Annotated in this window: 52 protein-coding genes and 2 riboswitches (2 of these 54 running past the window's edge); of the genes, 30 read left to right on the top strand and 22 right to left on the bottom strand. The window is 75.1% G+C overall.

Annotated elements, in window-relative coordinates:
* Positions 1-416, top strand: partial view of a Tat pathway signal sequence domain protein gene (locus tag J1G43_RS01050; RefSeq protein WP_242635182.1) — the final stretch only. 1,048 nt of this gene lie to the left of the window's left edge; 416 of the gene's 1,464 nt are visible here — the last part of the coding sequence; its start codon lies off the left edge, out of view; the stop codon is at positions 414-416.
* A 22-nt stretch (positions 417-438) separates the two neighbouring features.
* Here the strand turns inward: J1G43_RS01050 and J1G43_RS01045 are convergent, their stop codons facing one another.
* Entirely contained in the window at positions 439-840 is a 402-nt protein-coding gene (locus J1G43_RS01045) for a YchJ family protein (RefSeq protein WP_207369671.1), read from the bottom strand.
* A gap of 105 nt (positions 841-945) precedes the next feature.
* Between J1G43_RS01045 and J1G43_RS01040 the strand changes: the two genes are divergently transcribed.
* The gene (locus J1G43_RS01040) at positions 946-1,461 is read left to right on the top strand and encodes a hypothetical protein (RefSeq protein ID WP_207340100.1); all 516 of its coding nucleotides are present in this window, start codon (positions 946-948) and stop codon (positions 1,459-1,461) included.
* Entirely contained in the window at positions 1,458-2,129 is a 672-nt protein-coding gene (locus J1G43_RS01035) for a ThuA domain-containing protein (protein WP_207340101.1), read from the top strand. Before J1G43_RS01040 ends, J1G43_RS01035 begins: the two co-directional genes overlap by 4 nt.
* A gap of 8 nt (positions 2,130-2,137) precedes the next feature.
* On the opposite strand, the gene J1G43_RS01030 is transcribed toward J1G43_RS01035, so the two are convergent.
* The 3 genes from J1G43_RS01030 to J1G43_RS01020 all read right to left on the bottom strand — a co-directional run bounded on the left by J1G43_RS01030 (position 2,138) and on the right by J1G43_RS01020 (position 5,842).
* On the bottom strand, positions 2,138-3,580 hold the full coding sequence (locus tag J1G43_RS01030; protein WP_207369670.1) for a PQQ-binding-like beta-propeller repeat protein: 1,443 nt from the start codon (positions 3,578-3,580) through the stop codon (positions 2,138-2,140).
* A 291-nt stretch (positions 3,581-3,871) separates the two neighbouring features.
* Positions 3,872-4,927, bottom strand: a complete 1,056-nt coding sequence (locus J1G43_RS19305; protein WP_207377773.1) for an LPXTG cell wall anchor domain-containing protein — start codon at positions 4,925-4,927, stop codon at positions 3,872-3,874.
* A 306-nt stretch (positions 4,928-5,233) separates the two neighbouring features.
* Positions 5,234-5,842 (bottom strand): TetR/AcrR family transcriptional regulator, encoded by a 609-nt coding sequence (locus J1G43_RS01020; protein ID WP_207340104.1) that lies wholly within the window; start codon positions 5,840-5,842, stop codon positions 5,234-5,236.
* A gap of 112 nt (positions 5,843-5,954) precedes the next feature.
* Here J1G43_RS01020 and J1G43_RS01015 point away from each other — a divergent pair, with 112 nt between their 5' ends.
* The 3 genes from J1G43_RS01015 to J1G43_RS01005 all read left to right on the top strand — a co-directional run bounded on the left by J1G43_RS01015 (position 5,955) and on the right by J1G43_RS01005 (position 8,282).
* Positions 5,955-6,608: an N-acetyltransferase gene (locus J1G43_RS01015; protein WP_207377772.1), complete on the top strand. Its 654-nt coding sequence runs from the start codon at positions 5,955-5,957 to the stop codon at positions 6,606-6,608.
* A 348-nt stretch (positions 6,609-6,956) separates the two neighbouring features.
* Positions 6,957-7,721, top strand: a complete 765-nt coding sequence (map, locus tag J1G43_RS01010; RefSeq protein ID WP_207340106.1) for a type I methionyl aminopeptidase — start codon at positions 6,957-6,959, stop codon at positions 7,719-7,721.
* A gap of 123 nt (positions 7,722-7,844) precedes the next feature.
* Positions 7,845-8,282 (top strand): hypothetical protein, encoded by a 438-nt coding sequence (locus J1G43_RS01005; RefSeq protein WP_207377771.1) that lies wholly within the window; start codon positions 7,845-7,847, stop codon positions 8,280-8,282.
* Here J1G43_RS01005 and J1G43_RS01000 read toward each other — a convergent pair.
* Positions 8,236-9,942, bottom strand: a complete 1,707-nt coding sequence (locus J1G43_RS01000) for a DNA polymerase IV (RefSeq protein ID WP_207377770.1) — start codon at positions 9,940-9,942, stop codon at positions 8,236-8,238. The two genes, J1G43_RS01005 and J1G43_RS01000, sit on opposite strands and share 47 nt — an antisense overlap.
* Before the next feature lie 187 nt (positions 9,943-10,129).
* On the opposite strand from J1G43_RS01000, the gene J1G43_RS00995 reads away from it, so the two are divergent.
* The 14 genes from J1G43_RS00995 to J1G43_RS00930 all read left to right on the top strand — a co-directional run bounded on the left by J1G43_RS00995 (position 10,130) and on the right by J1G43_RS00930 (position 24,887).
* On the top strand, positions 10,130-10,672 hold the full coding sequence (locus J1G43_RS00995; protein WP_207378253.1) for a low molecular weight protein-tyrosine-phosphatase: 543 nt from the start codon (positions 10,130-10,132) through the stop codon (positions 10,670-10,672).
* A 45-nt stretch (positions 10,673-10,717) separates the two neighbouring features.
* On the top strand, positions 10,718-12,310 hold the full coding sequence (locus tag J1G43_RS00990; protein WP_307859434.1) for a methyltransferase domain-containing protein: 1,593 nt from the start codon (positions 10,718-10,720) through the stop codon (positions 12,308-12,310).
* A 110-nt stretch (positions 12,311-12,420) separates the two neighbouring features.
* Positions 12,421-13,167 carry a DUF1345 domain-containing protein gene (locus J1G43_RS00985; protein ID WP_207377769.1) on the top strand — a complete coding sequence of 249 codons (747 nt, stop codon included), beginning with the start codon at positions 12,421-12,423 and terminating at the stop codon, positions 13,165-13,167.
* 71 nt (positions 13,168-13,238) lie between these two features.
* On the top strand, positions 13,239-14,414 hold the full coding sequence (locus tag J1G43_RS00980) for an aminotransferase class I/II-fold pyridoxal phosphate-dependent enzyme (protein ID WP_207377768.1): 1,176 nt from the start codon (positions 13,239-13,241) through the stop codon (positions 14,412-14,414).
* 239 nt (positions 14,415-14,653) lie between these two features.
* Positions 14,654-15,346 carry a FadR/GntR family transcriptional regulator gene (locus tag J1G43_RS00975; RefSeq protein ID WP_242635276.1) on the top strand — a complete coding sequence of 231 codons (693 nt, stop codon included), beginning with the start codon at positions 14,654-14,656 and terminating at the stop codon, positions 15,344-15,346.
* A 106-nt stretch (positions 15,347-15,452) separates the two neighbouring features.
* Positions 15,453-16,712 (top strand): sugar ABC transporter substrate-binding protein, encoded by a 1,260-nt coding sequence (locus tag J1G43_RS00970; protein WP_207369661.1) that lies wholly within the window; start codon positions 15,453-15,455, stop codon positions 16,710-16,712.
* Positions 16,713-16,717: 5 nt separating this feature from the next.
* Positions 16,718-17,671, top strand: coding sequence for a carbohydrate ABC transporter permease (locus J1G43_RS00965; RefSeq protein ID WP_207369660.1), 954 nt, complete (start codon positions 16,718-16,720; stop codon positions 17,669-17,671).
* A complete protein-coding gene (locus J1G43_RS00960) occupies positions 17,668-18,540 on the top strand; it encodes a carbohydrate ABC transporter permease (protein WP_207369659.1) in 873 nt (290 codons plus the stop codon). Before J1G43_RS00965 ends, J1G43_RS00960 begins: the two co-directional genes overlap by 4 nt.
* Positions 18,541-18,598: 58 nt before the next feature.
* Positions 18,599-19,687, top strand: a complete 1,089-nt coding sequence (locus J1G43_RS00955) for a mandelate racemase/muconate lactonizing enzyme family protein (protein WP_207369658.1) — start codon at positions 18,599-18,601, stop codon at positions 19,685-19,687.
* A 3-nt stretch (positions 19,688-19,690) separates the two neighbouring features.
* On the top strand, positions 19,691-20,515 hold the full coding sequence (locus tag J1G43_RS00950; protein ID WP_207377767.1) for an SDR family oxidoreductase: 825 nt from the start codon (positions 19,691-19,693) through the stop codon (positions 20,513-20,515).
* Positions 20,512-21,408, top strand: a complete 897-nt coding sequence (locus J1G43_RS00945; protein WP_207377766.1) for a dihydrodipicolinate synthase family protein — start codon at positions 20,512-20,514, stop codon at positions 21,406-21,408. Before J1G43_RS00950 ends, J1G43_RS00945 begins: the two co-directional genes overlap by 4 nt.
* Before the next feature lie 52 nt (positions 21,409-21,460).
* Positions 21,461-23,095, top strand: a complete 1,635-nt coding sequence (locus J1G43_RS00940) for a fucose isomerase (protein WP_207377765.1) — start codon at positions 21,461-21,463, stop codon at positions 23,093-23,095.
* Positions 23,096-23,220: 125 nt separating this feature from the next.
* Positions 23,221-24,396, top strand: a complete 1,176-nt coding sequence (locus J1G43_RS00935) for a lactate dehydrogenase (RefSeq protein WP_207377764.1) — start codon at positions 23,221-23,223, stop codon at positions 24,394-24,396.
* Positions 24,393-24,887: an ACT domain-containing protein gene (locus J1G43_RS00930; protein ID WP_207340112.1), complete on the top strand. Its 495-nt coding sequence runs from the start codon at positions 24,393-24,395 to the stop codon at positions 24,885-24,887. Before J1G43_RS00935 ends, J1G43_RS00930 begins: the two co-directional genes overlap by 4 nt.
* A gap of 62 nt (positions 24,888-24,949) precedes the next feature.
* Here the strand turns inward: J1G43_RS00930 and J1G43_RS00925 are convergent, their stop codons facing one another.
* The gene (locus J1G43_RS00925; RefSeq protein ID WP_207340113.1) at positions 24,950-25,312 is read right to left on the bottom strand and encodes a hypothetical protein; all 363 of its coding nucleotides are present in this window, start codon (positions 25,310-25,312) and stop codon (positions 24,950-24,952) included.
* Positions 25,313-25,447: 135 nt separating this feature from the next.
* Between J1G43_RS00925 and J1G43_RS00920 the strand changes: the two genes are divergently transcribed.
* Positions 25,448-26,338, top strand: a complete 891-nt coding sequence (locus J1G43_RS00920) for a DUF72 domain-containing protein (RefSeq protein WP_207377763.1) — start codon at positions 25,448-25,450, stop codon at positions 26,336-26,338.
* A gap of 75 nt (positions 26,339-26,413) precedes the next feature.
* Here J1G43_RS00920 and J1G43_RS00915 read toward each other — a convergent pair whose 3' ends face one another.
* Together J1G43_RS00915 and J1G43_RS00910 are read right to left on the bottom strand one after the other, a co-directional pair.
* Positions 26,414-26,767, bottom strand: a complete 354-nt coding sequence (locus J1G43_RS00915) for a zf-TFIIB domain-containing protein (RefSeq protein WP_207369651.1) — start codon at positions 26,765-26,767, stop codon at positions 26,414-26,416.
* 154 nt (positions 26,768-26,921) lie between these two features.
* A complete protein-coding gene (locus J1G43_RS00910; RefSeq protein WP_207340116.1) occupies positions 26,922-27,932 on the bottom strand; it encodes an aldo/keto reductase family protein in 1,011 nt (336 codons plus the stop codon).
* Positions 27,933-28,015: 83 nt separating this feature from the next.
* Here J1G43_RS00910 and J1G43_RS00905 point away from each other — a divergent pair, with 83 nt between their 5' ends.
* Entirely contained in the window at positions 28,016-29,092 is a 1,077-nt protein-coding gene (locus J1G43_RS00905) for a putative sulfate exporter family transporter (RefSeq protein ID WP_307859433.1), read from the top strand.
* On the opposite strand, the gene J1G43_RS00900 is transcribed toward J1G43_RS00905, so the two are convergent.
* Positions 29,076-30,275 (bottom strand): hypothetical protein, encoded by a 1,200-nt coding sequence (locus tag J1G43_RS00900; protein ID WP_207377762.1) that lies wholly within the window; start codon positions 30,273-30,275, stop codon positions 29,076-29,078. The genes J1G43_RS00905 and J1G43_RS00900 overlap by 17 nt on opposite strands.
* A gap of 68 nt (positions 30,276-30,343) precedes the next feature.
* On the bottom strand, positions 30,344-32,944 hold the full coding sequence (locus J1G43_RS00895; protein WP_207377761.1) for an esterase family protein: 2,601 nt from the start codon (positions 32,942-32,944) through the stop codon (positions 30,344-30,346).
* A gap of 553 nt (positions 32,945-33,497) precedes the next feature.
* Here J1G43_RS00895 and J1G43_RS00890 point away from each other — a divergent pair.
* Positions 33,498-35,036, top strand: a complete 1,539-nt coding sequence (locus tag J1G43_RS00890) for a sigma 54-interacting transcriptional regulator (RefSeq protein ID WP_207377760.1) — start codon at positions 33,498-33,500, stop codon at positions 35,034-35,036.
* Here J1G43_RS00890 and J1G43_RS00885 read toward each other — a convergent pair.
* From J1G43_RS00885 to J1G43_RS00855, 7 genes are read right to left on the bottom strand one after another with little or no spacing between them, the layout of a single operon-like run.
* Positions 35,000-35,596 carry a hypothetical protein gene (locus tag J1G43_RS00885; RefSeq protein ID WP_207377759.1) on the bottom strand — a complete coding sequence of 199 codons (597 nt, stop codon included), beginning with the start codon at positions 35,594-35,596 and terminating at the stop codon, positions 35,000-35,002. The two genes, J1G43_RS00890 and J1G43_RS00885, sit on opposite strands and share 37 nt — an antisense overlap.
* A gap of 30 nt (positions 35,597-35,626) precedes the next feature.
* Positions 35,627-36,397 carry an amidohydrolase family protein gene (locus J1G43_RS00880; RefSeq protein ID WP_207377758.1) on the bottom strand — a complete coding sequence of 257 codons (771 nt, stop codon included), beginning with the start codon at positions 36,395-36,397 and terminating at the stop codon, positions 35,627-35,629.
* A complete protein-coding gene (locus tag J1G43_RS00875; RefSeq protein WP_207340123.1) occupies positions 36,394-37,458 on the bottom strand; it encodes an aminotransferase class I/II-fold pyridoxal phosphate-dependent enzyme in 1,065 nt (354 codons plus the stop codon). The genes J1G43_RS00880 and J1G43_RS00875 overlap by 4 nt, the downstream gene beginning before the upstream one ends.
* Positions 37,459-37,469: 11 nt before the next feature.
* Positions 37,470-38,993 (bottom strand): hypothetical protein, encoded by a 1,524-nt coding sequence (locus J1G43_RS00870; RefSeq protein ID WP_207377757.1) that lies wholly within the window; start codon positions 38,991-38,993, stop codon positions 37,470-37,472.
* 11 nt (positions 38,994-39,004) lie between these two features.
* Positions 39,005-40,375: a hypothetical protein gene (locus J1G43_RS00865; protein WP_207340125.1), complete on the bottom strand. Its 1,371-nt coding sequence runs from the start codon at positions 40,373-40,375 to the stop codon at positions 39,005-39,007.
* A complete protein-coding gene (locus J1G43_RS00860) occupies positions 40,372-41,379 on the bottom strand; it encodes a hypothetical protein (RefSeq protein ID WP_207377756.1) in 1,008 nt (335 codons plus the stop codon). Before J1G43_RS00860 ends, J1G43_RS00865 begins: the two co-directional genes overlap by 4 nt.
* Positions 41,380-41,390: 11 nt before the next feature.
* The gene (locus J1G43_RS00855; RefSeq protein WP_207340127.1) at positions 41,391-42,032 is read right to left on the bottom strand and encodes a hypothetical protein; all 642 of its coding nucleotides are present in this window, start codon (positions 42,030-42,032) and stop codon (positions 41,391-41,393) included.
* A gap of 170 nt (positions 42,033-42,202) precedes the next feature.
* Here J1G43_RS00855 and J1G43_RS00850 point away from each other — a divergent pair, with 170 nt between their 5' ends.
* Entirely contained in the window at positions 42,203-42,826 is a 624-nt protein-coding gene (locus J1G43_RS00850) for a hypothetical protein (RefSeq protein WP_207340128.1), read from the top strand.
* A gap of 50 nt (positions 42,827-42,876) precedes the next feature.
* Here the strand turns inward: J1G43_RS00850 and J1G43_RS00845 are convergent, their stop codons facing one another.
* Entirely contained in the window at positions 42,877-44,112 is a 1,236-nt protein-coding gene (locus tag J1G43_RS00845) for a hypothetical protein (RefSeq protein ID WP_207377755.1), read from the bottom strand.
* Positions 44,113-44,237: 125 nt separating this feature from the next.
* A riboswitch (glycine riboswitch) is annotated at positions 44,238-44,349 on the top strand.
* A 134-nt stretch (positions 44,350-44,483) separates the two neighbouring features.
* Between J1G43_RS00845 and gcvP the strand changes: the two genes are divergently transcribed.
* The 6 genes from gcvP to J1G43_RS00815 all read left to right on the top strand — a co-directional run bounded on the left by gcvP (position 44,484) and on the right by J1G43_RS00815 (position 51,242).
* The gene (gene gcvP / locus J1G43_RS00840) at positions 44,484-47,540 is read left to right on the top strand and encodes an aminomethyl-transferring glycine dehydrogenase (protein ID WP_207377754.1); all 3,057 of its coding nucleotides are present in this window, start codon (positions 44,484-44,486) and stop codon (positions 47,538-47,540) included.
* Entirely contained in the window at positions 47,537-48,751 is a 1,215-nt protein-coding gene (gcvT, locus tag J1G43_RS00835; RefSeq protein WP_374191780.1) for a glycine cleavage system aminomethyltransferase GcvT, read from the top strand. Before gcvP ends, gcvT begins: the two co-directional genes overlap by 4 nt.
* A gap of 62 nt (positions 48,752-48,813) precedes the next feature.
* Complete coding sequence (gcvH, locus tag J1G43_RS00830) at positions 48,814-49,185, top strand: glycine cleavage system protein GcvH (protein ID WP_207340131.1); 372 nt, start codon at positions 48,814-48,816, stop codon at positions 49,183-49,185.
* A gap of 315 nt (positions 49,186-49,500) precedes the next feature.
* Entirely contained in the window at positions 49,501-49,737 is a 237-nt protein-coding gene (locus J1G43_RS00825) for a helix-turn-helix transcriptional regulator (RefSeq protein ID WP_207340132.1), read from the top strand.
* 395 nt (positions 49,738-50,132) lie between these two features.
* Complete coding sequence (locus J1G43_RS00820) at positions 50,133-50,585, top strand: (deoxy)nucleoside triphosphate pyrophosphohydrolase (protein WP_207340133.1); 453 nt, start codon at positions 50,133-50,135, stop codon at positions 50,583-50,585.
* Between the two features lie 222 nt (positions 50,586-50,807).
* A complete protein-coding gene (locus J1G43_RS00815; RefSeq protein ID WP_207340134.1) occupies positions 50,808-51,242 on the top strand; it encodes an Hsp20/alpha crystallin family protein in 435 nt (144 codons plus the stop codon).
* Positions 51,243-51,475: 233 nt separating this feature from the next.
* Here J1G43_RS00815 and J1G43_RS00810 read toward each other — a convergent pair whose 3' ends face one another.
* From J1G43_RS00810 to J1G43_RS00795, 4 genes are all read right to left on the bottom strand, one after another.
* Entirely contained in the window at positions 51,476-52,630 is a 1,155-nt protein-coding gene (locus tag J1G43_RS00810) for a MalY/PatB family protein (RefSeq protein ID WP_207377753.1), read from the bottom strand.
* Between the two features lie 143 nt (positions 52,631-52,773).
* Positions 52,774-55,122, bottom strand: a complete 2,349-nt coding sequence (metE, locus tag J1G43_RS00805) for a 5-methyltetrahydropteroyltriglutamate--homocysteine S-methyltransferase (protein WP_207340136.1) — start codon at positions 55,120-55,122, stop codon at positions 52,774-52,776.
* Positions 55,119-56,234 (bottom strand): methylenetetrahydrofolate reductase, encoded by a 1,116-nt coding sequence (locus J1G43_RS00800; protein ID WP_207340137.1) that lies wholly within the window; start codon positions 56,232-56,234, stop codon positions 55,119-55,121. Before J1G43_RS00800 ends, metE begins: the two co-directional genes overlap by 4 nt.
* A 64-nt stretch (positions 56,235-56,298) precedes the next feature.
* Positions 56,299-56,405, bottom strand: a riboswitch (SAM riboswitch).
* A 122-nt stretch (positions 56,406-56,527) separates the two neighbouring features.
* On the bottom strand, positions 56,528-56,567 hold the 3' end of the coding sequence (locus J1G43_RS00795; protein ID WP_207340138.1) for a hypothetical protein. It continues 173 nt past the right edge of the window; the window shows 40 of its 213 coding nt (coding positions 174-213); its start codon lies off the right edge, out of view — the gene reads right to left on this strand; the stop codon is at positions 56,528-56,530.

The raw sequence follows: 56,567 nt of genomic DNA, 5'->3' as shown, positions 1-56,567 counted from the left end.
ACGACGCCGCGGCCCCGACGTCCCAGCTGCCCGACGGCGAGCAGGTCTCCGGCGTCACCTTCAGCACCGCGTCGCTCACCTCGACCGCGCAGTACAACGGCATCACCGTGCACCCGCAGGGGGTGTGGCTCGAGGGCACGGCGCAGCTGGCGACGTCGCTGCTGGACCGGGACCGTCGCGGCGACCGGCAGCGCGCCGAGGCCCTGCTGGCGCAGGTGCGGCACGCCCAGGACGTGCTCGGCGGCGGGCAGCACCTAGGGGGCGTCGAGGTCGACGGCGGGGTCGTCGCCGCGTCCAGCCTGCTCGACAGCGGGTTCGGGTTCGGCTACTTCCAGGTGCAGCACGTCGGGGCGACGTCCTGGTTCCTGCTGGCCTCGACGCGGTCCAACCCGATGCGCTGGGACGGGCTGCGCTGAGGGGGCGGGGCCGAGGAGGACGTCAGCCGGTCGGACGTGCGTCGCCGTCCACGTACTGCCACCCCTCGTCCCCGCGGACGAACCGGCTGACCTCCCGCATCGACCCACGACCGGCCGGGCTGCGCCAGAACGCCTCGAACTCGACCGTCCCGGCGGTGTCGAACGCGCCACCGCCGGACGTGGCGAGCACGTCCAGGCGGTACCAGCGCACGTCGTCGTCCAGCACGAGGTCCGCGGGCCGGGTCGAGGGGTGCCAGGAACGCCGCAGGTAGGCCGCGTCGCCGAGCGCGAACGCGCTGAACCGGGACCGCATGAGCTGCTCGGCCGTGCCGGCGGCGCGCTCGCCGGCGTGCAGCGGCGCGCAGCACTCCGCGAGGGGCAGGCCGCTGCCGCAGGGGCACCGGGCGGAGGAGACGCCGGTCATGGGACCAGTATCCCGGGTCGGGGTGGGCGCCGTGGGTGAGGGTGGGAACCCTGGGGGCCGCCCGTCGTTGACCCGGGCGCACCCACCGACCGAGGAGCGCACCCCATGAGCACCGAGTCCGCCCGCATCACCGCCGCCGTCGTGGCGGGCGTGGGCACCGTCGGCTACTACGCGACGCCCGACCTGCTGCGCTCGCGGCGGGCGCGCGGCTGGGCCAAGGCGGCCTGCGTGCTGGTGGTCACCGCCGCGGGCGTGCCGGAGGCCTACCGCGGGTGGCGGGCGACGCGCGACGCCGCAGCGGGGGCGCCCGGGGCAGGATCCGATGCCGGCTCGCCCTCCGGCGGCACGGTGCCGGACGGCGCCGACGCCCCGCGCGGCGCGCTGTCCGAGGCGTGGCGGAGCGTGCCCCCGGGCTGGCGTGCCGCCCTCACCGGCGGCGCGCTCGCGGGCGCTGCCACGTCGGTCGCGCTGACCGTCGGCATCGAGCGGGCCCTGTTCCGCCGCGGCGAGGCCCGCCGCGCGTCGGGGGTGCGGCTGCCGCACACCCGCACCGGGGTGGCCCTCGGCGTCCTGGCGGCCGCGCTCGCGCTGTACCCCGACCCCGTGGACGGGTCGCGATGAGCCCCGCCGTACCGCCGCGTGCCCTGGTGCTGGCGGGCCGCGGCCGGTACGGCGACCCGTGGCACGACCACGCGGCGACGTCCCACCGCGTCGCCCTGGAGCTCACCGCGGCGGGCCTCGACGTCGACGTGCGCAGCACCTTCCCGGACGCGCTCACCGGCCTGACGCCCGCCCACCTGCTGGTCGTCAACGCCGGCCGGGGGACCGCGGACGACGACGACGCGACCTGGCTGCCGCTGCACGAGCGCGTGCGGGACCACGCAGCCGCCGGCGGCCCCGTCCTCGCGCTGCACCAGGCGGCCAACACGTTCGGGGACAGCCCGTGGTGGGAGCACGTGGTCGGTGGCCGGTGGGTCGAGGGGACCTCGTGGCACCCGCCGCAGTCGGTCACCGCGTTCGACGTCCGCACCGGGCACCCGCTGACCGACGGGCTGGGGCCGCTCGTCGTCGACGACGAGCGGTACACCGACCTGGTCGTCGCGCCCGACGCGCACGTGCTGGTCACGCACGAGGAGGGCGGCGCGACGCACCCGGTGGTGTGGGTCGCCCCGGGCGGACGGGCGGTGTACGACGCGCTCGGGCACGACGTGGGCTCGTACGGCAGCGCCGCGCGCGCCGCGCTGCTGCGCCGCGAGGCACGCTGGCTCCTCGGGCTGCCCGTGGCGTAGGCGCGCCGTCAGCGCAGCACGGCCACGTCGTCCCCCGTCCACAGCAGCAGCAGACCCTCGATGTCCGCGACGGCCGCCGCGTCGGGGACCTCCGTGCGCCAGACCGGTGCGCCGTCGGCCGGGTCGACGGCGACGACCACCGCGCGGGAGCCGAGCCTGTCGATCCCGGTGACCACGAGCCGCACCCCGTCCGTGGCGACGCCGGTGACGCGCAGGTCCTCACCGAGCAGCTCGGTCGCCGACGCGTCCCAGAGCACCACACCGGTGCGGGCGTCGAGGGTGGTGACCTCGTTGCCGTCGTGCACGTGCACGCGGCCCGTGAGGACCACCGCCTCCCGCGTGCTGACCGCCGCCGTGGCGTGCCACCGGGACTCCCCGCTCGTGACGTCCCACGCGCGCAGCCCGCCGCCGGTGGTCAGGGTCAGCGCGGGCGCGCTCGCGTCGTCGAAGGTCACGGGGACGGGGTTGCCGTCGAGGTCCACGTCCAGGTCCCGCCCGACCAACCGGGTGCGGCCCTCCACCTCCACGACGAGCGCACGACCGTCGGGGGTCGTGCCCTGCACGGTCGACAGCACCCCGGCCGAGCCCAGCGTCGCGCCGTCGGCGGCGTCCAGCAGCTCGGCACCACCGCCCAGGACGGCGACCGCGTCGTCCCCGACGGGCACGACCCGCACCTCGGCGCCCCACCGCAGCCACCCCCCGCCGCTGCCGGTGTCGGCGTGCACGCGCCACCGCTCCTCGCCCGTGGTGGCGTCGAGCGACCACACGGAGGTCCCGTCGGGCTGCGGTGCCGCGAGCACGACGGTCCCGCCGACGACGGCCAGCGCCGCCGCCACGGTGTCACCCGACCCCGCCGGGTAGCGGTCCGTGACGGTGCCCGTGGCGGTGTCCACCACGGCGATCTCCGCCCTGGTGGCAGGCTCGCTCGTGGCCGTCGACGACCCCGCGGCGTCACCGTCGCGGGTGCGCACCGCCGTCGCGTCGTGCATGAGGCACACCACCCGGCGCGGCAGCGCGGGACCGTCGGTGCAGTCGAGCCCGTAGCGCGCCGCCGCCGGCGGCAGCGGGGGGTCGGGGGCGGCGAGCAACGAGGCGGTCCACCCCGGCGACCCCGTCGTGCCGTCCCGCGACGTCAGCAGCATCGACCCGTCGGGGAGCAGCCGCTCCTCCAGCAGCTGCGCACCGACCACCGTCACGTCGTACGTGTCGGCGTCCAGGCGCCATGCCGGCTGCGGCGCGACGGCCAGCGGCACCAGGACACCCGGGACCAGGGCCAGCGCGGCGTTCTGGTCACGCTCCCGGGCGTCGGCGACGACCTGGGCCACCACCAGCACCAGGGCGACGACGAGCAGGAGCGCCACCCACCACCGGCGACCACGGGGCTCCCGGACCGGTCGCGGGGCGGGAGCGTCCGGCTCGTCGTCGAGCTCGACCACCAGCGGGCGACCCACTGTGTCCACGCTACCGACCCGGTGCCCTGACGGCCCCTTGTCGGCCGCGCCCGTCAGCAGCCCGTCGGCGCGCAGGACGACGCCGGCCCGGGCCCTGCGGACCTGTGAGGTCGGTGCGACCGGACCGGGACGTGCGTCACCCCCCGGCCAGGGGGGAGGGACCGGGGGGTGACGGGGGGCGGACGCCGCAGCGTCCACGGGTGGGGTTCGGCGCGGGCCCCACGCCGGGCCCGCGCCGGCTGACCGCCGGGCTGCCGGTGGTGGCCGGCGCCCGGACGGTCAGCGGTGCGATCAGCCGTCCGTGGACTGCCGACGGCGCGCCAGGACGAGTGCGGCACCACCGGCGATGGCGGCGAGGGCGGCGAGCAGGCCGACCGCGACCTGCGCACCGGTCGCGGCGAGCGTGTCGCCGTCGTCCGTCGCGGACAGGACCTCGGCGCGCTCGGTCGCGGTGGGCGTGGGCGTCGGTGCCGACGGGGTGGTCACCGCGGGGGTCGGCGTCTCGGCCGGTGCGGGCAGCACCTCGGCGCGCTCCGTCGGCGTCGGGCTGGGCTCGGGTGCCACGACGACCTCCTCGACCGGTGTCGGCTCGGGGCTGGGCGTGGGCGTGACCGACGGCTCGGGCGTCGGCGTCGGCGCCTGGGTCGGCTCGGGCGTGGGCTCCGGGGCCGGAGCCGGGACCACCTCGCCCGCGTCGCACAGCGTGCCGAGGTCGACGAGCTTCTTCACGTCGTAGTGGCCGTAGTAGGCCAGGATCTCGGGCGCGAAGCCGCTGCTCGGCGGCACGATCACGGTCGGCACGACCGTGGCCAGGTCGACGCGCGTGCCGGCGATGCCGTTGCCCACCAGGTCCACCTGCAGGCCGTACGCCTCGGGGGCGGCGCAGACCGCGGCGGCGTCCTCGGTGCCGAGCTCGAGCGGGATGATCTCCGCCTTCTTCGGCAGCTTGGTGGACGCGCCGTGGCGCAGCGAGCCGTCCGCCGACGGCCACGCCCACACGGGGTGCAGGGCGACGCGGTGCTGGGGGCCGCTGTTGTGGAAGGCGGCGGGCTTGCGGGTGTCCAGCTTCTTGTACAGGAAGTAGCCGGTCGCCTTCTCGCACGTGTAGGAGTCCCACGCGATCTGCTCACCGGCGCGCTTGCCACCGCAGAGGTCGGCAGGTGCGGGCGCCGGGGTGCCGGGCTTGCCCGGTGCGGGCTTGCTCGAGCCGGGCTTGCCCTTGTCCGGGCCGGACGAGTAGCCGGGCTTGGTGGAGCCGTGGTGGCCGCCGCCGGCGGTGGCGGCGGTGGCGGGCAGCACGAGCAGCGCTGCGGCGGACAGGAGGACGATGGGGAGACGGGGGTTCACGGGGGCACTCCTCGGCCGCGGACGCGTGGACGGGTGCCGGACGGCAGCGGCCGCGCCATCGGGCGTAACGGACAATAGAGGCAAACACCCGGTTCGTGGTGAACTTCTGTCCAACTCGTGACCAAATCATCCATTCGGTCGCAGAGGGGACCGCCTGACCAGGGGGTCTGCCGGACCCGCTCGACGGGATGCGCTGTCCGCCGCACCCCTGTCGCGCCCGTTCCCCGGTGCCCCGGGGGCGTCCCTGCGGCCGGTCGCGCGGTGCGGTTCGGGCGGTGGCCGGGGGAGAGTGGTGAGGTGACCGCGTCAGGCGGTGGCGGCGAGCGAGGCGACGGCGCGCGCCAGCAGGTCGACCGACGCGTCGGCTCGCTCGTCGTCGTGGTCGGCGACCCAGGCCTGGATGATGCCGTCCGACGCGGACAGCACGAGTGCGGCCACGTGCGGGACGGGTGCCGACCACGTGACGGCCCCGTGCTGCGACCACGCGGCGAGCTGTCGCTCGATCTCCGCCAGGTACTGCTGCCGCTCCCAGGTGACGACACTGGGTCCCGCGTCGTCACGGGCGGCGCGGATCAGCTCGAACACCATCGCCTGGTGCTCGGGGTCGGCGCGGACGATGTCGAGCTGGGCGCGCACCGCGCGGCGCAGCGCCGTCTCCAGGTCGTCCGTGGCGACGGCGGCTCCCCAGGCCGCCGCGGCGCCGGTCAGCTCGCGGTCGACGAGGGCGCGCACGAGCGCCGCCTTGGAGCCGAACGCGTAGTGGAAGATCCCGTGCGGCAGGCCGGCCCGGGTCGTCACGGCGCGGGTGGTGAGGCCGGCCAGGCCCTGCTCGCGCAGCAGGGCGACCGCGGCGTCGAGCAGCTGCGCCCGGCGCTCGTCGACGGGTCGGTGGGACCCGCTCCCCGTCGTGCTCACCGCACCATCCTAGGCAGACTTGGCCAACCGACTTGGACGCATGGCCAACTCGGCCTAGCGTGAGCACCTCGCATCCCCGCGCCCCCGTCGTGCACCGTCCGCTGGAGAACCCGTGATCATCGTCGCCCCCGCTGCACCGAGCGACGTCGGCGCCGCGGCGGTGGTCCTGGCCGAGGCGTTCGCGGACGACCCGGTGACGGCCCCGCTGGTGGGAGGCGGGGAGCCGGCCGACCGGCAGGCCCGCCTGGAGCACCTCTTCGTCGCCCTGCTGCGACCGGCCGTCGCCGACGCGACCGTCGACCTCGCCCGGCACCCGGGCGACCCGGACGTGCTGGGCGTCGCGATCTGGGAGGCCCCGGGCACGGTCACGAGCGTCGTGCAGCTCGCCGCGCAGCTGCCGTCCTTCGCCCGCGCCTGCGGGATCGGCGGCCTGCTGCGGGCCGCGTCCACCAAGCACGCGATCGACCGGCACCGCCCGCGGTCCCCGCACTGGTACCTGCAGGAGGTCGGCGTCGCGGCCCGGGCGCGCGGCGCCGGCGTCGGCACGGCGCTGCTGCGCAGCCGGTTGGCCGTGGTCGACGCGCAGGACGCCGCCGCCCACCTCGAGTCGTCGACGGAGCAGAACCGCCGCCTGTACCGGCGGCACGGGTTCGTCGACGTCGGCCCGGTGCGGGGCCTCGCGTCCCCGCCCATGGTGATGTCACGCCCGCCCGCGTCCCGGCGCGCCGGGGCGGGCGCGGCCGCCTCCCGGTCCGCCACCGTCTGACGCGCCGGCCCGCTGCGAGCCGTCGGGAAAACCCCTTGGCGGCGCGCGGGGCGCGACGTAGCGTCGTCGGTACACGGAAGGGAGGTGGTCCGAGACATGAAGTCTTTCCGGACGCGTGAGGTGGCTGCCCGCTAGCCGCCCGAGTCATCGGACGGACTGCTCGATCCGCTCATGCTCCGCCGGCACCAGCCGGCAGGGCGGCCGGCGAGTACCGGCAGTCACCGCAGCCCGTGGGAGCCGCGACCTCGTCCCTCGCGGCAGGGCCCCGTCAGGGGTCCGGCCCACGGGCTGTTCCCTGCCCGCCGGGGGTCCGCCTCTCGCGTCCGCGACGGATGAGAGGCTGGTGCCGTGGCACTCAAGTCCCCCGCAGAGATCGAGCAGATGCGCCCCGCGGGGCGGTTCGTGGCCGACGTCCTGACGTCGTTGCGCGAGTTCGCCCGTGTCGGCATGACGACGAACGACCTCGACGCGCACGCCCGCGAGCTGATCGCGAAGGCCGGTGCGCACTCCGTCTACCTGGGCTACCACCCGAGCTTCGGGGCGATGCCGTACCCGGGCGTCCTGTGCACGTCGGTCAACGCCGACGCGCTGCACGGCCTGCCGTCGGAGCGGGTGCTGCAGGACGGCGACGTGCTGAGCATCGACTTCGCGTGCCAGGTCGAGGGCTGGGTCGCGGACTCGGCGCTGACGTTCCAGCTGGGCACGCAGACCCCCGAGGCGCAGCGCCTCATCGCGGCGACCGAGCAGGCGCTGGCCGCCGGCATCGCCGCCGCGCAGCCGAACGCGCGGATGGGCGACGTCTCGGCGGCGATCGGACGCATCGCGCGCCAGGGTGGCTACGGGCTGAACACCGACTTCGGCGGGCACGGCGTGGGCCGGACCATGCACGAGGACCCGCACGTGCCGAACGACGGGCGCCCCGGCAGCGGCGGCCGGCTCAAGCCGGGCCTGGTGATCGCGATCGAGCCCTGGTTCATGGCCGGCGGCAACGACTACGTCGTCGACGACGACGGGTGGACCATCCGCACCGCCGACGGGTCGCTCGCCGCCCACGCGGAGCACACGGTCGCGATCACCAAGCGCGGTCCCGTGGTCCTGACCGCCCGCGACTGACCGGCCACGACCGACGGACCGTGAAGGCTTCCTGCCGGATCCCGGCAGGAACTCTTCACCCAGCACCCGATCGGGTCATCCGGTTCACCCCCGAGACGACGGCGTCTGGGCCATGATCGGCGCATGAGCGGACCCGAGGGCATGCCCGTGGCGCGACCCGTCGACGCGAGCGCGTCCGTGGACAGCACCGACGACGACGCGTCCGGCGAACGGCGCGCCCGCCGCGTGGTGCAGGCCCTGCTCGCCGTTCTGCTCGTCCTGGCCGTCCTGCTCACGGACCTCGGCCCGATGGTGTGTGCGGCGGGTGCTGTCACGGGGGCGGTCGGCACCGTCCGCAGGCGACGCAGCGGTGTGCTGTGGTGGACCGTCCTCGAGGTCGCGGGGTGGGTGCTCATCGTCCCGGTCTTCCTCGTGCTGACGTCCGTCGCCGACGGGCTGACGCCGGGCGCGCTCGCGCTCCAGCTGGTCGCCGGGGTGCTGCTCGGCGCGGTGGTCGCCGCGCTGGTCGAGCCCGTCAGGCGGACGGTGCGACGTGGTCGGGTGTCGCCGACGGCGGTGTGACGCCCACCGGCTCGACGAGCACGAGCGGGTCCGTGTCCAGGTCGAGGACGCGCGACCGCGCCGGTGGTGTCAGGGCGGTCTCGAACCGCACCGTGGCCTCGCGTCCGCGCACGTGCACCACCCAGCCGCGTCCGAGGGTCGCGTGCTCCACGTCCAGCCCCGGCCGGGAGTTCGACGCGTCCAGCGGACGGCCCACCGCGGATCCGCCGAGCGGGCGGCCGACGACGGCCTTCTCCGCGCCCACCAGCCGCGCGTCGTCCGCGACGAGCGCCGCGACGACCTCGTCGACGTCGGGTGCGGGGGTGCCGTCGAGCGACGCCGGCTGCGAGGGGTCGGGCACGGCGGTGCCGGGGTCCCCGGTGCGGTCCTCGCCGTGGTCGGGCCCGGGGCCGGTGCCGTCGGGTCCGCCGTCCGTGCCCTCCGTGCCGTCCGTGCCGTCCGTGCCCTGCGGCCGGTCGCCCGCGGGCGCCGCCGCGTCGACCACTGCCAGCCGCCCGCCCACGTGGTCGTGCTCCCCGACGACGGCCCGCCGCGGGGCGTCGAACAGGTGCGCGTCGAGGTCGAGGGCCAGCTGGGCGTGCGACGACAGGGCGTGGAACGCGACGCCCAGCAGCCGCACCGGCTCCACGACCCCCGCCGCGAGCACCGCACGCCGCGCGGCGTCGCGCAGCTCGGACTCCGAGGCCGTCGGGTGCGGGAACGTCACGGAGCGCGTGACGGTCGAGAAGTCGGCGTAGCGGACCTTGGCGACGACGGTGCGCGCCGCGCCGCCGTGCCGCTCCAGGCGCTGCAGCGCCTCGTCGACCACGTCGTCGACGGCCGACAGCACCAGGGCCTTGCCGCGCAGGTCGGCAGCGAAGGTGCGCTCGGCGCCGGCGGACTTGCGCTCGGAGGTCGTGACGACGGGCCGGTCGTCCAGCCCGCGGGACATCAGGTACAGCCCGGTGCCGTGCGCCTCGCCGAGCGTCATCGTCAGGGTGTCGAGCGGCTGGCGGCGCAGGTCGGCGACGGTCCGCACGCCCAGGCGCTCGAGCGCGCCCTGCGTCGCGGGGCCGACCCCGGGCACGGTCCGCACGTCCAGCGGCAGCAGCACGTCGTCCTCGTCCTCGGGGCGCACCACCACGACGCCGCCGGGCTTGCGCAGGTCGGACGCGATCTTGGCGACCAGCTTGGAGCGGCCGACGCCCACGGACACGGTGAGTCCGGTGAGCTCGGTGACGCGGGCCTGGACGCGCGCGGCGACGTCCTCCGGCTCCCCGACGTCGCCGGGCGCGAGGGCGAGGTCGGCGAAGGCCTCGTCGATCGACAGGGGCTCGACCGCGGGCGTGAGGTCCCGCAGGACCCCCATGATGACCTGCGAGTACGCGGCGTAGGCGGCGAACCGGGGCGTCAGCACCGCGGCCCCGGGGCTCAGGCGCCGGGCCCGTGACATGGGCATCGCGGAGCGCGCGCCGTGCCGCCGCGCCTCGTAGGAGGCGGTCGAGACGACCCCGCGCCCGCCGATCCCGCCGACCAGCACCGGCTTGCCCCGCAGCGACGGCTTGTCGCGCTGCTCGACGGCCGCGAAGAACGCGTCGGCGTCCAGGTGCAGCACCGTCGCCGCGTCGCGCATGCGCACGGCGGCGACGAGGCGCTGCGCACGGTCGGCTGCGGGGTCCACCCCACCATCTTCCGACGCCGCACCGGCCCCGCCGCCCGGGGCGGCGCGTGCCGTACCTCACCGGGGTCGAGCGCGGCCGAGGGCGGGGAATGTGAGGTCGATGAGGATCACCCCCACGTTGTAACGATCCAGCAGGCTGTCGCGAGGATGCTGCGAGGATGGCCCGGTGACCAGTCCGTACCGCGTGATGACCGTCTGCACCGGCAACATCTGCCGTTCCCCGATGGCGGAGATCGTGCTCCGCGAGCGGTTCGCGGAGGCCGGCCTGGCCGACGCGGTGCAGGTCGACTCCACCGGCATCAGCGACGAGGAGCACGGCAACCCGGTCGACTGGCGGGCGCGCGCCGTCCTGCGACGGCACGGCTACCCGACGGGCGACGGCCACCGGGCGCGGCAGACCCGTCCGACCGACCTCGCCGCGCGGGACCTCGTCCTGCCCATGACCGCGGCGCACGCCCGCGCCCTGCGCCGCCTGGCGGACGGCGACCCGGCCCTGACCGGGCGGGTCCGCATGTTCCGGACCTTCGACCCGGCCGCGCCGACGGAGCCCGGTCAGCCCGAGCACGTCCTCGACGTCGACGATCCCTGGTACGGCCCCGAGGAGGGCTTCGAGACGACGCTCGCCGAGATCGAGGCGGCGGCCGACGGCATCGTCGACTTCGTCCGCGAGGCGCTCGCCGCGCGGCAGGACGCGCAGCCCGACGACGCGGCGGATCACCCCCGCGCCTGACGTGACGTCCCGCCGGGGTGTGGCACGGTGCTCGCTGTGCCTCCCGTGACCCCGCCTCCCGCGATCCGCCACGTCCTGTTCCCCGGCCGTCACCACATGGTCACCGCGTTCCAGGTCGCGTACCTGGGCGACCTGCTCGCCGGCAAGGTCGTCGACACCGCCGGCGAGCCCGTGACCTGCGCGCCCGACGCGCGGGTGGTGTGGGCGCTGACCTCCGCCACGCACAGCGGCACCCGGCGCAACCCCGTCCCGGCGCACCGTCGCGAGGCGATGGTCGAGGCGGTGACGACGCGCGCGGGGCTGCCCTCGCTCGTCGTCCCCGTGGCCGACGTGCCCCCGAGCCCGCGGTTCGCGCACACCGTGCTGGCCACGTGCGAGCTGGTGCTGGGCGAGGCGCTGACGCCCGCCGAGACGGTCGTGGCGTGCTCCACGCCGGACGTCGCGGCGCTGTACGCGGCCGAGGGCTTCCGCATCGCGGCCGTCGAGGCCGGCGACCCGCGGGACCCGGTGCGGCCGTGGGACGTGCTCGAGCGGATGGTCGCCGGCGACGACGCGTGGCGCGCGCTCGCGCACCCGGACGCCGTCGCGTTCTACGAGCGGTACCGTCTCGACGAGCACGTCCGGCTGGTGCACACCGACCCGACCGTGCAGGACGACGGCGACCTCACCGAGACCCGTGACTACACGACCTACACCGCGGCCTTCGACGACGCCTCGGACCGCAAGTGGGCGCAGGTGGCCCCGCACGTGCGCCCGGGTCGGGTCGTCGACCTGGGCTGCGCGGCCGGCGGGCTGCTGGAGCGGGCCGCGAAGGACCCGCGCCTGGCGGAGTCCGACCTGTACGGCGTCGACGTGTCCCGGCACCTGGTCGCCGAGGCCGAGCACCGCCGCGCGCAGGGCGTGTTCGCCAACCCCAACGTGTTCTTCGCGCAGCGCAACCTGCTGCTGGGCCCGGTGTTCCCGGACCGCTCGGTCGACACGACGACGACGATCGCGCTGACCCACGAGATCTCCAGCTACGGCCGCGGCCGTGACGACCTGGAGCTGCTGGCCGCGCGGATCTTCGCGCACACGCGGCCGGGCGGCGTGTGGATCAACTCCGACGTGCTGGGACCGGCGGACCCCGAGCGCGTCGTCGACCTCGTGCTCGACGGGGACGCCGACGTGCCCGCGCGGGACCTGTCCGCGCTGCCGCGGCCCGAGGCCGCCGCGCACGTCGCCGCGCTGTCGCCCGCGGCGCGGCTGGTGCAGTTCGCGCACGACTTCCCGGCCCTGTCCAGCGCGACGGTGGAGGTCGACTGGGTCGAGCGGGGGGCCACGCGCAGCGTCGCCCGGACGACGCTGCGCACCGCGATGGAGTACCTGTACACGCGCGACTACACCGACTCGTGGCTCTCGGAGTGCCACGAGCGGTTCTGCGACATGACCGGCGACGACTGGCGCGCCCTGCTCGAGGGCGTCGGGTTCGAGCTCGAGCCCGGCAGCGGGCCGTGGCGCAACGACTGGTTCGTGGAGAACCGGCTGCGCGTCGGGGCCGCGCTGCGCGACCCCGTCACGGGCGCACCCGTCGACTGGCCCGACACGCACGTGCTGACGGTGGCACGCCGGCCCCTGGCGCCGGTGGCCACGGCCGGGTAGCCGGCCGCTCCCGTCCCGGTCGTCCGCCGGTCGGCCGGGACGTGTCGGCTGCACAACCCCGCAGGTCACGCGTGCGTCGGGGGACTGTGCCCGCCAGTAGTGTCCGGGCCGTGGCAGGGGAGCGCAGCGGCGTCGTCCGGACATGGCGCGGCGCGTCGGGACGTGCGCTCGGACGACGGCTCCACGACCTCGCCCTCACCGAGACCGTCCGCTCCTCCCTCGGGGGTGCGGTCGGCATCACGCTCGGTGTGTCGGGCCACGCGATCGGGGCAGGTGGGCCCTGGACCCTGGTCGACGGCCTGCTCGTCGGCATGGCGGCCTACCAGGTGCTCTACGTCCTGCTGACGCTCGCGATCTACCTGCCGGCCGGGCCGGAGGTCGTCGCGCGCGCCGCCGCGTCGATGCCCCGACGCGGGCCGCTGCACCGGTGGCTGCTGCTCACCGAGCCGGGTGCCGGTGCCGCGCTCGCGGTCGGGCTCGGCGCCATGGTGACGGCGGTCGTCGTGCTGCCGCAGAGCGGCGGGCTGCCCAGCGGCCTGCCCCAGCCGGCGCTCGTGGCGGTCGGGATCGTCCTGGTCGTCAGCGCGTGGGCGACGATGGTCGTCACGTACGCGATCGACTACCTGCGCCGCGACCTGCTCGACGGCGGGCTGCGCTTCGCCGGGGACGAGCCGCGCGTCTTCGCGGACTACCTGTACGTCGCGGTGGCCGTCGCCACGACGTTCGGCACGACGGACGTCGAGGTCACCCGCAGCGCGCTGCGCCGGACCGTCACCGGGCACGCGCTGGCGGCGTTCGTCTTCAACGCGGTCGTCGTGGCGATCAGCGTCGCGTCGATCGTCTCGCTGGCGACCTGACGTCTCGCGGCGCGGTGCGCCCCGGGGCCGACCGGCATCGACGCACCGCGGGAGCGTGGACACTGGGGCGCATGAAGGTCGCCGCCCGCGCCCACGTCCCCCCGTTCGCCGTCATGGAGATCCTCGCGGCCGCCAACGCGCGCCGCGCCGCCGGGGAGCACGTGCTCAACCTGTGCGCCGGTGAGCCGTCCACGGGCGCCTCGGAGGTGGTGCGGCAGCGGGCGATCGAGCTGCTGACGTCCGGGGACCTGGGGTACACCGAGTCGCTCGGCGCCCCCGGCCTGCGGGCCGCCATCGCCGAGCACTACCGCGCCACGTACGGCGTCGACGTGGACCCCGCACGCGTCGCGGTGACCACCGGGTCGTCGGGCGGGTTCATGCTCGCGTTCCTCGCGGCGTTCGACGTCGGCGACCGCGTCGCGCTCGCCCGCCCCGGGTACCCGGCGTACGCGAACATCCTCACCGCGCTGGGCTGCGAGGTCGTCGACCTGCCGTGCGGTCCCGAGCAGCGCTACCAGCCGACGGTGGCGCAGCTCGAGGCGCTGGACCGGCCCGTCGAGGGGCTGGTCGTCGCGTCGCCCGCCAACCCGACGGGCACCATGATCGAGCCGGGCGAGCTCGCGGCGCTCGCGGACTGGTGCGGCGAGCACGGCGTGCGGCTGGTCAGCGACGAGATCTACCACGGCATCACCTACCCCGACGCGTCCGGCGCCACCCCCGCCACGGCCACCGCCGCCCGGTACCTCGGCACGGGCGCCGTCGTCGTCAACTCGTTCTCCAAGTACTGGGCGATGACCGGCTGGCGGCTGGGCTGGCTCGTCCTGCCCGACGACCTGGTCGCACCCGTCGACGCGCTCGCGGGCAACGTCGCCCTGTGCCCGCCGGCGCTCGCGCAGCACGCGGGCGTCGCGGCGTTCAGCCCCGACGGCATGGCCGCCGCCCGCGCCAACGTCGAGCGGTACGCGGAGTCCCGCGCGCTGCTGCTCGACCGCCTGCCGGACCTGGGCTGGGACCCCGTCGCCCCCGCGGACGGCGCGTTCTACCTGTACGGCGACGTGTCGCGCACGGGCCTGGACGCGGTGACGTACTGCGCACGCCTGCTCGACGAGGCGGGCGTCGCGATCACCCCGGGCAGCGACTTCGACCCCGTCGGTGGCCGGAGCTGGGTGCGGCTGTCGTTCGCGTCCTCGCCGCAGGTGGTGGCGGAGGCGGCCGACCGGGTGGTGGCCTGGCAGCGCGGGCTCTGACGTCGCGCGGCTGACGCCGCGGGGCTGAGGCCCCCCGGGCCGGCGCCATCTGGGTGCACACCGGGACGTGCTCGGTCGAGCGCGCACCCGCCGCCGGAGCAGTGCGCGCAACCTCCCGACTGCTTGTCGGACAACTGACCCGTTGTCGTTGTCCGCCGCAGCGCGTTCTTCCTAGTCTCGGCCACGTCGCGCAAGGATGCGCGGCTGGCCCTCGACGAAGAGGTGGCAACTTGTCGGACATGCTGCGCCCGGCGTCGGACGCCGACGTGCGGCTCGTGGAGCAGATCGTGGAGCTCGGCCTGCGCGTCGGCGACGTCCTGCCGGCCGAGTCGGAGATCGCCGCGGCCATGCACGCCGGCCGACCGCAGGTCCGCGAGGCGCTGCGTGTGCTCGAGGCGTTCGGTGCGGTCCGGTCGCGGCAGGGTGCGCGTCGCGTGTGGCTCGGGTTCGAGCCCGACCGGTTCGGGCTGCACCTCGCCGCGGTCCTCGGGGTCAGCGACCGGTCCGTCGAGGAGCTCTTCGAGATCCGCCACGCGTTCGAGGTCAGTCACCTCGCCCAGGTCGCCGCGCGCATGACGCTGGCCCAGCAGGACGAGCTGCGCACGATCGTGGCCGCGATGACCACGGCGGCGCGTCGCGGGCACCGCGTCCACGAGGAGGACGAGGCGTTCCACCGCGCGCTGTTCTCGTCCGTGCAGAACCGCGTGTTCGAGGGGGTCTCGGCGGCGTTCTGGCGGCTGCACGGGCGCCTCGACGCCGCTGCCGCCCCGGAGGACCTGCCGTCGGTCGCCGCCATGCACGCCCGCATCCTCGAGGCCGTCGTGGTCCGCGACGTCCGCCTCGCCCAGCACGAGCTCGACGCCCACTTCTGGGGTGTGCGCCGCCGTCTGCACGACCGCGCGGCGCCTCCGGGCCGACCCGGACCGGACTAGCCCTCGCAGTCCCCCGACCCCTCGCCGGGCGCCCGGAGCGCCGCGGCGAGCCGCAGCACACCCGCAGCACGACCACACCAGACCCTGCACGGCTCAAGGAGGAGCAATGAACGCACGGAGGACGGCCCGCGCCGTCGCGCTGTCGACGGCGGCGGTGACGCTCATGGCGGCCTGCGGCGGTGCCGCCGCGGACGCCGGCGACGCCCCGACCACCGTCGAGTACTGGCTCTGGCAGGACGACGCCACCGACAGCACGTGGGGCGACCTGGCCGCAGAGTTCAACGCCTCGCGCGACGACGTGCAGGTCAACATCACCACGATCCCCCTGGAGCAGTACCAGGACCGGTTGCTGACGGCCGCGTCGTCGGGGACCGGCGCGTGTGCCGCCCGCAGCAAGGACTGGTGGCTGGGGCAGTTCGCGCCGCAGGGGATGATCGCCGACATCACGGACCACGTCGACGGCTGGGACGGCAAGGACGACGTCATCGAGTCGCTGTGGGACACCGGGCGCCTGCCGGGTGACGACGCCGTCTACATGCTGCCGCACCAGTACGTGACGCTGTGGCTCTACTACAACAAGGACCGCTTCGCGCAGGCCGGCATCGAGCCGCCGACCACCCAGCAGGAGTTCCTCGACGCGGCGGCCGCGCTGACCGACCCGGCGGCGGGCGAGTACGGGTTCGACGTGCGCGGCGGCGCCGGCGGGCAGGACCAGTGGCTCGCGTGGATGTTCGCCGGTGGTGCGGACGTCGTCGACGCCGACGGGGACGTGGCTCTCACCAGCCCTGAGGCGGTCGCCGCGAACGAGCGGTACCTGTCGGTCGTCACCGAGCTGGACGCGGCGCCCCCGGGGTCGATCACGGCGGCGTTCGCACCCGTGCAGACCAACTTCGCGGCCGGCACGACGGCGATGATGATCCACCACCCCGGCTCGCTCAACGCGATGCGCGAGACCCTCGGCGACGCGCTGGGCGTGCTGCCGATCCCGTCCCTCGACGGCACCGACCCCGCCACCCTCACGTCCATGAGCGGCAACGTCGTCCTCGAGTCGTGCAAGGACAAGGACGCCGCCTTCGAGTGGATCTCCTGGCTGGCCACCGAGGAGCCGATGCGGGCGATCTCGACGTCGATCCAGGGGCAGCTGCCCGTGCTGGAGTCCGTGGCCGGTGCCGAGCCGTTCGCCACCGACCCCGACCTGCAGCTGGCGATCGAGGCCGCACGCACCGCCAAGAGCTGGCCCGCCCTGCCGGGTGTCGCACAGCTCGCCGCGAAGGAGTTCCAGACCCAGGTGCAGCTGGCGCTGCAGGGCGACCAGACGGGTGAGGAGATGCTCACCCGCCTGTCCCAGCTCCTCGAGCAGGACTGAGCACCATGACGATGACACCCACCCGCGCGGCCGGTGCCCCCGGCACCCGCCGCGCGGCGGTGGCCCCCGCGGCCCCCCGGCGCCGACCCCGGCGCCCGGGCCTGGAGGCCTACGTGTACCTCGCACCGGCGATCGTGCTGGTCGGGTCGTTCGCCGGGTACCCGCTGGCGCGCTCGGTGTGGTTCGCCTTCAACGACGTCAACCCGTTCTCGGGTGTCCAGGGCTTCGTCGGTGTCCAGCACTTCGTCGACATCGTCACCGACCCCGACTTCGCACAGATCGGCCGCAACACCCTCGTCTGGACGTTCGGCGCGGTCGCGCTGCAGCTCCTGCTCGGCCTCGTCGGCGCGCACCTGCTCAACGCCCGGTTCGCGCTGCGCGGGGTGTACCGCGGGCTCGCGATGATCCCGTGGGCGACGCCCAGCGTGCTCGTCGCCCTCATGTGGATCTGGATCCTCGACCCGAACCACGGGGTGCTCAACGGGGCGCTGCGCGGGCTGGGAGTGACCGACCGGCCCATCGCGTTCCTCAGCGAGTCGTCGACAGCGCTCCCCACCCTCGTCGCGGTGGACGTGTGGCAGGGCGTCCCGCTGTTCGCGGTGATGATCCTGGCCGCGCTGCAGGGCGTCGCACCCGAGCTGCGGGAGGCCGCGGCGATGGACGGCTGCGGTCCGGTGGGCGTCTTCCGGCACGTCGTGCTGCCGGCCATCCTCCCGACGATCCTCATCACGACGCTGCTGCGGCTGATCTGGACCGCCAACTACGTGGACCTCGTCCTCATCATGACCGGCGGCGGACCCGGCCTGTCGTCGACGACGCTCTCGCTGCAGTCGTACGTCACCGCCTACAAGGCCATGGACTTCGGTGGTGGCGCCGCGTACGCGGTGCTGCAGGCGGCCGTGCTGTCGGTCCTCGTCGTGCTCTACATCCGGCTCACCGCGAAGGGGGCCCGCCGATGAGCGCCCGGACGCCCACCCTGTCCCGTCCCACCGTCCTGACCCTGCCGCACGTGGCCCGCCGCACCGGCCTGTACGTGCTGCTGGGCGTGTGGCTCGCGGCGATCCTCGGGCCGTACGTCGTCATGCTGCTGACGTCGCTGACGCCCTCGTCGCAGCTGGCCGCCGCGGGCGCGTCCCTCTGGCCGGGGGAGGTCAGCACCGACGCGTACCGCGAGCTGCTGGGCTCCACGCCGTTCCTGACGTACCTGCGCAACAGCCTGCTGGTCGCCGCCGTCGCGGTGCCGCTGGCGCTGGTGTGCGCGAGCGGTGCGGCCATCGCGCTGTCGCGCTTCGAGTTCGTCGGGCGGCAGTTCTTCATGACCGCCGTGCTGGTCGCCCAGCTGCTGCCTGCGGTGCTGCTGGTCATCTCGCTGCAGGGTCAGCTGCGTGTGCTGAACCTGCTCGACAACGTCCTGGGTCTGGCGCTGGTGCACGCCGCCTTCGCCACCCCGTTCGCCACGTGGCTGCTCAAGGGGTTCCTCGACTCGATCCCCCGCGAGCTCGAGGAGTCGGGCCGCATCGACGGCGCCAGCTCCTGGCAGGTCGTCCGCATGATCCTGCTCCCGCTGCTCGCGCCCGGCATGGTCGCGGCCGGCACGTACATCTTCATCCTGTCGTGGAACGAGTTCCTGTACGCGCTGACCTTCATGCAGTCGACGTCGACGCGCACGCTGCCCATCGGCCTGCACCTGTTCATCGGCGAGTACCAGATCCGGTGGGACCTGCTGACGGCCGGCGGCGTCCTGGCCGTCCTGCCCGTCATCGCCGGCTTCCTCATCGTCCAGAAGCGGCTGGTCGCCGGGCTCGCCGCCGGCGCCGTCAAGGGGTGATCGCCACCGTCGCGCACCCACCAGCACCGCCCGCACGCACCACCCGGAAGGACCCGTCGTGAAGATCGAGCACATCGAGTACCAGCTGTCCCGTCTGCCGCTGCCCAAGGGCACGTGGGGCGACCAGATCCACGTCGTCACCCACATCGAGATCATCACCGCCCACCTGACCACCGACACGGGTGTGGTCGGCGTGGGGCTCTCGCACACGTCGGGCGTCGGCGGGCGGGCGATGATGGCGATGCTGGAGGAGCTGACGCCGACGCTCATCGGCAAGGAGGTCGCGGCGGTCCCGCTGTGGCACCGCTCGTGGCAGTACCTGCGGGACAACGGCCCGGGCGGCACGACGACGCTCGCGCTCGCCGCGGTCGACATCGCGGTGTGGGACGCGCTGGCCAAGGAGCGCGGCGTGCCGCTGGCGGACCTGCTGGGCCGCGTGCGCGACCGGGTGCCGCTGTACGGCAGCGGCATCAACCTCAACCTGTCGGCGGAGGAGGTCGTGGAGCAGGTCAAGGGCTGGAAGGCCGACGGGTTCTTCGCCGCGAAGGTGAAGGTCGGCAAGCCGGACCTCGAGGAGGACGTCGAGCGGCTGACGAAGATCCGCGAGGCCGTCGGGATGTTCCCGCTCATGGTCGACGCGAACCAGGGCTGGACGCTGGGGCAGGCCGTGCAGGCGATGTCCCGGTTCGAGCACCTCGACCTCTACTGGGTGGAGGAGCCGCTGCGGGTCGACGACGTCGAGTCGCACGCGCGGCTGCGGGCGCGTTCGCGGACGCCGATCGGCCTGGGCGAGAACGTGTACACGCTGCAGCAGTTCAACCAGTACCTCGCCAACGACGCGTGCGACTTCGTCCAGGCGGACCTGGGACGCGTCGGCGGGCTGACCCCGTACCTCGACATCGCCGCGCTGGCGCGGGCGTACAGCGCCCCCATGGCTCCGCACTTCGTCCTCGAGCTGTCCGGCCACGTGCTGTGCTCGGTGCCCAACGCGCTGTGCGGGGAGATGACGGACGGCGGGACGCTGTCCGAGCTGGGTGCGATCGTGCCGCAGCAGCTGCAGCGCGGTTACTACGTGCCGCGCGAGGTGCCCGGGCACGGCCTGGAGCTCAACACGGAGTACCTCGCCGCGCACCGTGTGGAGGTGTGAGCCGTGGCTGACGCGCTGTTCGGGCTCGAGGGCAAGGTCGTCGTGGTCACGGGGGCGCTGGGGCAGCTGGGCGCCGCGCTGACGCGGGAGCTGCTGGACCGCGGCGCGCGCGTCGCGGCGCTGTCCCGCACCGCGCCCGAGGCCGCCGCCGACGCTCTCGGCGACCTGGCCGACCACCCGCACCTGAGGTACGCGTCGGTCGACATCACCGACGCCGACAGCATCGAGCGCGGGCTCGACGACGTCCTCGCGCCCTGGGGCGTGCCCGACGGCCTGGTGAACAACGCCGGCATCGACACCCAGCCGAGCGCACCGCCGGAGGTCTCCGGCCCGTTCGAGCAGTTCCCGGTCGAGGTGTTCCGCGAGGTCGTCGACACGAACCTCACCGGCACGTTCCTCATGACGCAGGCCGTCGGCCGGCGCATGCGCGCCGCCGGCAGGCCCGGGTCGATCGTCAACGTCGGGTCGATCTACGGCATGGTCTCGCCCGTCCAGGACATCTACGCCTACAAGGAAGAGGAGACGGGCGTCCCGTTCGTCAAGCCCGTCGCGTACGCGGCGTCGAAGTCCGGCGTCTACAACCTCACGCGGTACTGCGCGACGTACTGGGGCCGCGAGGGCATCCGGGTCAACACCCTGACGCCCTCGGGCATCGGCCGCGACACCCAGGACGCGACCTTCCGCGCCAACTACACCGCGCGCATCCCCATCGGCCGGATGGCGTCCACGGACGACTTCCTCGCGCCGGTGGTCTACCTGCTGGGCGACGGCTCGCGGTACATGACGGGTGCGAACCTCGTCGTCGACGGCGGGTGGACGGCGTGGTGAGCGACCTCGAGCGGATCTTCTCCGCGCTGGTCACGCCCACGCGCGCCGACGACTCGCTCGACCTGGGCGTGCTGCGCGAGATCGTGGAGGAGCAGCTCGCGCGCGGTGTGGAGGGCTTCTACTGCTGCGGGTCGTCGGGGGAGGCGCTGCTGCTGTCGCTCGCCGAGCGGCGGGACGTCGTCGACACCGTCGTCGACCAGGTGGCCGGGCGGGTGCCCGTCGTCGCGCACGTCGGCACCGTCAGCACGGCGCAGACGATCGAGCTCGCCCGCGCAGCGCGGGACGCGGGCGTCGCGGCGGTCTCGATGATCCCGCCGTACTACTACGCGTTCACGCCCGAGGAGATCGAGGGGTACTACCTCGACGTCCTCGACGCCGTGGACGTGCCGGTGCTGCTGTACAACATCCCGCAGTTCACGCGCGTGGCGTTCTCCAAGGCGAACGCCTCCCGCCTGCTCGCCCACCCGCGGGTGGTGGGGATGAAGCACACGGCGCACGACCTGTTCGCCCTGGAGCGCATGGTGGCGGCGTTCCCGGGGACGGTGTTCGTCAACGGGTTCGACGAGCAGTACCTGCCGGCTCTCACGGCCGGTGCCCGCGCGACGATCGGCACGACCGTCAACATCCAGCCCGAGCTGTTCGCCCGGGTGCGGGACCGGTTCGCCGCCGGCGACCTCGACGGTGCCCGGCGCACCCAGGCGCAGATCAACGAGGTCGTCGAGACGCTCGTCGCGCACGGCGTCTTCCAGTCCGCCAAGTACCTGGCGTGCGCCCGCGGGCCCGTCACCGGCAACTGCCGCCGGCCGTTCCGTCCGCTGGACGACGACGACCGTGCGGCGCTCGACGCCCTCGCCGGGCGCATCCGCCGCTTCGTGGACGAGGACCGGCCGTGACCGGCCCGGCGCGTCCGACCCCGACCGCCCCCACCCGTGCAGGAGGAGACCGTTGACCACGTACACCCACCCCGTCCTGGCCCCCGAGCCGCAGGCCCCCGCGCGCACCGCCTACCTCGTGGCCTCCGGCGACCTGCGCGAGTCCGCGAACGTCGCCGGCTGGCCCACGCAGGTCGAGCTCGAGCGGGTCGTCACCGACGCGTTCGCCCGCAACGGCTGGGACCTGGTGCGCGCGCACCCGGTCGACCCCGTGACCGGGCACGGGTTCATCTCCAGCCAGCGCATGGGCCTGGACGTCTTCCGTGACGTCCCGCCCGACGCCCCGCTGGTCGTCGCCGAGGCGGTGTGGCAGTACAGCCACCACGTGCTCGCGGGTCTGCGCACGCACCGCGGTCCGGTCCTCACGGTCGCGAACTTCGCGGGCGACTGGCCGGGCCTGGTCGGGCTGCTCGGGCTGAACGCCGGCATGACCAAGATGGGCCGGGACTACTCGACGGTGTGGACGGTCGACGGCTCGGACGCGTGGTTCCAGGACGCGATCGCGTCGTGGCTGACCACGTGGCGCATCGAGCACGACGCCTCCCACGTGCGCGCCCTCGACCTGGGTGCCTCGCCCGAGCGGGAGCTCGGTGAGGCGCTCGCGGCCCAGCTGCTGCGCGAGAAGGCGATCATCGGCGTCTTCGACGAGGGCTGCATGGGCATGTACAACGCGATCATCGACGACGAGCTGCTCAACCCGACGGGCATCTACAAGGAGCGGCTGTCGCAGTCCGCGCTGTGGGCGCTGATGCAGACCGTCCCCGACGAGGTGGCCGACGGTGTGCACCAGTGGCTGCTCGACGCGGGCATGACGTTCCGCCTCGGCACCGACGACGCCACGGAGCTGACCCGTGAGCAGCTGCAGTGGCAGTACAAGATGTACGTCGCGGCGCTGTGGATGGCCGACGACTTCGGGCTCGACGCGGTCGGGATCCAGTACCAGCAGGGACTCAAGGACGTGTGCCCCGCGTCCGACCTGGCCGAGGGTCTGCTCAACAACGCCGAGCGTCCGCCCGTGCGCTCCCGCGACGGGTCCCGGGTGCTGTGGGACGGCGTCCCGCTCCCGCACTTCAACGAGGCCGACGAGGGCGTCGCGGTGGACGCGGTCGTGACGAACCGCGTGTGGACCGCCATGGGCCTGGACCCGGCGACCACGCTGCACGACGTGCGCTGGGGCGACGAGCACGACGGGCGGTTCGTCTGGGTGTGGGAGATCTCCGGCTCGGTGCCGGCCTCGCACCTCGAGGGCGGGTACGCGGGTGCCGAGGGCTGGCGGCAGGACCCGGTCTTCTTCCCCGCGGGCGGGTCCACGCTCAACGGCGTGTGCCGGCCGGGGGAGGTCGTGTGGTCGCGCGTGTACATCGCCGACGGCGGGCTGCACGTCGACATGGGCCGGGCGAGCGCCGTCACGCTGCCGGAGGCGGAGACCCGCCGTCGCAAGGAGGCGACCAACCCGGAGTGGCCGATCATGCACGCCGTCCTGCACGGCGTGAGCCGGGACCAGTTCATGGCCCGGCACAAGGCCAACCACCTCAACGTCGCGTACGCACCGGACGCCGCCACCGCGGACGCCGCGTTCGCCGCCAAGGCTGCCATGTTCACCGCCATGGGCCTGCAGGTCCACGTGTGCGGCGACGTCGCCGTCTGACGCGACGACCCCCGCCGGCGTCCCCGGTGGGCCACGGACCGTCGCAGCCTGACGCGTCATCCCCCGACGCCGCGTCAGGCTGCGACGCAACGCGCACGACACCTGCCCCCCGTAGCCTCACCCGCATGGACGTGGCGGTGCTCGGGGCGACAGGCGACGTCGGACGGCAGATCTGCACGCAGCTCGTCGAGCGGCAGGTGCTGCCGACGACGTCGCGGCTGCAGCTGGTCGGGCGCCCCGGCGGGGCGTCCGGGCGGGCCGTGCACGGGCTGCGCGCCGACCTGGTCGACGCCTACGACGAGCACGCGCCGCTGCTGGACGTGGCGCTCGACCCGGCCGAGGTGGTCGCCGACGTCGTCGTCGTGGCCGCGGGTCGCACGGCCCCCGCGGGCACCGGCGGCGTCCCGCCGAGCCGGGCCGTGCTCGCCGCCGCCAACGCCGACGTCTTCCGGGCGTACGCGGACGCGCTGGCCGCCCACGGGTCCGGCAGCGAGGTCGTGGTGGTGGTGTCCAACCCGGTCGAGCTGGGCGTCGCGATCCTCGCCGAGCGGCTGGGGCGGCACCGGGTGGTCGGCATGGGCGCGTGGCTCGACACCCTGCGGTTCCGCCGCGAGATCGCCGTGCAGCTCGGCGTGCGGCGGCACCGGGTCGGCGGGTTCGTCGGCGGGCAGCACGGCGACGACGCCGTCCCGCTGTGGTCCACCGTGCGGATCAGCGGCCTCGACGTCGCCGAGCGGCAGCGGGCCGTCGCGCGGCTGCGGCAGGGGCGCACCCTCGCGACGTTCCCCGCGGAGGTCGCGCGGGCCAAGGCCGAGCTGCTCACCGTCGCCGCGACCGACGTGGCGGCGGCGTTCGCGCTCATCGACTCCTGGCCGCCGGACCTGCGCGCGCTGGCCCGCCCGTGGATGACGCACCAGTCCGGCGCGAAGACGGCCACCGGGACGGCGTCGGCGACGATCGACCTCGTGGAGACGATCCTCGACGGCCGGGACATCGTCGTGGCCGGGCAGGTGGCGCTCGAGGGGGAGGTGAGCGTCGGCGGGTCGCCCGTGCACGGGGTGCTCGGCGTGCCCGTGGTGCTCGGCCCGGAGGGGTGGTCCCGCGTGCTGCTCGACCCGCTGCCGCCCGACGAGGACGCCCGGCTGGCCGAGGCCGGCGCCGCCGTCGCCGCGGCGTGCGCGCCGTGGACGGGCGCCGCGGCCGTCGCTGCCACCTCCGACCCCGCCACCTCCGACCCCGCCACCTCCGACCCCGCCACCTCCGACCCCGCCACGCCCACGACCGGGGAGCCGCCGCGATGACCGACACCGCCGCCCCCGCCGGTCTCGCGGGCGACGACGACACCCGGTGGGTGGGCTGGGTCCGCACCGAGCACCGCACGGGCGCGATCTCCGCGCTCGCGGGCGTCTTCTCCACCCGCGGCGTCAACGTCGACTCCATGGCCACCGGCGACGTCCACGACGACGCGGGCCTCGTGGTCGTGACGTTCAGAGCGGGGGAGCGCCGGGCCCGCCTCCTGGCCCGCACCGTCGAGCGGCTCCCGCAGGTGCGCGGCGTGCGGGTCCGTCGCGTCGACGACCCGGGCGTGCGCGCGGCGGCCGTCGTGCACCTGCCGGCCGGGACCGCCTTCCGTCCGCCCGCGGGGGCGGGGGTGCGGTGGTCGGGCGGCAGCGGCGCGGGGGAGCCGCTGCTGGTCGAGGGCCCGCTCGTCGACGTCGAGACGACCGTGGCCGCCGCGCGTGCCGCCGGGGCGACCGGTGACGCGACCGTGATCCAGCCGCCGCGCGGCTGACCGGCCGCGGGTGGTCGTGGCGCGCAGGCCGTGGCGTCAGGCCGTGGCGGCGCCGGGCCGCGTCACGCCGACGGCGGCGTCTGCACCACGCTGATCATCGCGGGGTCGATGACGTTCCCGACGCACTGCACGACCCGCTCGACGTCCGCGACGCGGGCGTCGGACGCCATGACGATCCCGCCGCCGGCGGACGGTGCGTCCGCGCTGACGTAGGCGTCGACGACCGCCGCGTCGTCGGCGCACGCCGCGACGGTCCGCAGGTCACCGGCCACGAGCACCGTCCACGGACCCTGTGCGGGGATCTCGACGGCCGGCCCGCCGCCCCCGCTGCCGAACGCGGCGAGCGCCCCGAGCAGGCTGCTGCCGACCAGGGCGGCCACCACGACCACAGCGGTCGTGCGGGTGCGCTTGGCGCGGTCGCGCACAGTTCCTCCAGCAGGTCGGGTCCCCAGCAGGGTAGCCCGGCGACCTGGGGGTCCCGACGCGGGCGCCCTGCCCCGCAGGTCCTCGGGTCACGCCTGCGGAGGTGCGCCGCGCACCGCGCTCCTAGAGTCGTCGGCGTGACCAGCGGGGACGTGCGCATCGGCATCTCGGGGTGGCGGTACGCCCCCTGGCGGGGGGTGTTCTACCCGCCCGGGCTGCAGCAGCGGCGTGAGTTGGAGCACGCGTCACGGCAGCTGGGCTCGATCGAGATCAACGGGTCGTTCTACTCGCTGCAGCGCCCCGACAGCTACCGCGCGTGGCGGGCCGAGACGCCCGACGACTTCGTGTTCTCGGTCAAGGGTCCCCGCTTCGTCACGCACATGAAGAAGCTCGCCGGCGTCGAGGTGCCGCTGGCCAACTTCTGGGCGTCGGGGGTCCTCGCGCTCGAGGACCGCACCGGTCCCGTGCTGTGGCAGCTGCCGCCCAACCTGGGCTTCGACGCCGACCGGCTCGCCCGGTTCTTCGACCTGCTGCCGCGGTCCACCGCCGCGGCCGCGCGCCTGGCGGAGCAGCACGACGACAAGGTCCCCGAAGGGCGTGCCCTGACGACCGTCGAGCAGGACCGGCCGCTGCGGCACGTCCTCGAGGTCCGGCACGACACGTTCCTCACCCCGGCGTTCCCCGCGCTGCTGCGGGCGCACGACATCGGCCTCGTGGTCGCCGACACCGCGGGGCGCTGGCCGCACCTGGAGGACCTGACCAGCGACGTCGTGTACGTGCGCCTGCACGGGGAGAGCGAGCTGTACGTCTCCGGGTACGACGACGCGTCGCTGGACCGGTGGGCCGCGAAGGTCCGCGCCTGGTCCACGGGCGCCACCCCGCCCGACGGACCCCGGGTGTCACCGCCGGCCGCGGACCGCCCCCGGGACGTGTACGTCTACTTCGACAACGACGTGAAGGTGAGAGCCCCGTTCGACGCGATGGCGCTCGCCCGCCGCCTCGGCACGGGCCCCGCCCTCACCTCCTGAGCGGTCGACCGGCACCCACCCCCACGAGATGTCGGTCCGGCCCTCGCGTCCGTGGCGCGGCGAAGGGATGGGGCGTCAGAAGTCGAACAGGTCCTCGAGCCAGGACTCGCGCTTCTTGCGCTTGCCGCGGTCGTACCCGCCGCGGTCGTCCCGGTCGTACCCGCGCGCGTAGGCGTCGCGGTCGTACCCGCGGTCGGGCGGCCGGTCGTACGAGCCGTACGCCCGGGTGTCCGCGAGCCGCGGGTCCGGTGCGGCCGCCCCCGGGACGGCGCGCGGGTCCACGCCCGGTGCGGCCGGTCCCGCGCGGTCGATGATCTTGTCGAGCTCACCACGGTCGAGCCAGATGCCGCGGCACACGGGGCAGTAGTCGATCTCGACGCCCTGGCGCTCGGTCATGACGAGCTGGGCCTGGTCCACGGGGCACTGCATGGCGCGTTCCTTCCGTCGGGGCAGAGACGAACCTACGCGAGCCGCGCGCCGCCCCGGTGCGGGTGCCCGGTCGCCGGGCCGTCCCGGCCCCCCGCGTCGAGGACGCTGACCGGACCGCTCGCCCCGGGCGGGGGAGAGCGGTCCGGTCACGTCGTCAGGCGGGGCGCTTCTGCGGGGACGTCTCCGCCGTCTTGCCCGGGTCGCGCTCGACGACGCCGCCGAGGACCTCGTCGATGCGGGCCATCGCCTCGGCCGGGATCGTCACGCCTGCGGCCTTGACGTTCTCGGTGACCTGCTCGGGGCGCGACGCGCCGATGAGCGCGGCGGCGACGTTGTCGTTCTGCAGCACCCACGCGATCGCGAGCTGCGCCATCGACAGGCCCAGCTCGTCGGCGACGGGCTGCAGGCCCTGCACGCGGGTGAGGACGTCGTCGTTCATGAACCGCTTGATCATGTTCGCGCCGCCCTTCTCGTCCGTGGCGCGCGACCCCGCGGGCGGCTGCTGGCCGGGCTTGTACTTGCCGGTGAGCACGCCCTGGGCGACGGGCGACCAGACGATCTGGGAGATCCCCAGCTCGCGCGACGTCGGGACGACCTCCTCCTCGATGACCCGCCACAGCATCGAGTACTGCGGCTGGCTCGAGATGAGCTGCACGCCCAGGTCCTTCGCCAGCGCGTGGCCGGCGCGGATCTGGTCCGCGGTCCACTCCGAGACGCCGATGTACAGCGCCTTGCCCTGGCGCACGACGTCGGCGAACGCCTGCATCGTCTCCTCGAGCGGCGTCTCCGTGTCGTACCGGTGGGCCTGGTACAGGTCGACGTAGTCGGTCTGCAGGCGACGCAGCGAGCCGTTGATCGACTCCATGATGTGCTTGCGCGACAGGCCGACGTCGTTCTTGCCGCCCGGTCCGGTGGGCCAGTACACCTTCGTGAAGATCTCGAGCGACTCGCGCCGCTCGCCCTTGAGCGCCTCGCCGAGGACGCTCTCGGCCTTGGTGTTCGCGTAGACGTCCGCGGTGTCGAACGTCGAGATGCCCGCGTCGAGGGCGGCGCGGACGCACTGCGTCGCGGTCTCGTTCTCCACCTGCGAGCCGTGGGTGAGCCAGTTGCCGTACGTGATCTCGGAGATCTTGAGCCCCGAGCTGCCGAGGTAGCGGAATTCCATGGCCCCATCCCAGCACCTTCGTCGCCGTCGCGCCGTGCAGGGCTGGTGCGGCGGTGCGGCGTGCACGGGTGGACGCTGGAAGGGTGCCGGAAGCCGACCGTCCCGTGCCCGGCCGCGAGCCCACCCCGCGCGGCGTGCCCGTCGCACCCTGGCGCGAGCGCGCGCCGGGCGTCGCCGTGGCACTGGGGCTCGGTGCCACGGGGGCCGCCCTGGGGTCGGCGGTGCCGCTGCTCGGCGGCGCCGTGCTGGCGCTGGCGATGGGTGTGGCGCTGCGCGAGGTGCTGGCCCGCGGACCGGTCGCGTGGGCGCACGCGTTGGAGCCCGGGGCCCGCACGTGCTCCACGTTCGCGCTGCAGGCGGCGGTGGTGCTGCTGGGGTTCGGGCTCTCGCTGGGTCAGGTCGCGCGGACCGGCGGAGCGGCGCTGCCCGTGATGCTCGTGACGCTCACGGTCGTGCTGGTCCTGGCGGCGCTGCTCGGTCGCCGCCTCGGCCTGGACTCCGACACCCGCACCCTCATCGGTGTCGGCACGGGCATCTGCGGGGCGTCGGCCATCGCGGCGACCAGTGCCGTGATCCGGGCGTCGCAGACGACCATCGCGACGGCCATGGCGACGATCTTCACGTTCAACGCGCTCGGCGCGATCACGTTCCCGCTGCTGGGTGAGGCGATGGGGCTGTCGCAGGAGGGGTTCGGGACGTGGGCGGGCACCGCCGTCAACGACACGTCCTCGGTCGTCGCCGCGGCCACGGCCTACGGCGCGCTCGCGCTCGAGACGGCCGTCGTCGTCAAGCTCACCCGCACCCTGGCGATCGTGCCGGTGACGCTCGCGCTGGCCGTGCGGCAGGCGCGGCGGGACCGCGCGGCGGCCCACGCCACCGGGGGCGGGACGCCGTGGACCCGACTCGTCCCGCCGTTCCTCGTGCTCTTCCTGGTCGCGTCGGCCGTCACGACGCTCGGCTGGTTCCCCGCCGCGTGGGAGGCCGGGGCCGACACCGGGGCACACGCCCTGACCGCGGTCGCACTGGCGGGCGTCGGTCTGCTCACGCCCGTCGACGCACTGCGCCGCGCCGGCTGGCGGCCGCTCGCGCTGGGCGGTGCGCTGTCGCTGGCCGTCGCGCTGACGAGCCTGGGCATGCAGGCGGTCACCGGCCTGCTGTGACGGTCCTGTCGCTGTCGTCGTCGCTGTCGCCGTCGCCCGGTTCCGCGCGCGGCGACGTGGCGCCGTCCAGCCCGGCGGCCGCCAGGGCCGCGTCGATCCGCGCCTGCACGGCGGCCGCGGACCGCCGGCGCCACCACCGCACCCCGAGCACGCCACCCACGACGAGCACCACCAGCGCGAGCTGCGTCCACGGCACCGTCCACACGGTGACCTGCGCGGACCCGGTGCGCAGCGCGGCGTCGACGACGTCCTCGCCCACCACCCACGGGCGGGTGTCGACGTGCCCGGTGACGCGCACCACCGGCCAGACCGGCACGGCCGCCTCGACGAGCACCTGCTGACCGGGCAGCACCTCGCGGACCTCGGTGCGGTCCTCCGCGGCGGCGACGCCGAACGGGCCGGCCAGCGTGGTCACGGCGCGGGCCGCGAGGCGGACGTCGCCGGTGTTCTCGACCCGGTAGCTCACGTGGACCGTGCCCGGGGCGAAGGGGTTCCACGACGGCTCCCACCGTGTCGTGACGTCGGTGGGGGCCAGCCCCGCCTCGATGTCGCCCGTGACGCGCAGGTGCAGCCGCACGCCGTTGCGCGCCGCGAGACGCAGGTCGTCGCCGGCGACGAGCTCGGCCACGACGCCGGCCGGGTGGTCACCGGGTCGGGCGTCGGCGGGCACGGTGATCGTCAGGGGCACGGTCACGGCGGCGCCGGCGTCGAGCGAGACGAGGAGCGTGCCGTCCTCCTGGGCCTGCGCGCCCTCGACGGTGCCGAGGGCGACCCACGACCCGCCGTCGCGGGGCGGGGTCCCGGTCGGCGGCAGGTCGAAGTACCCGCTGTCGGACAGCACCCCGTCCCCGGCGTAGACGGCGAACGTCGCGGCGGTCTCACCGAGGTTGGTGATCGTCACGTGCTCGGCCACCGACGCGCCGGGGTCCAGGACGTGCCGCAGCGAGATGCGGTCGTCGGGGCCCTCCGCGGTCGCCGGCTGGACCGTCCACGTCACGGTGTCGTCGGGCTGCGCCGGCGTCGGCGCGACCTCGGCCGCCGCCGTCGCCGCGGTCGGCCAGGCCACGGCGACCAGCGCAGCGAGCAGTGCAGCGACCAGCGCAGCGACCAGCGCGGTGAGCAGCACGGTGGCGCCGGCGGGCCGGGAGGTGCGGGGCAGGTCGGCCGTGCGCGTGCGGTGCATGGGTGTCTCCTCGGGCCGACGCGCGGCGGGGTGGTGCCCCGCCGCGCGTCGGTTCGTCGGTCCGTCGGTCAGTCGACGGGGAACAGCGACAGGCTGAGCGTGCCCGTGTACTCGCCGGGCATCGTCTCGACCGGGACGTCGAGCACGAGGTCCGCGCCCAGCGTCGTCGTGCCGAGACGGCCCTCCGGCGTGGCCGACGCCAGACGCCCCGGGATGACGAGGCCCTCGCCGCCGGTGAGCGCGGTGGCGCGGGCGTCACCGGCGACGATCCCCGCACGCGGGGTCTCGACACGCGGCGTCCAGCCCAGGTGCTTCGCGTCGAGCAGACGCGAGCCGGAGTCGAACGAGTACGCCTGGCCGGTGACCGCCCACCCCGTGACCCCCGCCTGCGAGACGGAGCGGGAGTCGACGACCGTCACCGCGGGCAGCTGGCCCCGGAACCGCAGCGCGGTGCCGGTGTTCTGCGGCCCGTCGAGCGTGACGCTGTCGGCCGCGACCGACAGCGCCAGGACGCCGTCCTGGCCCTCCGGCACGACGGCCTTCAGCTCGACGCCCTCGGTGGTGGCCGGGTCGCGGAACAGGCGCGGCAGCAGGTCGATCAGGTTCTTCGACCACACGTCGAACCCGTGCGGGCCCTGCGTGACGCCGGCGAACTCGTGGTCGATCCCGTTGGACTCCAGGAGGTCCAGGAGGTCCATCGTCGCCTGGTACGTGAAGTCGGTCTTGTCACCGGTGTAGATCCGCGCCAGGCGGGTCTCGGCGTTGACGGCGGCGGGGTCGAACTGCGGGGTGTTGAAGAACAGGCCGCCGGAGAACGCGCCCATCCACCCGAACTGGCCCGGGCGGGTCAGCCACGTGTTGAGCGTGTTCATGGCGCCCATCGACAGCCCGGCGATGGCCTGGCCGGCCGCGTCGTCCGCGATGTTGTACTCGGCCCGCGCGGCGGGTGCGAGGTTCTCCATGAGCTCGGCCGGGAAGTCCGGCGAGTTGCCGTTCCCCATGACGACCACCATCGGGACGATCGCGCCGTCCTTGATGTAGTGGTCGAGGATCTGCGGCGCGCGGCCCACCTCGACCCAGTCGCCGTAGTTCTGCCCGCCGCCGTGGTTGAGGTACAGCACGGGGTAGGGCTCGGCGCGGTCCGGGTCGTAGCCCTTGGGCGTCCAGACGTACGCCTTGCGCTCCTCGTTGGCGACGGCGCTCTGGTAGGTCAGGACCTCCAGGTTGCCGCGGTCCTCCGCAGGAAGGTCCCCGAGCAGGCGGTCCGTCTCGCCCGGGACGAACAGCGGGCTGACACCGGTGAGGGTGTTGACCGTGTCCTCGGGGTCCTTCACGTCGACCCCGTCGACCACGTACCGGTAGTAGTAGAACCCGTCGAGCGGGCCCATCTGCAGCCGCCAGCGGTCGCCGACCTTGGTCATCGGCACGCGGAACCACGCACCGTTGGGGGCCCAGTTGGCCCACACGGTGACGTCCTTGGCGTCCTTGAACTGCGTGCCCGTCTCGAAGGTGACGATGCCGTCCTCGTCCACGTGCGGCGTGGTGATCGACCCGGTGGCGGGCGCCGTGTAGCGCTCGTCGAGCGGGCCGTGACCCTCGCGCGGGCCGTGGCCGGCGTCGGTGAAGACGCGCGACGCGAAGTCCCGCAGCCCCTCGCGCCACGTGTCCCACGTGCCGCCGGTGTCGGGGTCGACGCCGTCGAACTCGTGCTCGACACCCGCGCGCTCCAGTGCCCGCAGCATGTCGTGCGTCGGGTTGTAGGCGGGGTCGAGCACGTTGCCGACGTAGACGCGCAGCCGGTCGGTGCCCTCGTTGATCTCACGCGCCGTCGTGGCGCTGATCGATCCCGTGAGGCGCCCCGAGAACGACGCGACCTCGCGGAAGACGCCGGGGTCGGTGCGCAGCACCGTCAGCGCCTGCTGGGCGCCGGCGCCGATCCCGGCCAGCGCCTGGTCCTCCTGCGACACGTGGTACGCGTCGCGGGTGGCTGCGGCGACGCCGTCGAGCAGGTCGGCGCCCGGGTCCGAGCCGCCGATCTGCGACATCACGACGACCATCGGCGTCAGGTCGCCCTCGGCGGCGAGGTTGTCGAGCACCTGCCGCGCACGGCCCAGCTCGGTCCACTCGTCCGCGGACTGGCCCGTGTCGGCCAGCAGGTGGAGCACCGGGTAGGCCTCCTCGCGCTCGGCGTCGTAGCCGGGCGGCGTCCAGACCAGCGACGTGCGCTCGTCACCGGACACGGGGCTCTGCCACGTCAGCTCCGTGACCGCACCGCCGTTCGGGACGTCGGCCATCCACTGCACCGACGGCCCGGGCACGAAGAACGTGCTCCAGGTGGGCTTCGACGCGATCGTCACGGGGGTGTCCGGGTTGCGGAAGGACTTCTTGGTGCGGTCCGGGAACGTCGCCGTGTACTGGTAATAGTACAGGCCCGGGTCCAGGATCCCGACCTGCGTCGGGTAGTCCGTGCCGCTGGGGTCCATGGCCAGGTCGGACCACGTGCCCGCCGGGCCGATGTTGCCCTGCAGCTCCACGACCTGCGGCGTGCCGCCGACGAGCTCGTGGACCACCGCCTGCGGCGCGGTGAACCGGTAGTACCCCTCGGGTGTCACCGACACCCACGGGTCGGGCGCGACGCCCTCGGCTGCTGCTGCTGCTGGTGGTGCCATCACTGCCGCCGTTCCCAGTGCGAGCGCGGCCCCTGTGACCACGGCTGTCGTCCTGTGGTGCGTGCCGCGTGGCCCTCTGCGAGTCATCCCCATCGATACTCCTCCTCGGTCGCCGACCGGCAGGAGGACGCGGACGACCTGGCCCTCCACGTCGAGGGCGGGATCGCGGTGCTGCTTCCCCCTGCGGTTGCCGCAGGCGTCCACGACGCCCACGACGTGCCCGCCGGTCTGCAGCGTTGCAGGAGCGGGTTGTCCGAATGCTGTCCGGTCGGGAGGTTTAACGTCAAGCCTCCACGCCCGGCGGGTCGATCTGGTGGCCTGGTCATGTATCACGGGCCCGCCCTTGACCGGGGTTCCGACCGGGGCAGAGACTGCGAGGACGGGAGCAGACCGGGCCGCACCGCTGCGGAGCCGGACGCCCAGACACCGCTCGCGGTGTCGTGCGGTTGCCCCGACGCAGGGGGAGCGTCGTCGGTCGTTGGGGGTGTCGGTGCGGGTCCGGTGACGCCGCGGCCTGCGAGGTCCGCCCGGCCGCGTGGCGGACGGGGGCGGCATGGCGTGGTTCCGCGTCGCAGCGCCCTGCCGCCCTGCGACGCGTGCCCGGCTGACGGCAGCGGGCCTGCGCGACGCGGACGCGGCGGACGCCGACGGACGAGCGGTCGCGGCCGACGAGCCCGGCGTCGTGCTGCTGACCGACCCGCACGCGGCACCCGACCGGGCGCGGCTCGCCGACAGCCCCGGCCGGGTCCTCGTGGCCCTCGCACCCGGCGTCGACGTCGACCCGTGGTCGCTGCTCGCGTGCGGGGCGGCGGACGTCGTGCACCTCACCGGCGACGACCTGCGGCCCGTGCTCGACCGGCTGCGCCGGTGGCAGGACGTCGACGAGCTCGTCCGTGCGGAGGCCCGGCGGGCAGGTGCGATCGGCACGTCGTCGGCCTGGCGGCTGTTCCTGCGGGACCTCGTCGAGGTGGCGCGCTGGTCGACCGCGCCCGTGCTGCTGCTGGGGGAGACGGGCGCCGGCAAGGAGGTCGCGGCGCACATCGTGCACCGCGTGGACCTGCGACGACGCGAGCACGAGCTCGTCCTGCTGGACTGCACGACCGTCGTGCCGACGCTCTCCGGCAGCGAGTTCTTCGGGCACGAGAAGGGGGCCTTCACGGGTGCGACGACGGCCCACGAGGGCGCGTTCGCGCGCGCCGACGGCGGCACGCTCTTCCTCGACGAGGTCGGTGAGCTGCCCGCGGCGCTGCAGGCCGCGCTGCTGCGCGTCGTGCAGGAGGGGACCTACCAGACGGTCGGCGGCACGCGGCGCCGCCGCACGGACTTCCGGCTCGTCGCCGCGACCCACCGCGACCTGCGGACCGAGGGGTTCCGCGCGGACCTGTACCACCGGCTGGCGGCCACGACGCTCCGGGTCCCGCCCCTGCGCGAGCGCCCCGACGACGTGCTGCCGCTGTTCCGGCACTTCCTCGCCGAGCAGCGGCTCGGCGGTGACGTCGCAGCGGTGCGCGCGGCGGTACGCCACCGGCCGTCGGTCGAGGCCGGGGGCGACGAGGCAGAGGACGCCCCCGAGGTGTCGCGGGAGGTCGCGGACGCGCTGCGCGGCCACGACTGGCCGGGCAACGTGCGCGAGCTGCGTCAGCTCGCGGCGCGGGTGGCCGCGCGGCACGTCGGCGACGGTCCCGTGACGCCGGGCGACCTGCCCCCGGAGGACCGTCCCGTCCGGGCCGTCACCGCGCCGGCCGTCACCGCGCCGGCCGTCACCGCGCCGACCGTCACCGCGCCGGCCGTCACCGCGCCGGCCGTCACCGCGCCGGCCGTCACCGCGCCGCACCCGTCGTCCCTCACCGCTGGGACCCCGTGGGAGTCCGGGCTCGAGAGCGCGGTGCGGGAAGCGCTGAGCGCGGGCGTCGGCCTGCAGGAGCTCAAGGCCCGCACGGCCGACGTCGCCACGCGCGTCGCCCTGGACGTGGGCGGCGGCACGGTCGCCGCCGCCCGGCTGCTCGGCGTGAGCCGCCGCGCGCTCGGCTACCGCACGGCGGCGCGGGCCCGTCCTCAGCCGACGGACCCCAGCTCGGACGCGAGCTCGTAGAGGTACTCCGCGATCTCCTTCCACGCGACGTCCGCGCCCTTCTGCTGCGGCTGCTTCTTCGGCGTGAGGTCGTAGGCGTCGCGGTAGTTCGAGAACCGGTAGAACGCGTACCTGACCAGCGGCTCGACCATCGACCCGCGGACGACCGGTCCGACGTCCCGGCCCCACCGCGGTTCGGCGTGCGCGGGGAGCGCGAGCGGCGCGGGACTCAGCGCGTACCAGTCGCCGAGCCTGCCCAGCCACGCGACGAGGTCCTTGTCCGCGGGGCGGGCCGGGGGCGTCGTGCTCGTGGTGGTCGGCACCAGCAGGTACGGCATGACGGCGCGCGGCGCGAGGTCGCCCGGCTGGTGGCGGTAGGTCAGCAGGAACGCCTGCTGGTACGGCTGCTTCGCCTCGGCCTTGTGCTTCTGGATGCTCTTGAGCCCGGCGAGGACGCCGCGGACGTTGTGCGGCTTCACCTCGGCGAACCCGAGCTTCCCCGCGCTGTACGCGGGCACGGGCTTCCTCGAAAGCGGCGGCGCCGGCAGCATCGTCCCCGGCTCGATCATGATGCTCGACATGTCGGTCTCCTCGCGTGGATCGGTCCCGGCTCACACCGGGAGGGGGATGGTGGCCGGCGCCCTGCGGACGGCGGCGACGAGCCGGCGGACGTTGCCCGCCAGGACGAGGGCGAGGTCCTCGCGCGCGAGCGGCAGCGCGCGGACCTTCGCGAGCTCGGCCGCCGGGTGCAGGTAGGGCCCGTCGGTGCCGAGCAGCACCTTGTGGGCGCCCGCACGCCGCACGGCGTCGAGCAGCACGTCGACGTAGCGGACGCCGGACGTGTCGGTGTGGACGTTGGGCAGCCGCACGAGCAGGTCGGCGAACCGGGTCTGCGCGCGCCAGTCGTCGGCGAACGACGACAGGTGCGGCACGACCCACGCGACGTCGGGCCAGCGCGTGGCGAAGTGCGCGACCTGGTCGACGTCGCCGCCGGGGTCGTGCACGACGGGCAGCGCGCGGGCGTCGGCGACGCGGGCGACCTCGTCGGTCATCGGGCCGTCGCGCCAGTGCACCTTGACCGCGCGGAACCCCCACGCGTCGACGGCCGTGGTGACCATGGCCCCGATGCGGCCCGCGTCGGGGCGCGTGCCGACGAACACGACACCCGTCCACCGGCGCGGGTCGGCGGCCACGATGCGGGCGACCCGCCGGTTGGCGGCGGGGTAGTCGTCCGACGGCGGGGCCATGAGCAGCGTGTGGTCGACGCCGGCGCGCCGGGCGCGGACGGCGTACCGGTGCAGCGCGGCGTCGGGGCGGTCGTCGCCCAGCGGGTCGGGCATGACGTCGCCCAGGCCGGCGTGGCAGTGGGCGTCGACGATCATCGCGGCACCGCCGTCGGGACGGTGGGCAGGCCGGTGCCCGGCACGGCGCCGCGCAGGGCGGCCAGGACGTGCTCGACGTCGGCCGGGGCGTGCTCCGCGGTGACGACGAACGTCAGGACGGGCCCCGGCAGGCACGCCGGGGCCAGGACGAGGGCCCGGACGCCGCGCCCGCGCAGCACGCGTGCGACCCGTGCCGGGTCGGGGACGCGCGCGTGGACGACGGGGAACGGGCGCCCCACGACCGCGAGCCCCAGCCGCCGCAGACCCGCGCGCAGCGCGCGGACCAGCCACCACAGGCGACGCCGGCGCCGTGCCAGCACCGGGCCGCCCGCGGGGTCGGTCGCGCGGTCCGCGGCCCGCAGGTCGGCGGCCGTCGGCGGGCTCGCGTGCCACCGCGTGCCGTGCACCGCGAGGCGCGCGACGACGTCCCGCGGCCCGGTCGTCACGGTCAGGGGCGCCCCGAGGCCCTTCGCCAGCGAGACGACCTGGACCGCGCCGACGGGCCGCCCACCGGCCCAGCGCCACGTGCCCGACCCGCCGGGGCCGAGCACCCCGAACGCCTGCGTGTCGTCGACGACGAGCGTGCCGCCCGCCGCGCGCACGACGCGCTCGAGCGCGGCGAGCGGCGCGGGCCGGTTGCACGCGGCGCACCAGCCGTCCGTCACGACGACGGGCCGCCGCCCGGTACGCGCGCCCCGCCCGTGCCCCGCGCCCTCGCCCGCGAGGAGCCGCGCGACGTCGTCGACGTCGTGGTGCCCGAACGCGCGGACCACCGGCGCCGTCGCACCCGCCGCGAGCCTGACCAGCGGGTACGCCCCCGCGTCGACCAGCACCGCCGACGGTGCGAGCACGTCCACGACGTCGACGAGCGCGTGCAGCGCCGAGCGGTGCACGATGCCGGCGGGAGCCCCGAGCCGGGCCGCGACGCGTGCGGCGACCCGGCGGGCGGCCACCGGCTCGTCGAGCGCCGCCGCACGGCCCGTCGTCAGGGACGTCCACCCGGCGCGGTCGCCTGCCGGGTGGTGCAGGCCGAGGAACAGCGAGGACGTCAGGTCGAGCACGACGCACGCCCCTAGGCGCGCACGCGTGCGCGGTTGCGGCGGGCCAGCAGCACGGCCGGCATCGTCGCGTCGACCCCGAGCTGCAGGTCCACCCCCGTGACCGTGCGGTACGCGTGCACGTACCGGTGCACGGGGTCGCGCATGAGCCGGGCCCAGTTGGCGGCCGAGTCGGCCGTCAGGGAGATGTCGCTCCAGTCGCCCCAGCGGACGCTCATGACGAGCTGCTCGCCGTGCACCGCCAGCTCGTGGAAGCTCATGACGGACGTGTCGCCCCAGCCGCACAGCGCGCGCACCGTGTCGACCTTGTCCATCCAGGGCTCCTCGTACGGCACCATCGGCCGCCCGCCCAGGAACTCGCGCATCTCGGGCTGGGCCAGCACGTACTGCATGGCCATCGCCTCGATGCGCGACTGCAGCGCCACGCCGTCGAACTGGTTCTCCGCGCCCGGCGCGAGGGTCCGGTGCAGGTCGCGCAGCGCGTTGAGGACGGGGAACCCGTCCGCCACGACCGTGGTGTCGTCGTCGAGCCGGTGGAACCGCAGCGCCTCGTGCAGCAGCGTGTGGAACGACTCGAGGAACTGGCTGCGCCGCTCCACGTACTGCAGCGAGCCGGGCACGGCGCGGCCGATGAGGCTCAGCCCGTACTCGTACTCGTACTCCGCGGCGCGCCGCCGCACCGTCAGGCGGTCGATCTCGTGGTCGCCCCACGTGTACAGCAGGTTGCGCAGCGGACGCAGGTAGCTCAGGGAGAACCGCTCGAGCGCGAGACCGTTCGGCAGCCGCCGGTTCTGGAACCGCGCGAGGATCAGGTTCATCGCCTGGAAGGTCGCGCCCTCCTCGTCCCAGTACGTCCAGATCAGCTCGACGGGTGCCGGCCGGGCGAGCAGCTCCTCGTCGATGTCCGCGACGCCGTCCGCGGCCGTGCGGCCGAGGCGCGCGTCGGGGTACCGGCTCGCGACGTTCTCGAGGTACGGGAGGTTGCCGCCCTCGAGGTAGTTGCCGCCGGGGTCGATGATCGTCGTGGTGTCGCGCTCGAGGAACTCCCGGGTCGCGCGCAGGATCACGTCGTACGCGGCCGGCGAGAACGCCCCGTTCGTCTCGCGCTGCAGCGCGCGGTCGACGTGCAGCTGGTACTCCGCGAACCGGCGCGCCCGCGTCACCCGCAGGATCTCCTGCGTGAGCACGACGTCGCTCGTGGGGGTCGTCGCCGTGCGCGCGAGCTGCACGCGCGCGGGCGGCGGCTCCTCGTCGGCCGTCACCGTGCCGACCACGTGGAACTCGCTCTCCGCGACGACCACCTCGGGCGTCACGCCGACGTCGACGACCTGCACGACGTACGGCCCGGAGGGTGCGTCGACGAGGGGCACGCCGACCTTCGCCGCGGTGCCGTTCGCGTTCGTCTGCACCACGCGGTCGATCGTCCCGAACTCCACCGGACCGACCAGCCGCGCCTCGTACCGGTGGTTGCGGACGAGCTCGGTGGCGGTGAACCGCACCTCGCCGTCGACGAACCGCGGCGTCTGGATCTTGACCATGGCACTTCCCTTCAGGGCTGGGCGCTGGCCGCGACGGGTGCCGCGGGGCGCTGGTGTGCGGGACGGGGACGCGCGTGATGGGGGCGCGCCATGACGTCGATGGACGAGCGGACCGCCCAGGCGGCCAGCACGTCGGCGAGCACCGCGGACTCCTGCTGCGGGGCGACGAGCCCGGCGCCGCGCGCCTGGCCCATGACGGCGAACACGAGCGTCGGGGGGCGCCGGGCCAGCACGCCCAGGTCGTCCCCCCACGTGCGCCGCAGCGTCAGCAGGTGCTCCGGCGTCCGGGTCGCCAGCGGCAGGACGTCGGCGATCGCGCGACCGCCGAGCAGGGGAGGGCGGTGCCCGGCCATGAGGTCGGCGAAGTCGTCGGCCGTGCCCTCGAGGCGGGTGATGTCCGCCTGCAGCTCCGGGGTCACGTCCTGCACCGGGTAGCAGGCCTTCCACGCGGCGACCAGCGCGTCCCACTGCGGGTGCGGGTAGAACGTGCGGCCGATCGCCGCGGACAGCAGGACCCGCACGTACGGCATGGGGTGCGGGTCGCCGCGCGGCGGCCGGAACGTCAGGGAGCGCGGCAGGCTCACGACGGCCAGCAGGCCCAGGGTCGAGGAGATGCCGAGCTTGCCGACGGACCACAGGTCCGCGACGCACTCCGAGACCGTCGAGTGCCACCCGTCCCACGCGGCGGCCTCCGCCGGCCCCGCACGCGCGCGCCGCCGGGCGATCGCGTCCTGCAGGGACGGCACCAGCTCGAGCTGGGCCGCGACCTGGTGGCCCACCTCGTGGATCAGCGACGACGCGACGCCGTGCCCCACCATCCGCTCGCGCGGGACGCGGATGACGGCGACGGGCGACAGGCGCCCGCCCGGCAGCCGCGTGCGCGCCCGGCGGATCGCCGCGCCGGCCCCCCGGGCCAGGTAGCAGACCAGCGGCGGCGGCTCGACCGGCGGGTCCGGCATGCCCACCGCGTCGGCGGCCAGCCGGTCGAGGCCCGACAGCCACACGCCGGTGCCCTGCTCGCTGCGCTGCGTCACCACCTCGGCGAACACGTCGAGCTGGGACAGGACGTCGTTGAACCGCATGCGGATCGCGACGAACCGGCGCTGCTGCTCCCACGCGGGCGCGGCCGCCCCCGGGCCGGTGAGCCAGTCGAGGAAGCCCTCGACCTCGTCCCGCAGGGCCGTGCGGCCGACGTGCAGGAACCGCTCGATCGCCCGGTGCGCGTCGTACGGCAGGGCCGCCGCCAGCACCATCGTCTCGGTCATGACGAACGGCCGCAGCCGGCCGAGGCGCACGAGCAGCGCCTCGGCCTCCTGCGCGACGAGCGCCGGCGCGAGGGTGGCGCCGTCCGGGACGGGGTGGCGGTCCGCACGCGTGGTCATGCGAACTCGAACCCGCTCTCGCCGGTGCCGTCGTCGGCACCGTCCCAGACGTCGGCGCCGTCGTCCCACGGCGTGCTCCACCCGGGCCACGGGCCCGCGACGGGCCAGACGTCACCGCCCCACGCGCCCCACCGCGGGTCCGGGCGCGGAGCCCGACGGCGGCCGGACCGGCCGGACGACGTGCGTCCGTCGCCGGCGTACCGCGACGTGCCGGACCGGCCGTACCCGGACGAGCCGAACCCGCCGGGCGAGCCGTACCCGCGCCCCTGCGGCCGCCCCGTGCGCGGGCCGTACGCGGGTCCCACCCGCTGCCCGCGCCGGCTGCGCCACCCGGGCGTCGAGGGCCGTACCAGCGCGGGCGCGTAGCGGCGCGCGGCGGCGATCGTCGCGCTGCGGGCCACGGTCCGCGGCGGTACCGAGGGTGGCGCGGCGGCCGCGTACCGGGCGGTGGCCCGGCCGAGCTGCACGAACCGACGGGCCGCCTCGAGGTCGGCCTCCTCCTCGCCCAGCGCCTCGGCCTCCTCGGCCTCGAGGAGCTTGGAGGCCATCGAGCCGAGCTTGCCGCCGATCGCGGTGCCCACGCCCGGTGCGACGAAGCTGCCGATCGCCGACCCCACCACCGGCAGGGCGACCTTGGCGACGCTCTTCAGCGCACCCGTGACGGCCTTGCCGACGCCCGAGCTCAGGAACTTTCCCGCACCCTTGACGAGCTTGCCGAGGAACTGGTCGAGCTCCTCCTCCGACGTGATCTCGAGCAGCTCGTACGCGAGCTCGTCCTCGGACTCGCCCTCGCCGGACCACTCGGACTCGCCGGACCACTCGGACTCGCCCTCGCCCGACCACTCGGACTCGCCGGACCACTCGGACTCGCCCTCGCCCGACCACTCGGACTCCGACTCCGACTCGCCGGACCACTCGCTCTCACCGGACGTGCCGGGCAGCTCCCACTCCTGCAGGGACACCTCGCCGGACCACTCGCGCTGGTCGTTGCTCTGGTAGGTCATGGCACCTCTCCTCACGCGTCGAGCAGGACGATGTTGCGGCCGCGGCGCACCCAGCGGCCGGTCGTGCGGTGGCCGCCGGGCCGCGTGGGGCCGCCGGGTGCGGGCGGTCGCATGCCCGCGACGACGGGGGCGAGCGGCGGCAGGTGGCGGCGGGCCGCGGCGGTGGCGGCACGCTGGGCGGCGACCTGCGGCGGCACCCCAGGGGGCGCGCCGGCCGCGATCCGTGCGGTCTCGTCGGCGAAGCGCACGAACGCGCGGCTCACCTCGTACTCGCGGTCCTCCTGGGACAGGCCCTCCAGGTCGGCTTCGAGCCTGCCGGCGACGAAGCCGCCGACCTTGCCGCCCGCGTCGGCGCCGATCCACGGCACGGCGCCACCGACCATGCGCCCGACGTGCGGCAGCGCCTGCTTGGCGGCGGACTTCAGCAGCCCGCCGACGGCGCGGCCGGCGCTCGACGACGCGAACGCCTTGCCGGCGCCCACCGCGCTGCGCAGCACGTCGCCGAGGAACCGGTCCAGCTCCTCCTCCGACGTGACCTCGAGCAGCTCGGTCGCCAGGCCGATCTCGGTCTGCCCACCGAGCTCGTCCTCGGACTCGCCCTCCCAGGCGTTCTCCTGGCCCATCTCGAAGAGGGCTCGGTCGATGTCATGCATGGGCGCATCCCTTTCCCCGCTGCGGACTCCGTCACCCCCTCCATGCACGTTCCGTGCCACGGGCGTGCGCGCGCCGCGCGTCCGGGGGTGCGAAGAGCTCTTCCCACCCACGAACCGCGCTTCCGTGAGCCCGTTGACGCGGGGGACCGACGTCACCCAGGGTCGGGTCCATGCACGCGGCCATCGCGCTCTCCGGCGACGACGACGACGACCTCGACCGGGCGAGGCTCCGGTTCGCCCCTCCTGACAACGAGGTGCCCGCCGCCGTCGGCGTGAGCGGCGTCATCGGGCGGTCCCCCGACGCTGCGGTCCTGCTGGTCGGCCTCTCCCGCTGCACGGTGGGGCTGCAGATCGACCTGGCGATCCGTCTCCGCCTCGATCCGGAGCCGTCCGACGACGTGCACGCGAGGTTCCACGCGGGGCTGCTCGTCGGCGTCGAGCTCGCCGACGGCCGGACCGTCGTCGCCGGCCGACCCGCCTGGCCCGCGCCGGACGGGCCGTTCCTCGCGTACCGCGGCGGGGGTGGCGGTGGCCGTGAGTGGTCGACCCAGCTGTGGCTGACCCCGGAGCCGCCGCCCGGCGACCTGGTGGTCGTCGTCGCGCACCCGGGCCTCGGCATCGACGAGTCGCGCGTCACCGTGGCTGCCGCGGCGCTGCGGTCAGCCGCCGGCAGGACCGAGGTCCTGTGGCCCCGCGAGCCCGAGCGGCCGCGGCACGCCGTCGAGCCGCCCCCCGTCGACGTACCGCCCGGCGGCTGGTTCGAGCGGGCGTTCGCCGACCCGACCACGGCCTGACCGCACCGCCGACCCGGAGCACGTCGACCCCGACGACCAGGCGCGTCCGCTCACCGAGCGGTGGACGGGGTCGCGCGGTACTTCGCGACCGTGCGGCGGGCCACGCGGATGCCGCGGGCCGCGAGACGCTCGGCCGCCTCGGCGTCGGTGTGCGGCGGGTCGTCGGACGCGAACAGGGCCGCGACGGCGTCGCGCGCAGCGAGGGACGTGCCGAACAGGTCGGCGAGCGGCAGCACGCGGCGGCCCGGCAGCGCGACGACCGCCCCGGCGACGACGCGCGAGACGGTCGACGCGTGCAGCCCCAGGCGGGCGGCCACCTGCGCGCGGGTCAGGGGCCGGTGCGCCGACGGCCCGTGCCGGACGAAGCCCTCCTGCACCTCCACCGCCACCGCGGTGACGCGGCGCAGCGTGTCGGCACGCCGTCCCAGCAGGTAGACGAGCTGCCGGGCCGCCGAGACGTGGGCGTCGCGCCACGCGGCCGCCGCCGCGTCGAGCGGCAGGGCGGTGAGCTCGGCGTCGAGCCCGATGCCGAGGTCCTCCGGCCCGAGCGCGTCGACGACGAGCCGCCCGTCGACCTCACGGACGACGACGTCCGGCGGCGTCGCGGGGCCGTCGGACGCGCCACGGGGCAGCGGTGCGGGCGTCAGGCGCCGCACGACGTGCATCGCCGCCTCGAGCGCCGCCGGCGACGCGCCGACGTCCCGCGCGAGGTCCGGGGTGCCGATGCGGGGGAGGTTGTCGCGGACGAGCACGAGCACGAGGTCCGGCGCGCCGTGCCGCACGTGCCAGCGCGCCTGCGCGACGAGGCTCGCGCGCAGCCCGCGCTCGGCCGTGCCGGGGGGCGCGACGGTGCGGACAGCGGCCAGGGCGGCCGCGAGCCGCGGTGCCGGCGGGTCGGGTGCGTCGGACGGCAGCAGGCCGCGGTCGTCGAGGAGCGCGACGGCCGCGTCGACGTCGTCCTCCGCACCCGGCGGGACCAGGGCTCGCGCGTCGCGGCGGACCCGGTCGCGCTCGTCCGCCGGCGCGGCGGGGTCCTGGGAGCGCAGATCGGCCCCGGAGCCGCTGCACGTCGGGCACCGGCCGCGGTGCAGCGTCGAGGCGCACCAGCGGCACCGCCGGGGGGTCCCTCGCACGAGCGCCGGGTTGTCGGCCACCCGGGCGTCGACGTCCGCGTCGACGTCGGCCTGCGTCGCGGCGAGCACGTCGAGCAGCTGCCGCGCGACCGTGGTCAGCGTGGCGTGCTGCTCCAGCCCGTGCTCCGTCGCCGGGCCGTGGACCGGCTCCACGTCACCAGTGTCGCCCCCGTCCGGGACCGGCGGCCGCGGCGGCGGTCCGACCGCCGCCGCCCCTCCGCGGCGGGGGCCCGTGCCGTAGGCTGGCCTGCAGATCCAGCACAACTGAACACGCTGCTCGAACCGCGGCGGGAGAGCTCCCGCCGGCCGTCCGTGAGGACGGCAGCGCGGGACGCCGAAGGAGCAACCCTCCCCGGGAATCTCTCAGGCACCCCGTACCGCCGCGGCCAGGCAACTCTGGAAAGCGGCGCCGGCCAGGTCCGGTGCCCACCGACGGTGCAAGCCGGCGCGCCCCGGAGCCGCGTCCCGTCGGGGCGTGCTCATGGCGGACCGGCCAAACTCTCAGGTCACCCCGTACGGGGTGGATGACAGAGCGGGGAGCCCCTGCCCGTCCCGGGCCGTGCGTCGGCACGACCGGACGACCCCGTGGAGCACCCGTGACCGAGCTCGCCGTGCCGCCCGTCCCGTCCGCCGCCCCGACGCCCGGCGTCCCGCCGCGCCGCTCGCCGGCCGCCGACGGCTTCGCCGACCGGCACATCGGCCCCCGCGGGGACGAGACCTCCCGCATGCTCGCCGCGCTGGGGTACGACGACCTCGGCGCGCTCGTCGACGCCGCCGTGCCGGCCTCGATCCGCACGGACCGCCCGCTCGACCTGCCCGCCGCACGCTCCGAGGAGCAGGTGCTGGCGGACCTGCGGGCGATCGCCGGCCGCAACCGCGTGCTGCGCCCGATGATCGGGCAGGGGTACTACGGCACCGTCACGCCGGCCGTGATCCGCCGCAACGTGCTGGAGTCGCCCGCCTGGTACACGGCCTACACGCCGTACCAGCCGGAGATCTCGCAGGGTCGTCTGGAGGCGCTGCTCAACTTCCAGACCGTCGTGTCCGACCTGACGGGTCTGGACGTCGCGAACGCGTCGCTGCTCGACGAGGCGACGGCCGTGGCCGAGGCCGTCGCGCTGATGTGGCGCGCGTCGCGGGCGACGACGGGCACGGTCGTGCTGGACGCCGACCTGTTCGGCCAGTCGCTGGCGGTGGCACGGGGGAGGGCGCAGGCCGTGGGGCTGCCGGTCGTCGTCGCGGACCTCACCGACGGGCTGCCCGAGGTGGACGGGCCGCTCGTGGGCGTCGTCGTGCAGCAGGTGGGGGCGTCGGGCGCGCTGCGCGACCTGCGGCCGGTCGTCGCCGCTGCCAAGGAGCGCGGCGCCCTCGTCACGGTCGCCGCGGACCTGCTCGCGCTGACGCTCGTGACGTCGCCCGGCGAGCTGGGCGCCGACGTCGCGGTCGGCTCGGCGCAGCGCTTCGGCGTCCCGCTGTTCGGCGGCGGTCCGCACGCGGCGTTCATGGCCGTGCGCACCGGGCTCGAGCGCACGCTGCCCGGGCGCCTCGTGGGCGTGTCCGTCGACGCCGACGGCGCCCCGGCCTACCGCCTCGCGCTGCAGACCCGCGAGCAGCACATCCGCCGGGAGAAGGCCACGAGCAACATCTGCACCGCGCAGGCGCTGCTGGCGATCGTCGCGTCGATGTACGCGGTCTACCACGGGCCCGACGGGCTGCGGGCGATCGCGCGGCGGGTGCACGGGCGCGCGCGGGCGGTGCAGCACGGGCTGCGCGACCTGGGCGTGACGGTCGTGCACGAGGACGTGTTCGACACGGTGCGCGCGCAGGTGCCGGGCCGGGCGGCGGACGTGGCACGGGCCGCCGCCGAGGCGGGGATCAACCTGTGGGTCGCCGACGCCGACCACGTGCAGGTCGCGTGCGACGAGACCACGACGACGGCCGACGTGCAGGCCGTGCTGGACGCGTTCGTCGTCGCCGGCGTCACCACCGCCCCGGTCGGGACCGACGGGACGGCGCCCTCCGGTACGTCCGAGGGTGGGCCCGCCGAGCCGCGCGCCGAGCTGCTGCGCAGCACCGACTTCCTCACGCACCCCGTGTTTCACGTGAATCGTTCCGAGACGGCGATGCTGCGCTACCTGCGGCGCCTGTCCGACAAGGACCTGGCGCTCGACCGGACGATGATCCCGCTGGGCTCGTGCACCATGAAGCTCAACGCGACGGCCGAGATGGAGCCCATCTCCTGGCCCGAGCTCGCGGACGTCCACCCCTACGCGCCCGCCGACCAGACCCAGGGGTACGCGGCACTGGTCACCGAGCTGCAGGACTGGCTCGCGGAGATCACCGGCTACGCCGCCGTGAGCGTGCAGCCCAACGCCGGCTCGCAGGGCGAGCTCGCCGGGCTGCTCGCCATCCACGCGTACCACGAGGCCACCCGCGCCGAGGGCGCCGAGCACCGCGACATCTGCCTGATCCCCGCGTCCGCGCACGGCACCAACGCGGCCTCCGCGGCGCTCGCGGGCCTGCGCGTGGTCGTCGTCGCGACGGCCGGGGACGGTGAGGTCGACCTGGCCGACCTGCGCGCCAAGCTCGAGCAGCACGGGCCCCGCGTCGCGGCGATCATGATCACGTACCCCTCCACGCACGGCGTCTACGAGGCTCACGTGCGCGAGGTCTGCGACCTGGTGCACGCCGCGGGCGGGCAGGTCTACATCGACGGCGCCAACCTCAACGCGCTGGTCGGGCTGGCCCGACCGGCCGAGCTCGGGGGCGACGTCTCGCACCTCAACCTGCACAAGACCTTCTGCATCCCGCACGGCGGCGGCGGTCCGGGCGTGGGGCCGGTCGCGGTGGCCGCGCACCTGGCGCCGTACCTGCCCGGCGACCCGACGCCGGGCGCCGGGGTGCGGGGGGAGCGTGCCGCCGGGTCGGTCGTCGCGCCCGTCGCGGCCGCCCCGTGGGGCTCCGCCGGCATCCTGCCGATCTCGTGGGCGTACGTCGCGCTCATGGGCCCCGACGGGCTGCGGCGCGCCACGGAGACCGCCGTGCTCGCGGCGAACTACCTGGCCACGCGCCTGCGGGAGCACTACCCGGTGCTGTACGCCGGCCCCGGCGGGCTCGTCGCGCACGAGTGCATCCTCGACCTGCGCCCGCTCACCAAGGCCACGGGCGTGACCGCCGAGGACGTCGCCAAGCGGCTCATGGACTACGGCTTCCACGCCCCGACGCTGTCGTTCCCCGTGCCCGGCACGCTCATGGTCGAGCCCACCGAGAGCGAGGACCTGACCGAGCTCGACCGGTTCGTCGACGCGATGGTCGCGATCCGCGGCGAGATCGAGGCCGTCGCCGAGGGGCGCTGGCCGCTCGCCGACTCGCCGCTGCGCCAGGCGCCGCACACCGCCGCGTCGGTCGCGGCGGACGTCTGGGAGCACCCGTACGGCCGCGAGCAGGCCGCGTACCCCGTCGCGTCGCTGCGCACCGACAAGTACTGGCCGCCCGTGCGCCGCATCGACGGCGCCCGCGGCGACCGTCACCTCGTCTGCTCGTGCCCGCCCGTCGAGGCGTACGCGGACGACGTCCGATGAGCACGACCGGCCAGTCCCCGCAGCCCTCCACCGCGACCGGAGCCCCGATGACCGAGCAGCACTCGCCCCTGCACGACGAGCACGTGGCCCTCGGGGCCGCCCTCACCGCGTTCGCGGGCTGGCAGATGCCGCTGCGGTACACCTCCGACCTGGCCGAGCACACGGCCGTGCGCACGGCCGCCGGGCTGTTCGACCTGTCCCACATGGGCGAGATCGAGGTCGCGGGACCGGAGGCCGGCGCGTTCCTCGACCGCGCCCTCGTCGGGAACCTGAGCGGCCTGCGGGTGCTCGGCGCGCGCTACACGATGGTCGTCCAGGAGGACGGCGGGGTGATCGACGACCTGGTCGTCTACCGGACGGGGGAGCACACGTACCTCGTCGTCGCCAACGCCTCCAACCACGACGTGGTGCTCGCCGAGCTGCGCGAGCGGGCCGCCGGGACGGGCCTCGACGTGCGGGTCGAGGACCGCTCCGCCGCGACGGGGCTGGTCGCGGTGCAGGGACCGCACGCGCTGTCCGTCGTGGAGGCGGTGCCCGGTCTCACTCCGGACCCGGACGGCCTCGCGGACGTCACCCCTGCGACCCTGCGCTACTACGCCTGCCTCCCGATGCGGTTCGACGGGCGCCCCGTCCTCGTGGCCCGCACCGGGTACACCGGGGAGGACGGGTTCGAGTTCTTCGTCGACGCCGCCGGCGCCCCCGCCCTGTGGCGGGCGCTGCTGACCGCCGGGGCCGACCACGGGCTGGTCCCGGCCGGCCTCTCGGCGCGCGACTCCCTGCGGCTCGAGGCCGGCATGCCCCTGTACGGCCACGAGCTGGACCGCACCACCACCCCGCACGACGCCGGCCTGGGTCGCGTCGTCCGGCTCGACAAGGTCGACGCGGACGGTGAGCCCGTGCCGTTCGTCGGCCGCGACGCCCTCGCCGCGCGGGCCCACAGCGCGCCCGCACGCGTCCTCGTCGGGCTGCAGGGACTGGGTCGACGCGCCGCCCGGCACGGGTACGCCGTGCACGCGTCGACGCAGCCGGACGCACCCGTCGTCGGGACCGTGACCTCCGGTGCGCCGTCGCCCACGCTCGGCCACCCCGTCGCCATGGCGTACGTGACCCCCGAGGTGAGTGCCGAGGGCACCGAGCTCGCGGTCGACGTGCGCGGTCGGCGCGAACCGGTGCGCGTCGTGCCGCTGCCCTTCTACCGTCGTCCTCGGTGACCGCGGCCCGACCTGCCGCCCACCACGCCGTCCCGCCACCGCCCGACCCGACAGGAGCCCCCATGGCCGCCGAGCTGCCCACCACGCTGCAGTACACCGCCGAGCACGAGTGGGTCGACGACTCGTCGCCCGTGACCGTCGGCATCACCTCCGTCGCGGCCGAGGCGCTGGGGGACATCGTCTTCGTCGAGCTGCCCGCGGTCGGCGACACGGTCGAGGCGGGGTCGGTGATCGGGGAGATCGAGTCGACCAAGTCCGTCTCCGAGCTGTTCTCCCCGGTGTCGGGCACGGTGGCCGAGGTCAACCAGGCGGTCGTCGACGACCCCTCGCTGGTCAACGCCGACCCCTACGGCGCCGGTTGGCTGCTGCGCGTCGACATGACGTCCGCGGGTGCGCTGCTGACCGCGGACCAGTACCGCGCGATGAACCCCTGACGGAATGGGGTAGGTGGTGCTACCCAGGACTGCGCCGTCCGGGGGACATCATCGGCGTCCCGCCATGCGTCCGGGTGCTTGCCCGAACGGGTGATGTGACGCACAGTGCTGAACGACGGCCTTCACTCGTGACGTATCAGGGGGTTCCGAGAGTCGTCATGTCAGGTGCAGCTATCGGCACCGCGGGGGGGATCTCACGGTGATTCGAGGAGAACGGCCGATTCCGCGTCATACCCACGACGCATGTCGCTCTCATCCGGTACGCAGCCGACGCGGGTCCGGAGAGTCCGGGCCCGCCGCCCACCGGAGGACATCATGACCATGCTGGACACGAGCGTGACCTTGCACACGACGGCGGCCCACACGCTGACCCGCCGCGAGCGGGTCGTGCTGGCGGAGCTCGCCGAGGACGTCACGCTCGAGGAGATCGCGACGCGGCTGTTCGTCACCCGTAACACCGTCAAGTCCCAGGTGCGCAGCGTCTACCGCAAGATCGGCGCGTCGACGCGTGCCGAGGCCGTCGCGTGGGCCGAGGCCCACGGCATCCGCTGACCCGCACGCCCAGGGCCGGAGGGTCTGCCTCGGCAGCGCTCCGCCCACCGCTCGTCCCGCCCGGGCGGACCTCCCCGGCCGTACGTGACGACCCGCACCCGCCACGCCACACCGTCGTGACGCGGCCGCGGCGGGCGGCGTCACGCCGCCGTGACGACCGCGCCGGACGGGGGCCCGTCGTCCCGACAGGACGACGCACAGCGGGTGCACGTCCTCCTCACAGGGTTGTGACCTGCGAGGGTGCGCACCCATGACGACGCTGTGACTCGCGGGCCCACGTCGCCATGACGCCTCCGCGACGTCCGGCCGCGGATCGTCCACCGCACACCGGTGCGGGCGGACTGCCGTCCGTCCCTCGTGACCCTGCTGTGATGCGCGGCTGGCAGACTCGTGCCATGACTCCTGTGCTGGTCGTGGCGGCAGCCGTCGTCGACGACCTCGACGACCCGCGTCTGCTGCTCGCCGCGCGTCGTGCCACCCCCGCCAGCCTCGCCGGCCGGTGGGAGTTCCCCGGCGGCAAGGTGGAGCCGGGTGAGACGCCCGAGGAGGCCCTGCACCGCGAGCTCCGTGAGGAGCTCGGCGTGCGCGTGGGCCTCGGCGTCGAGCTGCTCGGCCCCGACGGCGGGGTGTGGCGGCTGTCCGACCAGTACGTCATGCGCCTGTGGTTCGCCGAGGTCGTGGAGGGCGAGCCCGAGCCGGTCGTCGAGCACGACCAGCTGCGCTGGCTGCCCACCGGGCAGTGGCTCGACGTGCCGTGGCTGGACGCGGACGTCCCGATCGTCGAAGGGCTGCTCGAGTTCGTCGCCGGGTTCGCCAAGGATGCGCGCTCCGTGGACCGCTCCGCCTGAGCCCGCGGACGCCCTGCCCGCTGAACGCGGACTCGCCGTCGTGCGACGGCCGAGCCGGCCGCCGCTCGGCCTGTTCGCCGTGAGCGAAATCGGCCTCCTGAACGGTTGGCACTCTCGACCCCCGAGTGCTAATTCTTGAGGTGTAGCCAGCCGGCGGCCGAGCCCGCCGGGAGCACCGGGGCACCGGGAGGTCCGGTCCCCACGTCGAGGAGGTGATGGGCCGTGGCTACTCGTTTCGACCCGTTCCAGGAGATGGACCGCGTGCTCGCACAGGTGCTGGCGTCCGACCGCGCGTCGGCCACGATGCCGATGGACCTGTACCGCGACGGCGACCACTACGTCCTGAACGTCGACCTGCCGGGCGTCGACCCCGGCACCGTCGACGTGAGCGTGGACGACCGCACCCTGACCATCCGTGCCCAGCGCAGCGCCCGCCCCGAGCACGACGTCCAGTGGCTCGCCAAGGAGCGCCCCGTCGGCCAGTACGCGCGGCAGCTCACCGTGGGCCGCGGCCTGGCGCTCGACCGCATCAACGCCACCTACGCCGACGGCGTGCTGACCCTCACGGTTCCCGTGGCCGAGGAGGCCAAGCCGCGCCGCATCGAGGTCCAGCACGGCACCGGCACGACGCCCATCGAGGCCGGCTCCGCCGACTGACCGGCGCTCCGAGCGCCCGGGTACCAGGGCTGGATCGCTCCGGGAGCGATCCAGCCCTTTCCTGTCGGAGGGTGGTTGAGCACCCCTGGGAGGCCGGCCGTCCGCTGCTGCGGGGGCGACGTCGCGCGGCGCGCGGGATGGGTCAGCGCGGCGCGCGGGATGGGTGAGCGCGGCGCGCGCGATGGGGTCAGCGCGGCGCGCGGGATGGGGTCAGCGCGTCGCGCGGGGTGACGTCAGCGCGGAGCGGCGAGTGTCGTCGTGAGGCGGTCGAGGGCCTCCGTCAGGATCCCGGTGGACGTCGCGAGGTTCAGGCGGACGTGACCCTCGCCGCCGGGTCCGAACGTCGGCCCCGCGTTCACGGCCAGGCGCCCGCGCTCCAGCAGGAGGCGTGCCGGATCGGCCCCGGTCGACGCGACGGCCGGCACCTCCCGCAGGTCCAGCCAGGCGAAGTACGTCGCGGCCGGGCGGTGCCACCGCGCCTGCGGCAGCCGGTCGGCGAGCGTCGCGGCGACGAGGTCCCCGTTGCTCCGCACGGCGGCGAGCACGTCCGCGAGCCAGGCGTCGCCCCGGCGGTAGGCCGCCTGGTGAGCGATCGACGCGACGTGGCTGACACCGTGGCCGACGATCTCCGGCAGGCGGCGCAGGTCGTCCGCCGCGGGGCCGGGGATCGCCAGCGCCGCCTTGAGGCCCGCCAGGTTGAACGCCTTGGACGCCGAATGCAGCGCGATCGCGTCCGGGATCACGGTGGTCGTCGGCACGAACGGCTCGTCGCCCACGACCAGCGGGGCGTGGATCTCGTCGGCCACCACGCGCACGCCGTGGCGGGACGCGAGCTCGCCGACGCCCCGCAGCTCGTCGGCGGAGTGGAGCGTGCCGGTCGGGTTGTGCGGGTGGCACAGCAGGTACGCGCGCGCGTCGCGGAACGCCCGGTCGAGGGCGTCGAGGTCGAGACGACCGGCGGGCGTGAGCGGTGCGTCGACCACGCGCCGGCCGGCGTGCTCGACGAACGCGCGGAACGGCGGGTACACGGGCGGGTTCACGACGACGCCGTCGCCGGGCGCCGTGACCACGGCGAGCACCTCCGCCGCACCGATCATCACGTCCGGCACCATGCGGGTGCGCTCCACGGGGACGTCCCAGCCGTGCTGCCGCGCGGCGAACTCGGCGAACGCCTCGGCGTACGCCACGCCCCGAGGGCTGTTCGGGCCCGGTTCGTAGCCGGTGTCACCTGCCGCCACCGCGGCGGTGGTGGCGTCCACGACCGCGTCGAGCGGGAGGACGTCCATCTCGGCGACGAACGCGGGCAGGACGTCGTCGGGGTAGGTGTGCCACTTCAGCGAGGTGCGCCGCCGCAGGTCGGCGACGGTGACGTCGAACGGTGAACCCATGCCCGCAGGGTAGGGCTGCCGCGGGGTGGCCCGCCCGCCGCGCCGGGCGGGGGAGGGCTGGAGCGCCCTCGCGCGGGCCCCGGAGCGACGGCGAGGCCCCGGTCGCCGGGTGGCGGCCGGGGCCTCGGGTCGTGCCGTGGGCGTCAGAGCGTGGCGCGCACCGTGCGGGTGGCGGCGACCAGGTGCTCGAGGGAGGGGGTGACCTCCTCGTAGCGGCGGGTCTTGAGGCCGCAGTCCGGGTTGACCCAGAGCTGGTCGACGGCGATGGTGCGGACCGCCTCGGTGAGCAGCTCGGTGACCTCCGCCTCCGAGGGGACGCGCGGCGAGTGGATGTCGTAGACACCCGGGCCCACGGCGCGCGGGTACCCGGCCGCGGCGATGTCGCCGAGGATCTCCATCTTCGAGCGCGCGGCCTCGATGCTGGTCACGTCGGCGTCGAGGCCGTCGATCGCGTCCATGATCTCGCCGAACTCCGAGTAGCACAGGTGCGTGTGGATCTGGGTGTCCGGGCGCACGCCCGCCGTCGAGAGACGGAACGAGCGGACCGACCAGTCGAGGTACGCGGCGTGGTCCTTCTCGCGCAGGGGGAGCAGCTCGCGCAGCGCGGGCTCGTCGACCTGCACGACCGCGATGCCGGCGGCCTCGAGGTCGGCGATCTCGTCGCGCAGCGCCAGGGCGACCTGGTTCGCGGTGTCACCGAGCGGCTGGTCGTCGCGGACGAACGACCACGCCAGGATCGTCACCGGGCCGGTGAGCATGCCCTTCATCGGCTTGGCCGTGAGGGACTGCGCGTACTGCGCCCACGCCACCGTGATGGGTGCGGGCCGCGACACGTCGCCCCACAGGATCGACGGACGCGTGCACCGCGACCCGTACGACTGGACCCAGCCGTTCTGCGTGACGGCGAACCCGTCGAGGTTCTCGGCGAAGTACTGGACCATGTCGTTGCGCTCGGGCTCACCGTGCACCAGCACGTCCAGGCCGATGCGCTCCTGCAGCTCGACGACGCGGCGGATCTCCGCCTTCATCTCGTCCTCGTACTGCCCCGCCGTCAGCTCGCCCTTGCCGAAGGCGGCGCGCGCCTTGCGGATCTCGGGGGTCTGCGGGAACGAGCCGATGGTCGTCGTCGGCAGCGCCGGCAGGTCGAGGCGGGCGGCCTGGGCGGCCTTGCGCTGGTCGAACGGGCCGCGGCGGAACTGCTCGTCGGTCAGGGCGGCGGCACGCTCGCGCACCTCCGGACGCACGACGCCCGGGGCCGTCGCGCGGGAGCGTACCGCGTCGGACGCGGCGAGCAGCTGCTCGTGGATGGCCTCGCGGCCCGCGGTCAGGCCCTCGGCGAGCGTCGCGACCTCGCGGACCTTCTCGTCCGCGAAGGCGAGCCAGGAGACCAGCGTGCGGTCGAGCGCCGGCTCGTCCTCGAGCGTGTGCGGGACGTGGAACAGCGACGTCGACGTGCCGACGGTGACCGCGGCGGCGCCGAGCGTCCCGAGCTGCTCGAGGACCGCGAGCTTGGCGTCGAGGTCGGCGCGCCAGATGTTGTGGCCGTCGATCACCCCGCCGACGAGCGTCTTGCCGGCGAGGCCGGGGACGGTGACGGTCGGCGCGTCGCCGCGGACGAGGTCGAGCGCGAGGCCCTCGACGTCGGTGGCCGCGACGACGGGCAGCGCGGCACCGAGGTCGCCGTACGGGGCGGCGAGCAGGATGGCCGGGCGCTGCGGGCGGGCGAGCTCGGTCGCCAGTGCGCGGTAGGCGCGCGTCGTGGCGTCGGCGAGGACCTCGGCGGAGACGCCGACGGAGTCGGAGACGAGCGCGGGCTCGTCGATCTGCACCCAGGTGGCACCGGCGGCGGCGAGCTCGGCGAGCAGCCGGGCGTACACGGGGAGCAGGTCGTCGAGGCGGTCGATCGGCGAGAAGCCGGCCGGGGCGTCCTCCGTCGGCTTCGCCAGCGCGAGGAAGGTGACGGGACCGACGACCACGGGCCGGGTCAGCACGCCGTCGGCCAGCGCCTCGGCGAACTCCGCGACGGGTCGGTCCGACGCGTAGCGGAACGCGGTGTCCGGGCCGATCTCCGGGACGAGGTAGTGGTAGTTCGTGTCGAACCACTTCGTCATCTCGAGCGGGAGGTCGTCGCCGCGGCCGCGGGCCACGGTCGAGTAGCCGGCCAGGTCGAGGCGGCCGTCGGCGTCCTGCAGGTCGGCGAACCGGGCGGGCACGGCGCCGACCAGCGCGGTCGCGTCCAGCACCTGGTCGTAGAACGAGAACGCGCTGGGGATGGCCGGGGCGTCGGTGGCCAGCCCGAGCTCCGCCAGGCGGGTGCGGGTGCGGCGGCGCAGGTCGGCCGCGACGGCCTCGACCTCGTCGGCCGAGGTCCGGCCGGCCCAGAACGCCTCGAGGGCCTTCTTGAGCTCGCGGCGCGGGCCGATGCGCGGGTAGCCGAGGACGGAGCCTGCGGGGAAGGCCGGGGTCGCCGGCGCGGGCGTGGTGTCGGTCATGACAGGGTTCCTCGCGGTGTCGTCGTGGTCGCGTCGGCGGGGGTGCCGTCGGGCGCGGTGAGGTCGTGGGCGGCGACGGTGCTGCGGCGGCCGCCGACGAGGTCGGCGCCGTCGAGCAGGTCGAGCGCCGCCTCGTGCTTGTTGAAGGTGTAGACGTGGACGCCGGGCGCACCGCCGTCGAGGACCCGGTTGACCAGGTCGACGCCGGCCCGCGTGCCGCGGCGGTGCCGCTCGACGGGGTCGTCGGTGGAGCCGAGCAGGTCGAGGAGACGGTCGGGCACGGGGACGCCCGTGAGCTCCTGGACGCGGTGCAGCCGCGCGGGGTCGGTGGTCGGGATGATGCCCGGCACGATCGGGATCGTGACGCCCGCGGTGCGGGCCTCGGCGACCAGGCCCAGGTAGGCCTCGGCGTCGAAGAAGACCTGCGAGATCGCGAAGTCCGCGCCCGCCTCCTGCTTGGCCAGCAGCGCCTGGACGTCCTGGGCGCGGGTGCCGCCGGTGGCGTGGTTGCCGCGGGGGAACGCCGCGACCGCCACGGACAGCGGGCGGACGCGGGCGCGCACGGCCTGTGCGGCGCTGCGGCCGCACCGGCGGCGCTCGATCTCGCGCAGCAGCTCGACGAGCTCGGCGGCGGTGTGCACGCCCTGCGGGTGCGGCCGCCAGTCCGGCTCGCCCGCGGGCGGGTCGCCGCGCAGCGCGAGGAAGGAGCGCACGCCCTCGTCGAGGAACTCCTCGACGATCGTGGTCACCTCGTCGCGCGAGGTCCCGACGCAGGTCAGGTGGGCGATCGGGTTGAGCGACGTCTCGCGCAGCAGCCGGCGGACGAACGCTCGCGTGGTCTGCCGCGTGTGGCCCGACGCCCCGTAGGTGACCGACACGAAGTCGGGCTCGACGGACTCGAGCTCGCGCACGGTCGCCCAGAGCCGGGGGGCGGCGTCCGGGTTGCGCGGGGGGAACAGCTCGAAGGAGACCGTGGGGCGGTCCAGGGCGCCCGCCGGGTCGGTCCGACGCCGTGCGGCGCGGGAGGGCTCCGGCGCCGCCGACGCCGGCCCGGACGCCGCCGCGGAGCTCGTCGGCGGGGCGGTGGTCGGGATCTCGGCCACGACGCTCATCGCGCCGGACGCGCAGCTGTCGGGTGGGACGCCCCGCACGAGGGGTCGGTGGCACGGTCGCGCACGCTCATCGTCACTCCATCGTTCCTGGCGGAAGCACCCACACCCTCGCGAGGAGGGGGGTTGCTGCGGCGTCGTCGAGCCAGGTCTCTCAGCCGCTCTGGATGGTCGCCGAGGATCGTACGCCTGTGCCCGGATGGCGGACAGCGCTACTCGGAATGTGAGACGCCCTCGTCCGGCCCGCAGGCGTCGCGGGCGGTCGTCGACGGCGGCGCTCGCCGGCCCCCTGCAGGTCAGCGGCGCCGACGCTGCAGGACCGAGCCCTCCCGGCTC

Origin of the sequence: Cellulomonas sp. zg-ZUI22 (assembly GCF_017353535.1) — a bacterium.
GTDB classification, from domain to species: domain Bacteria; phylum Actinomycetota; class Actinomycetes; order Actinomycetales; family Cellulomonadaceae; genus Cellulomonas; species Cellulomonas wangleii.
Note: the sequence above shows the minus strand (reverse complement) of the source record. Positions and strands in the feature narration are given on the sequence as shown.

Bases quoted from the DNA above. Each gene is read 5' to 3' on its own strand.
- J1G43_RS00900 (WP_207377762.1), bottom strand. From the start codon at position 30,275: ATGCACCGCACGCGCACGGCCGACCTGCCCCGCACCTCCCGGCCCGCC.
- J1G43_RS00980 (WP_207377768.1), top strand. From the start codon at position 13,239: ATGAAGGTCGCCGCCCGCGCCCACGTCCCCCCGTTCGCCGTCATGGAG.
- J1G43_RS00860 (WP_207377756.1), bottom strand. From the start codon at position 41,379: ATGACCTACCAGAGCAACGACCAGCGCGAGTGGTCCGGCGAGGTGTCC.
- gcvH (WP_207340131.1), top strand. From the start codon at position 48,814: ATGGCCGCCGAGCTGCCCACCACGCTGCAGTACACCGCCGAGCACGAG.
- J1G43_RS01005 (WP_207377771.1), top strand. From the start codon at position 7,845: ATGAGCGGACCCGAGGGCATGCCCGTGGCGCGACCCGTCGACGCGAGC.
- J1G43_RS00855 (WP_207340127.1), bottom strand. From the start codon at position 42,032: ATGCATGACATCGACCGAGCCCTCTTCGAGATGGGCCAGGAGAACGCC.
- J1G43_RS00890 (WP_207377760.1), top strand. From the start codon at position 33,498: ATGGCGTGGTTCCGCGTCGCAGCGCCCTGCCGCCCTGCGACGCGTGCC.
- J1G43_RS00810 (WP_207377753.1), bottom strand. From the start codon at position 52,630: ATGGGTTCACCGTTCGACGTCACCGTCGCCGACCTGCGGCGGCGCACC.
- J1G43_RS00800 (WP_207340137.1), bottom strand. From the start codon at position 56,234: ATGAGCGTCGTGGCCGAGATCCCGACCACCGCCCCGCCGACGAGCTCC.
- J1G43_RS01040 (WP_207340100.1), top strand. From the start codon at position 946: ATGAGCACCGAGTCCGCCCGCATCACCGCCGCCGTCGTGGCGGGCGTG.
- J1G43_RS00825 (WP_207340132.1), top strand. From the start codon at position 49,501: ATGACCATGCTGGACACGAGCGTGACCTTGCACACGACGGCGGCCCAC.
- J1G43_RS00930 (WP_207340112.1), top strand. From the start codon at position 24,393: ATGACCGACACCGCCGCCCCCGCCGGTCTCGCGGGCGACGACGACACC.
- J1G43_RS00885 (WP_207377759.1), bottom strand. From the start codon at position 35,596: ATGTCGAGCATCATGATCGAGCCGGGGACGATGCTGCCGGCGCCGCCG.
- J1G43_RS00865 (WP_207340125.1), bottom strand. From the start codon at position 40,375: ATGACCACGCGTGCGGACCGCCACCCCGTCCCGGACGGCGCCACCCTC.
- J1G43_RS01035 (WP_207340101.1), top strand. From the start codon at position 1,458: ATGAGCCCCGCCGTACCGCCGCGTGCCCTGGTGCTGGCGGGCCGCGGC.
- J1G43_RS00820 (WP_207340133.1), top strand. From the start codon at position 50,133: ATGACTCCTGTGCTGGTCGTGGCGGCAGCCGTCGTCGACGACCTCGAC.
- J1G43_RS00915 (WP_207369651.1), bottom strand. From the start codon at position 26,767: ATGCAGTGCCCCGTGGACCAGGCCCAGCTCGTCATGACCGAGCGCCAG.
- J1G43_RS00995 (WP_207378253.1), top strand. From the start codon at position 10,130: ATGACCGTCTGCACCGGCAACATCTGCCGTTCCCCGATGGCGGAGATC.
- J1G43_RS00960 (WP_207369659.1), top strand. From the start codon at position 17,668: ATGAGCGCCCGGACGCCCACCCTGTCCCGTCCCACCGTCCTGACCCTG.
- J1G43_RS00850 (WP_207340128.1), top strand. From the start codon at position 42,203: ATGCACGCGGCCATCGCGCTCTCCGGCGACGACGACGACGACCTCGAC.
- gcvP (WP_207377754.1), top strand. From the start codon at position 44,484: ATGACAGAGCGGGGAGCCCCTGCCCGTCCCGGGCCGTGCGTCGGCACG.
- J1G43_RS00910 (WP_207340116.1), bottom strand. From the start codon at position 27,932: ATGGAATTCCGCTACCTCGGCAGCTCGGGGCTCAAGATCTCCGAGATC.
- J1G43_RS00970 (WP_207369661.1), top strand. From the start codon at position 15,453: ATGAACGCACGGAGGACGGCCCGCGCCGTCGCGCTGTCGACGGCGGCG.
- J1G43_RS00870 (WP_207377757.1), bottom strand. From the start codon at position 38,993: ATGGTCAAGATCCAGACGCCGCGGTTCGTCGACGGCGAGGTGCGGTTC.
- J1G43_RS00965 (WP_207369660.1), top strand. From the start codon at position 16,718: ATGACGATGACACCCACCCGCGCGGCCGGTGCCCCCGGCACCCGCCGC.
- gcvT (WP_374191780.1), top strand. From the start codon at position 47,537: ATGAGCACGACCGGCCAGTCCCCGCAGCCCTCCACCGCGACCGGAGCC.
- J1G43_RS00935 (WP_207377764.1), top strand. From the start codon at position 23,221: ATGGACGTGGCGGTGCTCGGGGCGACAGGCGACGTCGGACGGCAGATC.
- metE (WP_207340136.1), bottom strand. From the start codon at position 55,122: ATGACCGACACCACGCCCGCGCCGGCGACCCCGGCCTTCCCCGCAGGC.
- J1G43_RS01045 (WP_207369671.1), bottom strand. From the start codon at position 840: ATGACCGGCGTCTCCTCCGCCCGGTGCCCCTGCGGCAGCGGCCTGCCC.
- J1G43_RS00975 (WP_242635276.1), top strand. From the start codon at position 14,654: ATGCTGCGCCCGGCGTCGGACGCCGACGTGCGGCTCGTGGAGCAGATC.
- J1G43_RS00895 (WP_207377761.1), bottom strand. From the start codon at position 32,944: ATGGCACCACCAGCAGCAGCAGCAGCCGAGGGCGTCGCGCCCGACCCG.
- J1G43_RS00880 (WP_207377758.1), bottom strand. From the start codon at position 36,397: ATGATCGTCGACGCCCACTGCCACGCCGGCCTGGGCGACGTCATGCCC.